Source organism: Pseudomonas nicosulfuronedens (assembly GCF_005877905.1).
Taxonomy (GTDB): domain Bacteria; phylum Pseudomonadota; class Gammaproteobacteria; order Pseudomonadales; family Pseudomonadaceae; genus Pseudomonas; species Pseudomonas nicosulfuronedens.
This window is the reverse complement of the sequence record NZ_SWDV01000014.1, coordinates 1-56,670: the sequence shown is the minus strand read 5'-3', so window position 1 is coordinate 56,670 and position 56,670 is coordinate 1. Positions and strand designations below refer to the sequence as shown.

Sequence of the window (56,670 nt, the reverse complement as noted above, 5' to 3'; positions counted from 1 at the left end):
CTGGGGCTGCTGCCTGGGCTCGATCCTGCCGATGCTGCTGGGTGTGCTGGTCGGCCTGTCGGTGGGCGAGGGCGACGTCATCGCCGGCCTGATCGAGATGACCGGCGGCTTCAGCGCCATCATGGTCGCGGTGTTCTCCATCGGCATCGCCGCCACCAACTCGATGAACCTGTACTGCGGCACGCTCTCGGCCATCACCGTCGGCCAGACCCTGCTGCCGTCCTGGTCGGCCCAGGCCGGCTGGCGCGCGGTGATCGCCCTGGCGCTGTTCAGTGGCTCCCTGGCCATCGCCCTGCTCGGCCAGGACAACTTCATGGCCAACTACACCAACTTCATCCTGCTGCTGCTCTACGTGCTGGTGCCCTGGAGCGCGATCAACCTGGTCGACTACTACCTGGTGGCCCACGGCGAATACGACGTGCTGTCGTTCTTCCGTCGCGACGGCGGCATCTACGGCACCTTCAACTGGACCGCGGTGAACTGCTACATCCTCGGCATCCTGGTGCAGGTGCCGTTCATGTCCACCGCGCTCTACACCGGTGCTGCCGCGCAGGCCATGAATGGCGCGGACATCTCCTGGGTCGTCGGCCTGGGCGTGGTCTCGCCGGTCTACTGGCTGTTCAGCCGCAAGCGCCAGCGTGCCCTGAAGACGGCCCGCGCATGAGTCGTCGTACCGGGTTCTTCTTCGACGAGCGCTGCTTCTGGCACGCGACCGGGCTGCATGCCTTGATCCTTCCCGTCGGCGGCTGGTTGCAGCCGCCGGTGGGCGCCGGCCATGCCGAGTCGCCGGAGAGCAAACGCCGGCTGAAAAGCCTGATGGACGTCTCCGGCCTCAGCAGCCAGCTGCACCTGTCCAGCGCGCCGCTGGCCAGCGAGGAAGACCTGCTGCGGGTGCACCCGGCCGGCTACCTGGAGCGCTTCAAGGCCTACAGCGAAGCCGGCCACGGCGACATGGGCGAGGAAACCATGGTCAGCCATGGCACCTACGACATCGCCCGGCAGTCCGCCGGGCTGACCATCGCCGCGGTTGACGCTGTGCTGCGCGGCGAGTTGGACAACGCCTACGCGCTGTCCCGCCCGCCGGGCCACCACTGCCTGCCGGATCGCGGCATGGGCTTCTGCTACCTGGCGAACATCGCCGTGGCGGTGGAGACGGCCAAGGCGCGCCACGGGATCAAGCGCGTGGCGGTGCTCGACTGGGACGTGCACCACGGCAACGGCACCGAGACGATCTTCTACGGCCGCGACGACGTGCTGACCCTGTCGATTCACCAGGCCGACTGCTACCCCACCGGCAGTGGCGCGGTGGACGACATTGGCGAAGGCGCGGGCAAGGGCTGCAACCTCAACGTGCCGCTCTATCCAGGCAGCGGTGACGATGCCTACCGCGTGGCCATGGAGACGATCATCGTGCCGGCGCTGGAGCGTTTCCAGCCGGAGCTGATCGTGGTGGCCAGCGGCTTCGACGCCAACGGCGTGGACCCCCTGGCGCGCATGCTCGCCCACAGCGAGACCTTCCGCTTCATGACCGCCGCCGTGCGCGACGCTGCCGAGCGCCTGTGCGCTGGCAAGCTGGTGGTGGTGCATGAAGGCGGCTATGCGGAAGCCTATGTGCCGTTCTGCGGGCACGCGGTGATCGAGGAGATGGCCGGCGTACGCACCGAAGTGGTCGATCCCTTCCTGCCGATGCTCGAAGGCCAGCAGCCCGACGCTGACTTCCGCGCCTTCCAGCGCCAGGCGCTGGAGCGGATGGCGGCGAAGCTGCTCGGCTGAGCGCCGCGACGTGGCGGCGGATAACCGCGAGCGGTTATTCGCCCTACGATGTGGATTTGGACTCGTGTAGGGCGCATAACGCTCCAAGCGTTATCCGCCATTGCCCAGCGAGAGCGGCTAGAGTGGGGACTCCATCCAAAACAACGGATAGCGTCCCCATGAAGTTGCTGCTCCTTCCCCTCGGCCTGCTGGCCATGTCTTCCTTCGCCCAAGCCGCCGAGGACTGCGCCGACGCCAAGACCCAGGGCGAGATCAATGCCTGTACCGGCGCCGCCTACAAGGCCAGCGACAAGCGTCTTAACGATCTCTACGGGCAGTATCGCCAGCGCCTGGATGCCGGGCAGAAGAAGGCCCTGACCGCTGCGCAGAAGGCCTGGCTGACCTACCGTGACCTCAGCTGCAAGTTCGAGACGTCCAGCGTCGAGGGTGGCTCGGGCTATCCGATGGCCTACAGCAATTGCCTGAAGGCCATGACGGACAACCGCATCAAGGAACTGCAGACGCTGTCCGACTGCCAGGAAGGCGACTTCAACTGCCCCGCGCCCAAGCCTTGATCGGATTTGTAGGATGGTGTGGAGCGCAGCGATACCCATCAATTCTCGGCACCGCCAGCATGGGTATCGCTGCGCTCCACCCATCCTACGTATCCTTCCCGCGCCAAGCCGTGACGGATCTTCTGTAGGAGCGAGCTTGCTCGCGAACGGATTTCCCGGTTGTGCCGCGGTGCTGGTCGGGTTCGCGAGCAAGCTCGCTCCTACACGCCCCGGCCGCGCGGACAAAAAAAGGGAGCCTTGCGGCTCCCCTGGAGAGACGGCCGCGGAAGTGGAGTCGCGGCCGGGGTCGGTTGCGCCGTCAGGCGGCGCGGAACAGGTTGTGCGGGTCGATGACGAATTTCTTCGGCACCCCGGCATCGAACTCGCCGTAGCCCTTGGGCGCCTGGTCGAGGGTGATGACTTCCACCCCGACGACGTCGGCGATCTTGATGCGGTCCCACATGATCGCCTGCATCAGCTGGCGGTTGTATTTCATCACCGGGGTCTGGCCGGTGTGGAAGCTGTGCGACTTGGCCCAGCCCAGGCCGAAGCGGATGCTCAGCGAACCCTGCTTGGCCGCTGCGTCCACCGCGCCCGGATCCTCGGTGACGTAGAGGCCCGGAATACCGATCTTGCCGGCTACCCGTACCACGCCCATCAGCGAGTTCAGCACGGTGGCCGGAGCCTCGTGCTGCGAGCCCGAATGACCATGGCCGCGGGCTTCGAAGCCCACCGCGTCGACCGCGCAGTCCACTTCCGGCTCGCCCAGCAGATCGGCGATCTGTTCGTGCAGCGGAGTGTCCTTGGACAGGTCGGCAATCTCGAAGCCCTGCGCCTTGGCGTGGGCCAGGCGGGTCGGGTTGACGTCACCGACGATCACCACGGCGGCGCCCAGCAGGCGGGCCGAAGCGGCGGCAGCGAGGCCGACCGGACCGGCACCGGCGATGTAGACGGTGCTGCCCGGACCGACGCCGGCAGTCACCGCACCGTGGTAGCCGGTGGGGAGGATGTCGGAGAGGCAGGTCAGGTCGCGGATCTTCTCCATCGCCGCGTCGCGGTTGGGTAGGCGCAGCAGGTTGAAGTCGGCGTAGGGAACCATCACGTACTCGGCCTGGCCGCCGACCCAGCCGCCCATGTCGACGTAGCCGTAGGCACCGCCGGCGCGGGACGGGTTGACCGTCAGGCAGACGCCGGTGTGCTGCTCCTTGCAGGTACGGCAGTGGCCACAGGCGACGTTGAACGGCACCGAGACCAGGTCGCCGATCTTCATGGTTTCCACGCCGCGGCCAATCTCCACCACCTCGCCGGTGATCTCGTGGCCCAGCACCAGGCCTTCCGGCGCGGTGGTACGGCCACGGACCATGTGCTGGTCGGAGCCGCAGATGTTGGTGGAAACCACGCGCAGGATCACCCCGTGGTCGATCTGCTTGCCCTGCGGGTCCTGCATCTTCGGATAGGGGATGTTCTGAACTTCGACCTTGCCCGGGCCGAGATAAACCACACCACGATTGCCAGACATACGCATTCCTCATTGTGTTTGTGGGTACAAAGGCGGGCCTTGCGGCACGCGGTTTTGCACTGGGATGTCGTGTGTTGCGCGACAGGGCCGGTCGGTACTGCTGGCAGCCGGCTGGGTTGTCGGTGTTGCTCGGTGCTTGGGAGCGGGCTTCAAGACCCTCTCCCCAACCCTCTCCCTGAAGGGAAAGGGGGCTGTTCGGTGTCGCCGGATGGCACGGAGTCCGGCCCTCGCTCGGATATCCCCTCTCCCTTCAGGGAGAGGGCTAGGGAGAGGGCGCTCTATACAGCGCGCGCCACACTCCGAGGTGACACGTAGGGCGGATGAGCCCCATCCATCCGCCGTTGCAGACGTCATGGCGGATAACGCCTGTGGCGTTATGCGCCCTACAGGTACGGGCTGTGCTTACAGCACCACTGTCCTATTGGCGTTCAGGAACACGCGTTTCTCGATGTGGTAACCCACGGCCTTGGCCAGGGTCAGGCACTCCACGTCGCGGCCCTTGGCGATCAGGTCCTCGGGGTAGTGGGAGTGGTCCACGGGCTCGACGCCCTGGGCGATGATCGGGCCCTCGTCGAGGTCGTTGTTGATGTAGTGGGCGGTGGCGCCGACCAGCTTCACGCCCTTCTGGTAGGCCTGGTGGTAGGGCTTGGCGCCCTTGAAACCGGGCAGCAGCGAGTGGTGGATGTTGATCGCCCAGCCGTCCAGGCGGCGGCACAGCTCGGGCGAGAGCACCTGCATGTAGCGGGCGAGGATCACCAGTTCGGCGCCGGTTTCCTCGATCACCTGCCAGACCTTCGCCTCCTGTGCGCCCTTGTCGTTCGGGTCCAGCGCAAAGTGGTGGTAGGGAATGCCGTGCCAGGTCGCCAGCGGCTCCAGGTCCGGGTGGTTGGAGACCACCGCCACCACGTCCATCGGCAGCTGGCCGATACGCTGGCGGTAGAGCAGGTCGTTCAGGCAGTGGTCGGCCTTGGAGACCATGATCACCACCTTGCTGCGGTAGCCCGGTGGGGTCAGCTCGACGTTCATCTGGAAGGGCGAGACGCGGTCGGCGAGGCCGGCGCGGAAGGCCGCTTCGTCGAAGCCGTCGCCGGCGCGGAATTCGATGCGAATGAAGAAGCGCTGCGCCAGGCGGTCATCGAAGGAGTGGTGCTCGGTGACGTAGCAGCGCTGTTCGAACAGGTAGCGCGTGACCACGTCCACCGTGCCCAGCAGGCTCGGGCTGTCGGCGGTGAGGATCCAGGTATCGGGGGTGCGGCTCATGGTCTGACTCCGAAGGATTTCCCCTCGCCGAAGCAGCGAGGGGAATCGACGCCTGTTACGCCGCTACCTGCAGGCCGTACTCGGCGCAGGCGTCCTGCAGCCACAGCCAGATGTAGTCGGAGAAGCTGCGGCGCACCACCAGCTCCCAGGTGTGCTCGCCGGTATGGCGGATCACCAGCTGGGACTTGGCGAAGTTCGTGCCCACCGCCTTGCCCACCGGGAAGTTGCTCGGGTGGACGTCGTAGCCGGTGGACTTCATCAGCACTTCGCGCACCTTGGCGCCTTCGAGCTCCAGCAGGGTCTGGCCGCCGCTGACGTTGATCACCGAGTAGTGCAGGTCCTCGCCGAGGGCTTCGCGCAGTCGCTGCTCGACGGCGAATTCCTCGCCGCCGGGGACGATCAGCAGCCACTCGTCCGGGCCGAGCCACTGCAGCGAGGTTTTGCCCTTGGCTACCAGGCCCAGGGCCACCGGCAGCTCCAGGCCCAGGGCCTTGTGTACGCCGCCGGCGAAGGCCGGGTCGTGGGCGTCGCCACGCAGGGTCAGGTGGCCGAGGAATTTCTTCTCGCGCAGGGTCACGCCGGCGTTGGCCACCTTGCGCGCGGCGAGCTTGTCCAGCTCGGCGTGGTGCAGGGGGGATTCGGCCTGAATGCCGTCTGCGGGGCGTTGCTGGTAGAGGTTGGCTTTGCTCATGTTCTGTTCACCTTGGGGCGCGCTGCGCCTGGAAATCGGTCAGCCCGCTCCCTGTGGGGAGCGGGCGCGAGGGATCAATCCACGTTCTGCCGTTCCCCTTTCGGGTCGTAGAACACCGAGCTGCAGATTTCCGCCTCGATCACCCGGCCATCGGCCAGCGGGGCATAGACCTTCTCGCCCAGGCGCTTGATGCCGCCCTTCACCACCGCCAGGGCGAAGCTGTAGCCCAGGCTGCTGCTCATGTAGCTGGAGGTGACGTGGCCGACCATGGTCGCCGGAACGGTGTGCTGCGGGGTGAACAGCAGTTGCGCGCCTTCGGGCAGCAGGTCCATCGGGTTGGTGGGTTTGAGGCCGACCAGCTGCTTGCGGTCCTCGCGCTGGCAGTCGGCGCGGTTCATGCCGCGCCAGCCGATCCAGGAGAAGGGCTTGGTACGACCGACTGCCCAACCCATGTTCAGGTCGTCCGGGGTGACCGAGGCGTCGGTGTCCTGGCCGACGATGATGAAGCCCTTCTCGGCGCGCAGGACGTGCATGGTCTCGGTGCCATACGGCGTCAGGTTGTACTTCGCGCCAGCGGCGACGATGGCTTCCAGCACACCCATGGCGTAGTTGGCCTGGATGTTCACCTCGTAGGACAGCTCGCCGGTGAAGGAGATGCGGAACACCCGCGCCGGGACGCCGGCGACCTTGCCTTCCTTCCAGGTCATGAAGGGGAAGGCGTCCTTGTCCAGGTCGATGTCGGTGACCTCGGCCAGCAGCTTGCGGCTGTTGGGGCCGGACAGGGTCAGGGTGGCCCAGTGGTCGGTGACCGAGCTGAAGTACACCTTCAGCTCCGGCCATTCGGTCTGGTGGTACAGCTCCAGCCACTCCAGCACGCGCGCCGCGCCGCCGGTGGTGGTGGTCATGACGAAGTGGTTGTCGGCCAGGCACGCGGTGACGCCATCGTCGAAGACCATGCCGTCTTCCTTGCACATCAGGCCATAGCGGGCCTTGCCCACATCCAGCTTGGTCCAGGCGTTGGTGTAGACGCGGTTGAGGAACTCGCGGGCGTCCGGGCCCTGGATGTCGATCTTGCCCAGGGTCGAGGCGTCGAGCAGGCCGACCGACTCACGCACGGCGCGGCATTCGCGGGCCACGGCGGCGTGCATGTCTTCGCCGCGCTTGGGGAAGTACCAGGGGCGCTTCCACTGGCCGACGTCCTCGAACTCGGCGCCGTTCTTCACGTGCCAGGCGTGCAGGGCGGTGAAGCGTACCGGCTCGAACAGATGGCCGCAGTGGCGGCCGGCGACCGCGCCGAAGGTCACCGGGGTGTAGTTGGGGCGGAACATGGTGGTGCCGGTGTCGGCGATGCTCTTGCCCTGGGCGCGGGCGGCGATCGCCAGGCCGTTGATGTTGCCCAGCTTGCCCTGGTCGGTGCCGAAGCCCAGCGCGGTGTAGCGCTTGACGTGCTCGATGGACTCGAAGCCCTCGCGGCAGGCCAGTTCGATGGCGGCGGCGGTGACGTCGTTCTGGGTGTCGACGAACTGCTTGGGTGCGCGCGCCGTGGATTTCTCGTGGGGCACCTGGAACAGCGCGAGGGTGGCGTCCTCGGCACGCTCGGCAACCACCGGCAGCTCGCCTTCGACGGCCTTGAAGCCGCCGTCGACTGCGGCCTGGCTGCCGGCCTGGTAGCCGTCGGCCAGGGCATCGGCGAGGCGGAACACGCCGTTCACCGCGCCGGCACAAATGCGCTTCTGGAAGGCCAGGCCCGGCACGAAGGCGAGGATGTCCTCGCGCCATTCCGGCTTGCCGCCCAGGTGCGAAGCCAGGTGCACCACCGGGCTGTAGCCGCCGGAACTGGCGATGAGGTCGCAGTCCAGCCACTCGCCGGGCGCGTTGACCTTGTGGCGGAAGGTGTCGATGGAGGCGACCTTCGCTCCGCTCACGCGTTTGCTGCCGCGTGCCTCGATCACTGCGCTGCCGGTGATGACCCGCATACCGCGCTTGCGCGCTTCCTCGACCCACTCCCCACGCGGATTGGGGCGGGCGTCGGCAATGGCGACCACCTGCAGACCGGCCTCCTGCCAGTCCAGGGCGACGCGGTAGGCGTAGTCGTTGTTGGTGGACAGCACCAGTTTCTTGCCCGGTGCCACGCCGTAGCGGCGTACATAGGTGGAGACGGCGCCGGCAAGCATGTTGCCCGGCACGTCGTTGTTCGCGTAGACCAGCGGGCGCTCGTGGGCGCCGGCAGCCAGTACCACGCGGTTGGCACGCACGCGGTGTACACGCATGCGCACCTGGCCCAGCGGAGCGGTCTCGCCGATATGGTCGGTGCGGCGCTCGTGAATGGTGAGGAAGTTGTGGTCGTGGTAGCCGTTGACCGTGGCGCGCGGCAGCAGGATCACGTCCGGGTTGCCTTCCAGCTCGGTGATGGCCTGGGCCACCCACTCCTCGGCCGGCTTGCCATCGAGGGTTTCGCGGGTGTCGAGCAGGCTGCCGCCGAACTCTTCCTGTTCATCGGCGAGGATCACCCGCGCACCGCTGCGCGAGGCGGCCAGGGCAGCGGCGAGGCCGGCGGGGCCGGCGCCGACGATCAGCACGTCAGCGTGGTGGTTCATCCAGTCGTAGCTGTCCGGGTCCACTTCGGTGGGCGCGCGGCCCAGGCCGGCAGCCTTGCGGATGTACTTCTCGTAGGTCAGCCACATGGACTGCGGGTACATGAAGGTCTTGTAGTAGAAGCCGGGCGGCATCAGCTTGCCGCCGACCTTGCCGAAGATCCCCATGAGGTCGTTCTGCACGTTCGGCCAGCCGTTGGTGGCGGTGGCCACCAGGCCGCTGTACAGCGCCTGCTGGGTGGCGCGCACGTTGGGCACCTGGGTGGATTCGCGCGAGCCGATCTGCAGGATGGCGTTGGGCTCTTCGGCGCCGGCGGCGACGATGCCGCGCGGGCGCGAGTACTTGAAGCTGCGGCCGAGGATGTCGACGCCGTTGGCCAGCAGCGCGGCGGCCAGGGTGTCACCGGCGAAGCCCTGGTAGCTCTGGCCGTTGAAGCTGAAGGTCAGCGGCTTGTTGCGGTCGATGCGACCGCCACGGGACAGGCGATTGATCTGGCTCATTAGGCCTTCTCCACGGCGGGCTGGACGGCGGATTTCTTCTCGGTGGCGGTGATGCTGGGCTTTTCGCCGATCTTGTAGGTTTCGAGGATTTCGTAGGTCACCGTGTGGCGGGTGACGTTGAAGTACTGGCGGCAGCCGGCGGCGTGCACCCACAGTTCGTGGTGGATGCCGCGCGGGTTGTCGCGGAAGAACATGTACTCGCCCCACTCGGCGTCGGTGCAGGCGGCCGGGTCGAGCGGACGCGGAATGTGCGCCTGGCCCTTGGCGTGGAATTCCTCTTCGGAACGCAGCTCGCCGCAATGAGGGCAGAAGATGTTCAACATGGTTAATGCCCTCTTTAGTGAGCTACGGCCGCAGCGCCGTGCTCGTCGATCAGCGCGCCGGTGTGGAAGCGTTCGATGGAGAAGGGCGCGGCCAGCGGATGCGGCTCGCCCTTGGCGAGGGTGGCGGCGAAGACGTTGCCCGAGCCGGGCGTGGCCTTGAAGCCGCCGGTGCCCCAGCCACAGTTGAAGAACAGGTTCTTCACCGGGGCCTTGCCGATGATCGGGCAGGCGTCCGGGGTGGTGTCGACGATGCCGCCCCACTGGCGGTTCATGCGCACGCGCGAGAGCACCGGGAACATCTCGACGATCGCCTGCAGGGTGTGTTCGATCACCGGGTAGGAGCCGCGTTGGCCATAGCCGTTGTAGCCGTCGATGCCGGCGCCGATGACCAGGTCGCCCTTGTCCGACTGGCTGATGTAGCCGTGCACGGCGTTGGACATGATCACGCTGTCGATGATGGGTTTCAGCGGCTCGGAGACCAGCGCCTGCAGCGGGTGCGATTCGATCGGCAGGCGGAAGCCGGCGAGCATCGCCATGTGCCCGGAGTTGCCGGCGGTGACCACGCCGACGCGCTTGGCGCCGATGAAGCCGCGGTTGGTCTCGACGCCGATCACGGCGCCGTCCTGCTTGCGGAAGCCGATGACTTCGGTCTGCTGGATCAGGTCCACGCCCAGGGCGTCGGCGGCACGGGCGAAGCCCCAGGCCACGGCGTCGTGACGGGCCACGCCGCCACGGCGTTGCACGGTGGAACCCATCACCGGGTAGCGGGCGCTCTTGGTGCAGTTCAGGTAGGGAATCTCTTCGGCCACCTGCTGGGCGTTGAGCAGTTCGCCGTCCACACCGTTGAGGCGGTTGGCGCTCACGCGGCGCTCGCCGTCGCGCATGTCCTGCAGGGTGTGGCAGAGGTTGTAGACGCCGCGCTGGGAGAACATGACGTTGTAGTTCAGGTCCTGGGACAGGCCTTCCCACAGTTTCATGGCGTGTTCGTAGAGCAGCGCCGACTCGTCCCACAGGTAGTTGGAGCGCACGATGGTGGTGTTGCGCGCGGTGTTGCCGCCGCCCAGCCAGCCCTTCTCGATCACCGCGACGTTGGTGATGCCGTGCTCCTTGGCCAGGTAGTAGGCAGTGGCCAGGCCGTGCCCGCCGCCGCCGACGATGACCACGTCATACACCGGCTTGGGCGTGGGCGTGCGCCACATGCGCTGCCAGTTCTCGTGGTGGCTCAGGGAGTGCTTGAACAGGCCGAAGCCGGAGTAGCGTTGCATGGGGTGCTCCTGAAATCTCTAGTCGCCGTGTCGCCCTTCGTAGGAGCGAGCTTGCTCGCGAATGGCCTCGCGACGGGGCTGGTTCGCGAGCAAGCTCGCTCCTACAAGGGGCTGCCGGGAATCTCAACGGTAGACCGGGAAATCCGCGCACAGGCCGGCGACCTGGGTGGCGACTTTCGCCTCCACGTCGGCGTCGCCCAGGTGGTCCAATACGTCGCTGATCCAGCCGGCCAGCTCGCGGCACTGTTCTTCCTTCAGCCCACGGGTGGTGACCGCCGGGGTGCCGATGCGGATGCCGGAGGTGACGAACGGGCTTTGCGGGTCATTCGGCACGGCGTTCTTGTTCACGGTGATGCCGACGCGGCCGAGGGCGGCGTCCGCTTCCTTGCCGGTCAGGCCCTGCTTCACCAGGCTGATCAGCATCAGGTGGTTGTCGGTGCCGCCGGAAACCACGTCGTAGCCGCGGTCGATGAACACCTGGGCCATGGCCTGGGCGTTCTTGATCACCTGGGCCTGGTAGTCCTTGAAGCCGGGCTCCAGCGCTTCCTTGAAGCACACCGCCTTGGCAGCGATCACGTGCATCAGCGGGCCACCCTGGGCGCCGGGGAAGACGGCCGAGTTGAGCTTCTTCTCGATCTCTTCGTTGGACTTGGCCAGGATCAGGCCGCCGCGGGGGCCGCGCAGGGTCTTGTGGGTGGTGGTGGTGACCACGTCGGCGTAGGGCAGCGGGTTCGGATACAGGCCAGCGGCGACCAGGCCGGCGACGTGGGCCATGTCGACGAACAGCAGCGCCCCGACCTTGTCGGCGATGGCGCGGAAGCGCGGGAAGTCCAGCGTCTTGGAGTAGGCGGAGACACCGGCGACGATCATCTTCGGCTGGTGTTCCACGGCCAGGCGCTCGACCTCGTCGTAGTCGATCAGTCCGGTGTCGGTGTTCAAGCCGTACTGCACGGCGTTGTACAGCTTGCCGGAGGAGGAGACCTTGGCGCCGTGGGTCAGGTGGCCGCCATGGGCCAGGCTCATGCCCAGGATGGTGTCGCCGGCGTTGATCAGCGCCAGGTACACGGCGGAGTTGGCCGAGGAGCCGGAGTGCGGCTGCACGTTGGCGTAGTCGGCGCCGAACAGCTGCTTGGCGCGATCGATGGCCAGCTGCTCGACCTTGTCCACATGCTCGCAGCCGCCGTAGTAACGCTTGCCCGGATACCCTTCGGCGTACTTGTTGGTCAGCCCGCTGCCCTGGGCCTGCATGACGCGCTTGCTGGTGTAGTTCTCCGAAGCGATCAGCTCGAGGTGGTCCTCCTGGCGCGCTTCCTCGGCATCCATCGCCGCGAGCAGTTCGTCGTCATAACCCTGGATCTGGTCTTGCTTGCTGAACATCGCTGGTCTCCCTGCGGCGCGCTGGAGCGCCATGGCTGGTGCGGGACGCAACTGGCCCCCTTGGCAGCGATGGTATGACTGGCCCCGTCGGCCCAGATGCCTGCGCACGTCGTGGGTAGGTGCGTTTGCGACATGCTGCGACCGGCGTAGAAGTGACCGGGTGCGTGGAATTGCTCGCGGCGGCTGGTCAGAATGCGACATGCCCGCGCCAGGACGGCGCGGCCTGCGGAGCCAAGTGGATGAAGCGCGGCTTTCTCGTGAGTTCGCTGTGTCTTGCCCTGCTGACGCCCTCGCTGTCGGCCTGGGGCATGTCGCGCCTGTTCGACGGCGACGCCAACGTCTGGATGCAGGACCGGACCCTGTGCTTTGGCGGGGCCGCGTTCAAGTCGCCCGGCCTGTTCTTCAACCGCACGCTGCAGGTGGACGAACGGCAAGTGGCGGTGCAGTACATCGAAGTCTCCCGCGAACCCTACGAGCCGTTCTGGTCGTCGGCCAGTATCGAACCGACCCAGGGCGTGCCGCTGCGCAGCGACACCTGCTTCGCCTATGGCCGGGCTATTGCCGGCTTCCGCGAGAAAACCCCGGCGCGGCTGCTGGAGCCTGGCCTGTACAGCGTCACCGTCGGCGGGCACGACAGCGCCGGCGACGGCCAGCGGGCGACCTTCATGAAGACCTTCTGCCTGGAGGCACGCGGCGACGGGCTGGCTGTCATCAAGGCGGGCTACGACGAGAAGGCCGGTCGCTGGCGCTGCGAACCCGCGCAATGAAGCTGCCGATAGGAACCATTGGGCCAACGGAATAAACTGCGCGTCTCACGAAATGCGAGGACGCCATGAACCGTTCCCTGACTCTGCTTTCCGCCCTGCTGCTCACCGCGACGCTGCAGGGCTGCGGTGACGACAGCCAGCCCGCCAAGGCCGCTGCTCCCGAAGCCGCCAGCACCGGCGCTGCCACCCCGGCCGGCGACAGCTGCACCGGCCATGTTCTGGAGAAGGCGCTGCCGCCGACCAAGGCCATCTACGGCTATCCCTACCTGTCCCGCGAGTGCGGCTACGACGACGCCACCATCGTCTACGGCAAGGCCGATGGCAGCCAGCACCTGGTCGTGACCCTGACCGACACCGGCCTGCCGGCGCCGGGCGCCGACCAGCAGGGCGAGGCTGCCAAACAGTACCTGGCTGCCCAGGCCAAGCTGCGCGACACCACCGCCAAGAACGTCTCGCTGCTCAACCAGGCGCGCCAGGCCGCGCTGCAGAACGGCACCGCCGCGCAGTTCGGCGGCGAGCAGTACCTGCCGGTGATCGACAGCACCCGCATGGGCGACCCGCTGGCCATCAGCGTACCGGGGCCGGATGACAAGGCTGGCGAGTCGAGCCTGACTGGCCTGATCAAGGGCCGCTACGTGCTCAACATGACCTCGCCGGACAAGCCCAATGGCGGTACCGCTCAGTCCCTGCGCGAACTGTTCGTGCCGATCTCCGAGCAGATGGCGCTGACCAAGCTGCCCTGATCCATCCCGCGGCCTCCAGTCAGCGGGAGGCCTGCGCCCTCCGGCGGCGAGCGACTATCCGTTGCTACGCTGCTGCCTGACGCACAACGTTTTCCGAGGCCGCACCATGACCGACAACACCCAACAGTTCGCCAGCGACAATTATTCCGGTATCTGCCCCGAAGCCTGGGCGGCCATGGCCGAGGCCAACCGCGGCCACGAACGCGCCTATGGCGACGACCAGTGGACCGCCCGCGCCTCCGACTACTTCCGCGAGCTGTTCGAGACTGACTGCGAAGTCTTCTTCGCCTTCAACGGCACCGCGGCCAACTCCCTCGCGCTGGCGGCGCTGTGCCAGAGCTATCACAGCGTGATCTGCGCCGAGACCGCCCACGTCGAGACCGACGAGTGTGGCGCGCCGGAGTTCTTCTCCAACGGCTCCAAGCTGCTGCTGGCGCGCACCGATGCCCAGGGCAAGCTGACCCCCGAGGCGATCCGCGAGATCGCCCTCAAGCGCCAGGACATCCACTACCCGAAGGCGCGCGTGGTCACCATCACCCAGGCCACCGAGGTCGGCACCGTCTACCGTCCGGACGAGTTGCAGGCGCTCAGTGCCACCTGCCGCGAACTGGGCCTGCACCTGCACATGGACGGCGCGCGCTTCTCCAACGCCTGCGCCTTCCTCGGCGCTACCCCGGCCGAGCTGACCTGGAAGGCCGGCGTCGAAGTACTCTGCTTCGGTGGCACCAAGAACGGCATGGCGGTGGGCGAGGCTATCCTGTTCTTCAACCGTGAACTGGCCGAAGGCTTCGACTACCGCTGCAAGCAGGCCGGCCAACTCGCCTCGAAGATGCGCTTCCTCGCCGCGCCCTGGGTCGGCGTGCTGCAGGATGACGCCTGGATGCATTACGCCAGCCACGCCAACCGCTGTGCACAACTGCTGGCCGAGCGCGTCGCCGACGTGCCGGGCGTGCAACTGATGTTCCCGGTGGAAGCCAACGGCGTGTTCCTGCAGATGTCCGAAGCTGCCCTGGAGGCCCTGCGTCAGTTGGGCTGGCGCTTCTACACCTTCATCGGTGCCGGCGGCGCGCGCTTCATGTGCTCGTGGGACACCGAAATCGCCCGCGTCGAGGAACTGGCGGCCGACATTCGTAGGGTGATGGGCGCAGGGTGATGGGCGCGCAAGTTGTCCCCAGGGGCTGGGGACGGTTGCTCGCGCAACCTGTCCCCAACCTGTGGATGAATGCTTGCAGGCCATGGGCGGCGTGGCTTGCAGGTTGCCGATCAAAACTTGATCACAGTGGCCCTGGTGTAGGAGCGAGCTTGCTCGCGAACATCCGTCCCTTCGCTTCACACCTTGGGGGCAGGCGGAATTCGGTTCGCGAGCAAGCTCGCTCCTACAGGCTCTGCACCGCTAGATGCGCACCGCCGTCCCGCTCACGCTGACCATCAGCATGCTGCCGTTCTGCCCTACCACCTCATAATCCAGGTCGATGCCGACCACGGCGTTGGCGCCCAGCTCCTCGGCGCGCTCCTGCAGCTCCTCGAAGGCGATCTCCCGCGCCCTGCCCAGCTCCTTCTCGTACGCACCGGAACGCCCGCCGATGATGTCGCGCAGGCCGGCGAACAGGTCGCGGAACACGTTCGCGCCGAGGATCGCCTCGCCGACCACGATGCCGCGGTATTCCTGGATGGTCTTGCCCTCGATGGTGGGGGTGGTGGTCAGGATCATGGGACGGGCTCCTCTGCTGGGGAAATCCAGCATAGCCCCGCACCCCACCGAAGGCCCCGCCGGCTGTGTTTCAGCGTTTGGCGAAAATCTGCGGGCAACCTTGTGATAAAGCTGTGGACAACCTGGTGGAAAATGTTCGCGGCGGGGCACTATCGTGAACCGCGCCATTTCATCGCGCATTCTCATGGAAGTCCCGCTATTCCTGGCTCTCAGGAGTGATGGAAGGGGTTGTGAAGATCTCCACAGCTGTTGTGGAGGCAAGCTTGCCCAACCTGTGGAAAACCTGTTGGGAGGCGCCTGCGAAGCTGATGGCGCGCGGCTTTCCGAAAGCCGGCTATTTTCTGATCAAGCCCACCTTTTCAGTCATTTGCGAGCCTGTGTATCGATTGCAGCGATTTTCCTGTGCACGATCCTTCCGCCGCTATCCCCGGTTTATGTTGACCCTCCTGTGCGCCTCCTGTGGAAAACATCACCAACGTCATGTCCTGCATGGCTTCCAGAGGGTTGTTCAAGGAATGATCAGCTCGGCAGGCAAGCGACTGATCCACCGTTGCTTTTCCCCAGCCGCAGGGGCTGCACGAAACTTTCCACAATGCCTGTGGGGCGAATCTCGCAGAAGGTGTGGACAACCTGTACCCACATCGCTGGAGGCCACGCGGGGCGCGCCCCAGTTGCTTCAGTACGTTTTTTGAGCAAATGGCGAAAGTCGCGCCATGACTGGCTTTCAGCGGATTTTCCGGAGGGTTTTCCACATCGGCTGTGCAGCGTTCTGCCAGGAACTTGTGGGTGGGTTGTGGATGAATCGCTGCGAGCCTCGCTGCTGCTGGCTCACGCCGGGCTGATCAATATTTGTCCAGGGGCGCAGAGCCTGCTGCCTATACTTCAAGCACCCTGGGGGCGGGAGATTCAGCATGTCCAGTTACTCGGTGGAACAGATCCGCACCGTGGCCCTGGTCGGCCACGGCGACAGCGGCAAGACCCTGCTTGCCGAAGCGCTCCTGCAGCACAGTGGCGCCATTCCCAGCATGGGCTCGCTGGAGCGCGGCGACACCCTGTGCGACTCCGACCCCATGGAACGCGAATACCACCATTCCCTGGCGGCCGCCCTGGTGCACTTCGAGCACGAAGGCGCGCACATTCGCTTGATCGATACGCCCGGTTATCCCGACTTCATTGGCCACGCGTTGCCGGCCCTGGCGGCCGTGGAAACCGCGCTGGTGGTGGTGAATGCGCAGAACGGCATCGAGCTGAGCACCCGCCGCATGATGGACTGGGCTGGCGAGCGAGGGCTGTGCCGGATGCTGGTGGTGAACAAGATCGACGCCGAGCGCATCGACCTGCCGGGCCTTCTGGCGGGTTTGCGCGAGTCGTTCGGCAAGGAGGTATTGCCCATCAATCTGCCGGCCGAAGGTGGCGCCCGGGTTGTGGATTGTTTCTTCAATCCCGACGGTGAGGCGGATTTCTCTTCGGTGGCCGAAGCGCACCAGGCGCTGGTGGACCAGGTGGTAGAGGTCGACGAAGCGCTGATGGCGCACTACCTGGAGGAGGGCGAGGTGGCGCCCGAGGCGCTGCACGAACCCTTCGAGCGAGCCCTGCGCGAGGGGCACCTGATTCCGCTGTGCTTTGTTTCCGCCCGCACCGGTGCCGGCGTGCCGGAGCTGGCGAACATCCTCGCGCGTCTCGCGCCTAATCCCACCGAGGGCAACCCGCCGCTGTTCCTGCGCAGCGACGACAAGGGGGGTGAACACCCTGTGGTCTGCCAGCCCGATCCCAAGGCCCACGTCCTCGCCCACGTCTTCAAGGTGGTGATCGACCCCTTCGTCGGCCGCCTCGCGGTGTTCCGCGTGCACCAGGGCACGATCCGTCGGGAGATGCAGCTGTTTGCCGGTGACGGGCGCAAGCCGTTCAAGGTCGGCCACCTGCTGCGCCTGCAGGGAAAGAAGCACGAAGAGTCGCCGTGGCTGATCCCCGGTGACTTCGGCGCACTGAGCAAGGTCGACGAACTGGACTATGGCGTGGTGCTGCACGACTCCCACGACGAGGACCACATCCATCTCAAACCGCTGGACTTCCCCGAGCCGATGCAGGGCCTGGCCATCGAGGCGAGCCGGCGCGGCGATGAGCAGCGTCTGGCGGAAATCCTCCAGCGCCTGCAGGCCGAAGACCCCTGCGTGCGCCTGGACTACAACGCCTCCACCCAGCAGACCGTGCTGCGCGGCATGGGCGAGATGCACCTGCGCTACCTGCTGGAGCGCATGGCCGGGCAGTACAAACTGGAAGTGCAGACCCGCGCGCCCGCCGTGCCCTACCGCGAAACCGCCACCCGCACGGCGGAAGGGCACAGCCGGCACAAGAAGCAGACCGGCGGGGCGGGGCAGTTCGGCGAGGTGTTCCTGCGCATCGAGCCGTTGCCGCGTGGTGAGGGCTTCGCCTTCGTCGACGCGATCAAGGGAGGGGTGATTCCCGGCAATTTCATCCCCTCGGTGGAGAAGGGCGTGCGCTCGGCGCTGGTGGCCGGGCCGCTGGCAGGCTTCCCGGTGGAGGACGTGAAGGTCACGGTCTTCGACGGCAAGAGTCACTCGGTGGACTCCAAGGACATTGCCTTCCAGGCCGCCGGGCGCAAGGCGATGCTGGATGCGCTGCGCAATGCCGGCGGCATCGTGCTGGAACCGGTGATGCAGATCGAGGTGACGACACCGGATACCCACCTGGGCGACATCACCGCCGACCTGACCGGCCGCCGTGGCCAGGTGCTGGGCACCGAGTCGCTGTCGGCCAGCGTCGCGCTGGTGCGTGGGCAGGTGCCGCTGGCGGAGCTGGATGGTTACGCCAACCGGCTGAAATCCATCACTGCCGGCCAGGGCCTCTATAGCCTTTCTTCCAGCCACTACAGCGCTGTCCCACAGGACGTGCAGCAACGTCTCTCCAGTGGCTACAAGGCAGCCCCGGAAGAAGACTGAGCGAATGTGGATATTCGTCGCAGCCGGTGCCCGCAAAGCCCCGTGGCTGGGCCTCCGCGCGCGCCTGTCCGGCGTGCTCGCGCACAAGGCGAAAGCCACGTGGCATGCGGGTTGCAGACGGGATCGAGGCGGCCAGGCGGTTCGGCCAGAGGTGTCTCCGAGCTTGCCTCGGGACACCTTCAGCCTGTGGATAACTCAGTGGGTAACGTGTGGGACAGGTGGGGGCAGGCTGTGATCAGTACTCGATCACCACGTCGCCCTTGGGCACGCTGCAGCAGGACAGGATGTAGCCCTCGGCGACGTCTTCGTCGGTGATCCCGCCGTTGTGCTCCATCTCCACCTCGCCGGAGCGTTTCATCACCTTGCAGGTGCCGCAGATACCCATGCCGCAGGCCTTGGGAATGTGCAGGCCGAGCTGCGCGGCGGCGGCGTGGACGGTCTCGCCGGGTGCCACGCGGATGCTCTTGCCGGTTTCGCAGAACTCAACGAGGTTCTGATCGGCCAGGGGCACGGCCGGCGCCTCGGCCGCTTCGGCGGCCAGCTCCTTCACGTCGGCGCGCACTTCCGGCGGGGTCGGGCCGAAGGCCTCCTCGTGGTAGCGCGACATGTCGTAGCCCTCGGCTTCGAGCAGTCGCTTGACCGCGTGCATGTACGGCGTCGGGCCGCAGCAGAAGACCTCGCGTTCGAGGTAATCGGGCGCCATCAGCTGCAGCATCGCCTTGTTCAGGAAGCCCCGGTAGCCGGCCCAGGACTCGCCCATCTCGTACTTCTCGCAGACCAGGTACAGCTTGAAGTTGTTGATCCGCGAGTTCATGTGCTCCAGCTCGCGGTGGTAGATGATGTCCTTGGGCGTACGCGCGCTGTGCACGAAGACCATGTCGACGTTGGCATTGGTGTCGAAGAACCAGCGCGACATGGACATCACCGGGGTGATGCCGACGCCGCCGGAGAGGAACAGCACCTTTTCCGCGGGGAAGTCGATGGCGTTGAAGTTGCCCACTGGCCCGTGCACCGGGACCTGATCGCCTTCCTTGAGGTTGTCGTGCAACCAGTTCGAGACCTTGCCGCCGGGCACGCGCTTGATGGTGATGGAGAAGCTGTAGGGCACCGAGGGCGAGCTGGAAATGGTGTAGGAACGCATGATCGGCTGGCCGTCGATCTCCAGCTCCAGGGTGACGAACTGCCCCGGCTTGAAGAAGAACATGATCGGCGCGTCGGCCATGAAGCAGAAGGTGCGCACATCCCAGGTTTCCTGGATGGCCTTCACGCAGCGCACCAGGTGGCGCCCGTTGGCCCAGGTCTGGGTGTTCACCGGATTGAGGAAGTTGTTCGTCGACATGCTGTCTCTCCGCGCACGCGGGCCGTGCTGGGCCTGATGGGGCAGCGCCGGGGCCCGCTTGCCTGCGTCGCGCGGACGTAGAAAGCACGGGGCCTTTCGGCATGCCTGATGGGGCGGATTGTGTGCACGAGGATGCCCGCTGCATTTACCTGCCAGCGACATTTGCATGCTTATCGCGACCTGCCGCCTGGGACGTGCCGTTGCGCGTCGGGAAATGATCTGGCCGTGTCGCCCATGGATAAGGGTATTCACCGGTCGCGGCCCCACACTCAGCTCCATGCCGAGCAACCCCCAGGTTGAGCGAGACGGCGGGAAACGGCGCACTCGGCGCGCCTGACACCTGCCGCAAATGCCCTGCGTGGCAAACCGTATCAGCCACTTATTTCCGCCGGCAGCCCGACCGGGCTGCGGCATGAGGACCTAGCAATGGACGTCACCGCTACCCTGAGTCTGGGCGACCCGCTGGAACCGGCCCGCAAGGCCACCGCCGAGATGTTGCGCACCCGCGACCACAGCTTCTCGCTGCCGCAGCCCTTCTACAACGACGAGCGCCTGTTCCAGCTGGACATGCAGGAGATCTTCCACAAGGAGTGGCTGATCGCCGGCATGACCTGCGAGATCCCCGCCAAGGGCAACTTCCTCACCCTGCAGATCGGTGACAACCCGGTGATCGTCCTGCGGGGCGCCGAGGGCAAGATCCACGCCTTCCACAACGTCTGCCGCCACCGCGGCTCGCGCCTGTGCGTGAGCGACAAGGGCAAGGTCGCCAAGCTGGTCTGCCCCTACCACCAGTGGACCTACGAGCTGGATGGCCGCCTGCTGTTCGCCGGCACCGAGATGGGCGCCGACTTCGACATGAAGAACTACAGCCTGAAACCGGTGAACGTGAAGACCGCCGGCGGCTACATCTTCATCTCGCTGTCGGAGAACCCGCCGGCCATCGATGACTTCCTGCGTACGCTCGAGCACTACATGGAGCCGTACGACATGGAGAACACCAAGGTCGCGGTACAGACCACGCTGATGGAAAAGGCCAACTGGAAGCTGGTGCTGGAGAACAACCGCGAGTGCTACCACTGCAACGGTTCGCACCCGGAGCTGCTGAACACCCTGCTGGAGTGGGACGACGTCACCGACCCGCGCGCCAGCCAGGCGTTCAAGGACCAGGTCGCCGCCTGCACCACCGCCTGGGATGCCGAGAAGATTCCCTACGCCCACGCCAGCTTCGGCCTGCGCAACCGCATCGTGCGCATGCCGCTGCTGCAGGGCACCGTGTCCATGACCATGGACGGCAAGCAGGGCAGCAAGAAGCTCATGGGCCGCATCCAGAACCCGGATCTGGGCTCGATGCGCATCCTGCACCTGCCGCACTCGTGGAACCACTGCATGGGCGACCACCTGATCGTCTTCACCGTGTGGCCGATCAGCGCGCAGCAGACCATGGTCACCACCAAGTGGCTGGTGCACAAGGATGCGGTGGAAGGCGTCGACTACGACGTGGCGCGCCTGCGCGAAGTCTGGGATGCCACCAATGACCAGGACCGTCGCCTGGCCGAAGAGAACCAGCGCGGCATCAACTCCACCGCCTACCAGCCGGGGCCGTACTCCAAGACCTACGAGTTCGGCGTGATCAACTTCCTCGACTGGTACAGCGAGCGGATGCTCAACAACCTGGGCGAAGAATCCGCCCACGCCCGCCTGGTCGCCGAGAAGTAAGACCCCGCCACCCAGCGCCCCTTTGCGGGGGCGCTGTCGTTGAAGAGGAATCCACTTGGACGCCATGCTCTTCTACAGCAGCTCCGCCTTCGTCACCGGCCTGGTGGCGTGGAACCTCTTCGCCTGCTGGCGCAAGCGCTGATCCCTGTCGCTGTGCTCTTTGTAGGATGGGTGGAGCGAAGCGATACCCATCGGCGCGGGCGTGAATTGATGGGTATCGCTGCGCTCCACGCCATCCTACGTCTCGGCTCTGAATCTCACCTCACTCGGTAATTCGCGGCTTCCGGGCCTTCGTGCGGGGACGCATTCCCCTGCGCGACGCAAACGCTGTCGCCCATGTCGCGAGGTTGACGCTTTCGGTATGACCCTGGTCGCTTTCGAACCGGGTCGCCTCCGGGGGCAGGGATATCCTGCCTGCAAAGCGTCGGCACAAGTCCCGCCGCACCAGCCTTGCCTGAATAGAGAGACGCCAAGATGAGCCCAGCCGAACTTCACGCCGACAGCATCGTCATCGATGGCCTGATCATCGCCAAGTGGAACCGCGAGCTGTTCGAAGACATGCGCAAGGGCGGCCTGACCGCCGCCAACTGCACCGTGTCGGTGTGGGAAGGTTTCCAGGCGACGGTGAACAACATCGTCTCCAGCAGCAAGCTGATCCGCGACAACAGCGACCTGGTGCAGCAGGTGCGCACTACTGCCGACATCCGCAAGGCCAAGGAACAGGGCAAGACCGGCATCCTCTTCGGCTTCCAGAACGCCCACGCGTTCGAGGACCAGCTGGGCTACGTCGAGGTCTTCAAGCAGCTGGGCGTGGGCATCGTGCAGATGTGCTACAACACCCAGAACCTGGTCGGCACTGGCTGCTACGAGCGCGATGGAGGCCTCTCCGGCTTCGGCCGCGAGATCGTCGCGGAGATGAACCGCGTCGGCATCATGTGCGACCTGTCCCACGTCGGCTCCAAGACGAGCGAGGAAGTCATCCTCGAGTCGAAGAAGCCCGTCACCTATTCCCACTGCCTGCCGTCGGGGCTGAAAGAACACCCGCGCAACAAGTCCGACGCCGAACTGAAGTTCATCGCCGACCACGGCGGCTTCGTCGGCGTGACCATGTTCGCGCCCTTCCTCGCCAAGGGCATCGACTCGACCATCGACGACTACGCCGAAGCCATCGAGTACGTGATGAACATCGTCGGCGAGGACGCCATCGGCATCGGCACCGACTTCACCCAGGGCCACGGCCAGGACTTCTTCGAGTGGCTGACCCACGACAAGGGGTACGCCCGCCGCCTCACCAACTTCGGGAAGATCGTCAACCCGCTGGGCATCCGCACCGTGGGCGAATTCCCCAACCTCACCGAGACCCTGCTCAAGCGCGGCATGCCCGAGCGCGTGGTGCGCAAGGTCATGGGCGAGAACTGGGTGCGCATCCTCGGCGAAGTCTGGGGCGAGTGATTCAACCTCAACAGCGCCCTCTTCCCCCAGCCCCTCTCCCGCAAGCGGGAGAGGGGAGCAGAGCCGCCGGCATGCACCTGAACCTCCGCATGCACGGATAGCTCCCTCTCCCTTCAGGGAGAGGGCTGGGGAGAGGGCAACCGCACACACGAATTCTGGAGTCTTGCCACCATGGCCAAACACGCCCCCGAACTGCCCATCGAAGTCGACAGCGAAACCGGCGTCTGGACCTCCGACGCCCTGCCGATGCTCTACGTACCGCGGCACTTCTTCGTCAACAACCACATGGGTATCGAGGAAGAGCTGGGCGCCGAACGCTACGCCGAAATCCTCTACAAGGCCGGCTACAAGTCCGCCTGGCACTGGTGCGAGAAGGAAGCCGAGTGCCACGGCCTGGTCGGCGTGGAAGTCTTCGAGCACTACATGAAGCGCCTGTCCCAGCGCGGCTGGGGCCTGTTCCAGATCGAGCAGATCGACCTCGACAAGGGCACTGCCCAGGTGCGCCTGAAGCACTCGGCCTTCGTGTACGTCTACGGCAAGGTCAACCGCAAGGTCGACTACATGTTCACCGGCTGGTTCGCCGGCGCCATGGACCAGATCCTCCAGGCGCGCGGCAGCGACATCCGCACCGTGGCCGAGCAGGTCTACAGCGGCGCCGAGGAAGGCCACGACGACGGCCTGTTCGTCGTCAAACCCCTCTGATCCACGACTTCGGCACGGGCGGCCCGAGGGCCGCCAACACAACAAGAAACCTCTGATCCCGTGAGGATGCCGCAATGGCTTTCGAGGCAATGTTCCAGCCGATCCAGATCGGCAAGCTGACCATCCGTAACCGCGTGCTCTCCACCGCTCACGCCGAGGTGTATGCCACCGATGGCGGCATGACCACCGAGCGCTACGTGAAGTACTACGAGGAGAAGGCCAAGGGCGGCATCGGCCTGGCCATCTGCGGCGGTTCCTCCGTGGTCGCCATCGACAGCCCGCAGGAGTGGTGGAGCTCGGTGAACCTCTCCACCGACCGCATCATCCCGCACTTCCAGAACCTCGCCGACGCCATGCACAAGCATGGCGCCAAGATCATGATCCAGATTACCCACATGGGTCGCCGCTCGCGCTGGGACGGCTTCAACTGGCCGACCCTGATGTCGCCCTCGGGCATCCGCGAGCCCGTGCACCGCGCCACCTGCAAGACCATCGAGCCGGAAGAGATCTGGCGCGTGATCGGCAACTACGCGCAGGCGGCGCGCCGGGCGAAGGAGGGCGGCCTGGACGGCGTCGAGCTGTCCGCCGTGCACCAGCACATGATCGACCAGTTCTGGAGCCCGCGCGTCAACAAGCGTACCGATGAGTGGGGCGGCACCTTCGAAGGCCGCATGAAGTTCGGCCTGGAAGTGCTCAAGGCCGTGCGCAAGGAAGTCGGCGACGACTTCTGCGTCGGCATGCGCATCTGCGGTGACGAGTTCCACCCGGACGGCCTCACCCACGACGACATGAAGCAGATCGCCAAGTACTACAGCGATACCGGCATGATCGACTTCATCGGTGTGGTCGGTTCGGGCTGCGACACCCACAACACCCTGGCCAACGTCATCCCGAACATGACCTACCCGCCGGAGCCGTTCCTGCACCTGGCGGCGGGCATCAAGGAAGTGGTCAACGTGCCGGTGCTGCACGCGCAGAACATCAAGGACCCGAACCAGGCCACGCGCATCCTCGAAGGCGGCTACGTGGACATGGTCGGCATGACCCGCGCGCACATCGCCGACCCGCACCTGATCGCCAAGATCAAGATGGGCCAGATCGACCAGATCAAGCAGTGTGTCGGCGCCAACTACTGCATCGACCGCCAGTACCAGGGCCTGGACGTGCTGTGCATCCAGAACGCCGCCACGTCCCGTGAGTACATGGGGGTGCCGCACATCATCGAGAAGACCACCGGCGTGAAGCGCAAGGTCGTGGTCGTCGGTGGTGGCCCGGCGGGCATGGAAGCGGCTCGCGTCGCCGCCGAGCGTGGCCACGACGTCACCCTGTTCGAGAAGAAGGAGCAACTCGGCGGGCAGATCACCACCGCCTCCAAGGCCCCGCAGCGCGACCAGATCGCCGGCATCACCCGCTGGTACCAGCTGGAGCTGGCGCGGCTGAACGTCGACCTGCGACTGGGCACCGGCGCGGACGCCGACACCATCCTGGACCTGCGCCCTGATGTGGTGGTGCTGGCCAACGGCGGCCACCCGTTCCTTGAGCAGAACGAGCACTGGGGCGCTGCCGACGGGCTGGTGGTCAGCAGCTGGGACGTGCTCGACGGCAAAGTGGCGCCGGGCAAGAACGTGCTGGTCTACGACACCATCTGCGAATTCAGCGGCATGTCGGTGGCGGACTTCCTCGCCGACAAGGGTGCCCAGGTCGAGATCGTCACCGACGACATCAAGCCCGGCGTGGCCATCGGCGGCACCACCTTCCCGACCTACTACCGCAGCATGTACCCCAAGGAAGTGATCATGACCGGCGACCTGATGCTGGAAAAGGTCTACCGCGAGGGCGACAAGCTGGTAGCGGTGCTGGAGAACGAATACACCGGCGCCAAAGAGGAGCGGGTGGTCGACCAGATCGTCGTGGAGAACGGCGTGCGTCCGGACGAGAGCCTGTACTACGCGCTCAAGCAGGGCTCGCGCAACAAGGGCCAGATCGACGTCGAGGCGCTGTTCGCCATCAAGCCGCAGCCGTGCCTGAGCGAGCCAGGCGATGGCTACCTGCTGTTCCGCATCGGCGACTGCGTGGCCCAGCGCAACACCCATGCGGCGATCTATGACGCCTTGAGGCTGTGCAAGGACTTCTAACGCCTCCGTAGGATGGGTGGAGCCTGCGATACCCATCGATTGTCGAGGCAGCATGGGTATCGCTGCGCTCCACCCATCCTACGGCCGTCCCGCACCGACTCCGGTCCCTGCGAGGAGACCCATGACAATGCTCAACATCATCCTCCCCATCCTGCTCTTCAGCGCCCTCGGCCTCGCCGTGCTGGGCGCCGTGAAGCGCTTTGCGATGTGGCGCCGTGGCCGGCCCGCCGAGGTCGACTGGGTTGGCGGCCTGCTGAAGATGCCGCGCCGCTACCTGGTGGACCTGCACCACGTGGTCGAGCGCGACAAGTACATGTCGAAAACCCACGTGGCCACCGCTGGCGGCTTCGTCGCCGCCGCGCTGCTGGCGATCCTGGTGCATGGTTTCGGCCTGCACAGCCGCATCCTCGGCTTCGCCCTGCTGGCCGCCACTGCGCTGATGTTCTGCGGCGCTCTGTTCGTCGCCAAGCGCCGCCTCGATCCGCCGTCGCGGCTGTCAAAGGGCCCGTGGATGCGTCTGCCGAAAAGCCTGCTGATGTTCTCGGCGAGCTTCTTCATCGCCACCCTGCCGGTGGCAGGCATCCTGCCGGAAGGCTTCGGCGGTTGGTTCCTCGCGGCCATCCTCGCCGTCGGCGTGGCCTGGGGCGTGTCCGAGCTGTTCTTCGGCATGACCTGGGGCGGGCCGATGAAGCACGCCTTCGCCGGCGCCCTGCACCTGGCCTGGCACCGTCGCGCCGAACGCTTCGGTGGCGGCCGCTCCACCGGTCTGAAGCCGCTGGACTTGCAGGACCCCATGGCGCCGCTAGGCGTCGAGAAACCTACCGACTTCACCTGGAACCAGTTGCTCGGCTTCGACGCCTGCGTGCAGTGCGGCAAGTGCGAGGCCATGTGCCCGGCCTTCGCCGCCGGCCAGCCGCTGAACCCGAAGAAACTTATCCAGGACATGGTCATCGGCCTGGCCGGTGGCAGCGACGCCAACTTCGCCGGCTCGCCTTACCCATCCCTTGACGGCAGCGGTAAACCCCTGGGCGAACACAGCGGCGGCCCGCACCAGCCGATCGTCGCGCTGGACGGCAAGGCGCTGGTGGATGCCGAGACCCTCTGGTCCTGCACCACCTGCCGCGCCTGCGTCGAGGAATGCCCGATGATGATCGAGCACGTCGACGCCATCGTCGACATGCGCCGCCACCTCACCCTGGAAAAGGGCGCGACCCCGAACAAGGGCGCCGAGGTGTTGGAAAACCTCATCGCCACCGACAACCCCGGCGGCTTTGCGCCCGGTGGGCGGCTGAACTGGGCGGCGGACCTGAACCTGCCACTGCTGGCCGACAAGCAGCAGACCGATGTGCTGTTCTGGGTTGGCGACGGCGCCTTCGACATGCGCAACCAGCGCACCCTGCGCTCCTTCGTGAAGATACTCAAGGCCGCCAACGTCGACTTTGCCGTGCTCGGCCTGGAAGAGCGCGACAGCGGCGACGTGGCTCGCCGCCTGGGTGACGAAGCCACCTTCCAGACCCTGGCCAAACGCAATATCGCCACCCTGGCCCAGTACCGCTTCAAGCGCATCGTCAGCTGCGACCCGCACAGCTTCCACGTGCTCAAGAACGAGTACGGCGCATTGGGCGGCGACTACCAGGTGCTGCACCACACCACCTTCATCGATGAACTGGTGCAGAAGGGATCGCTGAACCTCGGCCAGAGCAAGGCCGGCAGCGTGACCTACCACGACCCGTGCTACCTCGGCCGCTACAACGGCGAATACGAAGCTCCACGTGCTGTGCTCAAGGCCATCGGCATCGAGGTCAAGGAGATGGCCCGCTCCGGCTTCCGCTCGCGTTGCTGCGGCGGTGGCGGCGGCGCGCCGATTACCGACATCCCCGGCAAGCAGCGGATTCCCGACATGCGCATGGCCGACATCAAGGAAACCGGCGCCGAGCTGGTGGCCGTGGGCTGCCCGCAGTGCACCGCGATGCTTGAAGGCGTGGTCGCACCGCGCCCGGAAATCAAGGACATCGCCGAACTGGTTGCCGAGGTCCTCATCGAGGCCACCGAGGTGCCGGCAAAAAAGCCCTCGCTGGCGCGCCGTGAAGCAGCGGTGGAGGTGCAGTGATGAGAGCGTCGTCCTTCGCATTAAATCCAGTGCTGGCTGTGAGTCCGCAGGCCCTCTCCCTAACCCTGGCTGAGCGCCCCGCTCCGAAGGTAGAGGGGACCGTTCGTGCGGCGGCGGATCGCAGCTTCAGCTGGGTATCACACTGCACCGAATTGTCCGCAAGCGCTATTACCCGTAGGGCAGCACGGATAGCTCCCTCTCCCTTCAGGGAGAGGGCGGGGGGAGAGGGTAGCCCGAGCGTCAATACCAACACGTTCGCTCCTGCACAGAATTTGTTCGCCCTGGAGACCCAGTCATGAGCGACATCATCCGCCGCGACCCGCGCGCCGAATGGATCGCCCGCAACCGCCTGCACCCGCTGCACGCGGCGATGCAGTCGGCCCAGGGCGGCGAAACCCGCTGGATGGGCCCCAACGGTGTGGTCCGCAAGAATCCCCATGCAGTCGGCTTCATCGGCCCCAATGGCGTCAAACGAATCGACCGCTCCGGTGGCCAGCAGGGCACCGGCGGCAAGCGCAGCAGCGCGCCGGAAGTGGTGCAGCTGCCGCTGGTGACCGTCGAACAACCGGCGTTCTTCATCGCCGTGGTGCCGGACATGGTCGGCGGCCGCCTTTCCAGCCACGACCGCGATCTGCTGGGCTTGGCTCGCAAGCTTGCCGGTAGTGACGGCGCGGTGCTGGCCGTGGTGTTCGGCGAGCACAAGGAAAGCGCCTTCGACACAGCTGGCATCGACCGTCTGCTGCAGGTCGAAGGCAATGAGTACGACGGCTACGCCCCGGAACAACGGGTGCTGGCGCTGCGTTCGGCGAACAGCCAGTTCGCCCCGCGCCACTGGCTGCTGCCCGACAGCCGCAGCGGCGGTGGCGAGCTGGGCCGCCGGTTGGCCGCGAGCCTGGGCGAACGCCCGGCGACCCGCGTCTGGCAGGCCGAAGGTGAGCGCTGCGTCGGCCGTGCCGGCGCCGGCCAGCAGGACCTGCACCGCGAGCTGCCACGCCTGATCCTCGCCGCCGCAGAGTGCGCCGAGCCGGTCAGTGAAACCCGCCATGAAGCCCGTGCGGTCGAACTGGATTCCAGTGTCGCGCGCAACATCCCGCGCATCGAAGACCTCGGCCCGGTTGCCGTGGACCCGGCGCAGATTCCCATGGCCGAAGCGGAATTCATCCTCTCCGGCGGCAATGGTGTGAAGGACTGGGACCTGTTCCATCGCGCCGCCGTCGCCCTCGGTGCCACCGAAGGCGCGTCTCGCGTGGCGGTGGACGACGGCCATATGCCGCGCGCGCGCCAGGTCGGCGCCACCGGTACCTGGGTCACCGCACGGGTCTATCTGGCGGTCGGCATTTCCGGGGCGATCCAGCACCTGCAGGGCATCGGCTCCTGCGACAAGGTGGTGGCGATCAACCTGGACCCGGGCTGCGACATGATCAAACGCGCCGATCTCTCGGTGATCGGCGATTCCACGGCGATCCTCAAGGCACTGATGGCCCTGGCCGAAGCGCATCGCAATGGAGCCGCGCGCGATGCGGCCTGAACCTGGACTGCTCTTCGTAGGAGCGAGCTTGCTCGCGAACCTGCCAAGCCAAAAGCTTCGCGAGCAAACTCGCTCCTACACCGTTCCGGAGGTGTCTGATGAATGACATGAACATCGTCGCCCTGGTTTCCATCGGCGCCCACCCGGCGTCCGGCCGTGCGCGTCGCGCTGAACAGGATGCCCGCGCGGTAGAGCTGGGCATGAGCCTCGCCGGCAAGCGCCTGCGCGTGGTGCATGCCGGCGACGCAGGAGAAGAAGCGCTGCGCGGCTACCTCGGCATGGGCCTGGACGAGCTGGCGGTGCTGGAACAGCCCGCTGGCGCCGACGCCTTGCCGGCGCTGGCGGCCTATCTGGGCGACAGCGATGCGCAACTGGTCCTCACCGGCACCCAGGCGGAAACCGGCGAAGGCTCCGGCATGCTGCCATTCCTGCTGGCCGAGCGTCTGGGCTGGCCGCTGGTGGTTGGCCTGGCGGAAGTGGAGAAGGTGGAAGGGGGCAGCGCCCAGGTGCTGCAGGCCTTGCCCCGTGGCCAGCGCCGCCGGCTGAAGGTGCGCCTGCCCTTCGTCGCCAGCGTCGACAACGCCGCTCCGGTGGCACGCCAGAGCGCTTTCGGCCCGGCGCGCCGGGGATATCTCGAGGCTCACGAAGTGGAAGTGGTGGACGACCCGCTGCTGGCCGAAGGCAATCTGCAACCGGCGCGCCCGCGTCCCAAGCGCCTGAAGGTGATCAAGGCCAAGACCGGTGCCGAGCGCATGAAGGCCGCCACTGCCAAGGCCTCCGGCGGTACCGGGCAGGTGCTCAAGGACGTCACCCCCGAGGCGGGCGCCGAGGCGATCTTCAAGCTGCTGCGAGAGGAAGGTGTGATCCGCGTCTGACCTCATGGCTTTGGTAGGAGCGAGCTTGCTCGCGAACCATGCATCGCAGAGGAGGTTGTTCGCGAGCAAGCTCGCTCCTACAGGATTCTTCACCATCGGCGCGGCAGCGAACCTTGATGGCGAATTTCCGGTCGAAATTACACGGGTGGTCGGAAATTATTGAAATAACACGAGAATTATCTCGTAAGCTATTGAATTGACAGCATACTGCTTGTCAGAAGATTCCCGTTTCTGCTGGCCCCGCCGCGCCCCTTTCTTTATCCTCCGCACCCTTTGAAAGGCTTTGCGGAGGCTCCCATGCTCGATTCCACCCTCGAACAGCTTGAACAACTGGTCGCCGAACTGCTGCAGCAGAACGAAGTGCTGGTGCAGGACAACGCCACTGTGCGTGAAGAACTGCTCAAGGCCCGTGAGGAAAACGACAGCCTGCAGCTGTCCCTGATGGAACAGGAAGAGAAGCACAACGCCACGGCCACCCGCCTGCAGGCGCTGATCCGCCGCGTCAGCGACAGCCGCACCCACGCATGAGTGGCGACGGCGTCCGCGTCCTGCGCATCCTCGGGCGCGACTACAGCGTCCGGGCGCCGGCCGGTGAAGAGCGCCGGCTGCAGGACGCGGCCGCGCTGTTGCAGGCGGAGATCACCGCCAGCAAGAAGAAATTCCCCTACGTCACCAGCAATGAGCTGATGGTGCTTTCCGCGCTCAACCTCTGTGCCCGCCAGCTCGGCGCGCAGGACGAGGAGTGCGACGAGGCGGACGCCGTGGAGCGTATCGCCGCCCTCAACCGGCGGATTCTCGATCACCTGCAACGGCAGGATTGATCTCCGCGCGTCTCTTTTCGCAGTTCAGGCTGATCGCGGGCTGAGTCCTCTCCTGCGCAGCCCATCTCTGCCGGGGCGCTACAGGTTCGCCCGGCCTAACTCCGTGCCTGGGCTTTTCCCCTCACCCCAGCCCTCTCCCTCAGGGAGAGGGCAGATCCTGCCGACTGACGCTGAGGTTTCACCCTGCTCCGAACGGTCCCCTCTCCCCCTGGGAGAGGGTTGGGGTGAGGGCTGAACCGAGTGCAGAGCTATCCGTCCGAGATGTTCTTCGCCGTGCCTAAATCGCAGGCAAAAAAAGGGGACACCGGGGTAAGCGGTGTCCCTTCTAAAGGAGAGTGGGCCGGAAGGCCCCTCAACCGGTGAGACGTGGCGCTTCGGACAAGTCCGCCGCGCCGGGCATAAAAGAAGGGATCGGGGGTAACCAATCCCTGAAAGGTGAGGGAGGAATACTCCCCCTCAACCGGTGAGACGTGCCCGGCTCGCGCCGGGCGGATGATCAGGCGCGCAGCGGAATCAGGCGCGGGGCGATCATGTTTTCCGGCAGCAGGATGTCGGCCAGGGTGGCTTCGTCCAGCAGCTTCTCCTCGCGAACCAGTTCCAGTACGCCGCGGCCGGTCTCCAGCGCGATCTTGGCGATGCGGGTGGAGTTCTCGTAGCCGATGTACGGGTTCAGCGCAGTGACCAGGCCGATGCTGTGCTCCACCAGCTGGTGGCAGCGCTCGACGTTGGCGGTGATGCCGGTGATGCAATGCTCGCGCAGCATGTCCATGGCGCGCTGGAGCAGGCGGATCGAGTCGAAGATCTTGTAGGCGATCAGCGGCTCCATCACGTTCAGCTGCAGCTGGCCGCCTTCGGCCGCGATGGTCAGCGCCAGGTCGTTGCCCATGATTTCGAAGGCGCACATGTTCACGGCCTCCGGGATCACCGGGTTGACCTTGCCCGGCATGATCGAGCTGCCCGGCTGGCGCGGCGGCAGGTTGATCTCGTTGATGCCGGTGCGCGGGCCGCTGGACAACAGGCGCAGGTCGTTGCAGATCTTCGACAGCTTGACCGCGGTGCGCTTGAGCATGCCGGAGAACAGCACGAAGGCGCCCATGTCGGAGGTGGCTTCGATCAGGTCGGCGGCCGGGACGACCGGGTGGCCGCTGATTTGCGCCAGGCGCTCGACGGCCAGCTTCTGGTAGCCGGGGTCGGCGTTGATGCCGGTGCCGATGGCGGTGCCGCCGAGGTTCACTTCGGTCAGCAGCTCTGGCGCCAGGCGACGCAGGCGGTCGAGGTCTTCGCCCAGGGTGGTGGCGAAGGCGTGGAATTCCTGGCCGAGGGTCATCGGCACCGCGTCCTGCAGCTGGGTACGGCCCATCTTCAGTACGTCGGCGAACTCGACGCCCTTGGCGGCGAAGGCCTGGATCAGGCTGTCGAGGCTGGCCAGCAGGGTGTCATGGCCGAGCAGCAGGCCCAGGCGGATGGCGGTCGGGTACGCGTCGTTGGTCGACTGCGCCATGTTCACATCGTTGTTCGGGTGCAGGTACTTGTACTCACCCTTGGCATGGCCCATGGCTTCCAGCGCGATGTTCGCGATCACTTCGTTCGCGTTCATGTTGGTGGAAGTGCCGGCGCCACCCTGGATCATGTCCACCACGAACTGGTCGTGGAAGTCGCCACGGATCAGGCGGGCGCAGGCCTCGCTGATGGCAGCGTGCTTCTCGTTCGACAGGTGGCCAAGCTTGTGGTTGGCATCAGCTGCCGCCTGCTTGACCATCGCCAGGCCTACGACCAGCTTCGGGTAGTGCGACAGCGGCACGCCCGAAAGGCGGAAGTTGTTCACAGCGCGCAGGGTCTGGATGCCGAAGTAGGCGTCAGAAGGTACTTCGAGGGTGCCGAGGAGGTCTTTCTCGATGCGGAACGATGCAACAGGGGACATGACGGGGATTGTCTCAGGGAAACACGGCCAGTGCCGCGATGCCCGGTAGACTAGGGTTTTCGCCTTTCGTCGGCCAATGCTGTTAAAGGCTGCCTCATGCACGAACGGCATAATGTACCCTGTGACGAATTGATGACGGCGAGCGTATGACTGTGCTACGCGCGCCCGGCTCCTGACCAATCGATCAGTGCGTGACCGCGTTGGAGTTGACGTGAACCTCGAGACCAAATGGCTGGAAGACTTCAGCACCCTGGCCACCACCCGCAGTTTTTCCCAGGCCGCTGAAAAGCGCTTCGTTACCCAGCCAGCGTTCAGCCGGCGCATTCGTAGCCTGGAGGATGCCCTCGGCCTGACCCTGGTGAACCGCCAGCGCACGCCCATCGAGCTGACCGAGGCCGGCCAGCTGTTCCTGGTCACCGCCCGCGCGGTGGTCGAGCAGTTGGGCCAGGTAGTACGCCATCTGCACCACCTGGAAGGTGGGCAGGGCGAGGTGCTGCAGTTCGCCGCCGCGCACTCCCTGGCGCTGGGCTTCTTCCCGGCGTGGATCTCGCGCTTGCGCTCCGAGGGCCTGAACATCGCCAGCCGCCTGGTGGCGACCAACGTCGGCGAAGCGGTGCACCTGCTGCGCGAAGGCGGCTGCGACCTGATGATGGCCTTCTATGACCCGGACGCCGCCCTGCAGATGGACCCGGAAGTCTTCCCTTCGCTGCACCTGGGGCGTACCGAGATGCTGCCGGTGTGCGCGGTAAACTCCGCCGGTGTGCCGCTCTACGACCTCGACAGTGGGCAGAGTGTGCCGCTGCTGGCCTACAGCGCTGGTGCCTTCCTCGGTCGTGGCGTCAACCTGCTGCTGCGCCAGCGCAACCTGCGCTACACCACCGTCTATGAGACGGCGATGGCCGACAGCCTTAAAAGCATGGCACTGCAAGGCATGGGCGTGGCCTGGGTGCCGCGCCTGAGCATGGAGTCCGAGCTGGCGCGCGGCGAGCTGGCGCTGTGCGGCGGCCCGCACTGGATCGTCCCGCAGGAAATCCGCCTGTACCGCTGCGCCCTGGTGCGCAAGGCGCAGATTCGCCTGCTGTGGCGCAAGCTGGAAGGCGGCCTGGGGCTGGACGAGACGCCCTGAGGGCGAGACGGACGATCGGGGCTGTTCCGTTTATTTGATAAGCATTATCATTTGCGACTTTCCAGGGTCTTCCCCTCGCGCCGGCTTCGGTGCGGACCGCTGGCGAGCACGCACCCCCGATGTCCCATTCCGACCGCCCGGCCGAGCCCTGCGCGGCGGACGCCACGGCGTCCGCCGAATCGCTGCCGCGCGAGGATTTCCTGCAGGTGTTCCTCTCCCAGCGCCCGCGCATGGAAGCCCTGGTGCAGCGCCGCGTCGGCTGCCGCGCCACCGCGGCGGACCTGGTGCAGGACCTCTTCCTGCGCTTCTGGAAGCGTCCGCAGGCGCCGGTGGAAGAGCTCGGCAGCTACCTGCTGCGCAGTGCGCGCAACCTCGCCATTGATCACCTGCGCGGTGAGGACTCACGCGGCCGCACCCTGAGCGCGCTGCTGCCGGATGACGACGATGCGCAGCCATCGCCCGAACAGGCGGTGCAGGCCGGAGCCGAACTGGACCTCGTAGAAAGTGCCCTGCGCCAGTTGCCCGAACGCACCCGCCATATCTTCCTGCTCAGCCGCGTGCACGGCCGCACCTACGGCGAGATCGCCACGGCCATGGGGCTTTCACAGAGCGCGGTGGAAAAACATATGATGCGCGCCCTCGATGCCTGCAAGGCGAGTCTCGAACTTGCCGCGCCGGCTACTCGCCGTGGAGCCGCCGACCGATGAAGCCCGATATTGCCACCTCGCCCGAGGACGCCCAGCGCCAGGCGCGCCAGTGGCTGCTGCGTCTGAACGACGCCGGCGGGGGCGCGTGGATGGGCGCCTTCCAGGCGTGGCTGTCGGCTGACCCGCTACATGCCCGTGCCTATGCCGAAGTCGATGCGCTCTGGCAGGCGAGTGCCACGCCGGCGCAGCGATTGGCGGCGGAAGAGGGCGATGCATTGAGCGCCTATCTGGCCGCGATGGACCGCCCCGCGTCTCGTCGCCCGCAAAGTAACCACCGACGCTGGACCTACCCGCTGGCCAGCGCCGCCTGCCTGCTGCTGATGCTCTGGGCGGGTGGCTGGTGGAAGCCGGCTAACTGGCTGACGGACTTCTCCGCCGATTATGTCAGCGCACCGGGCGAGGTGAAGGAAATCGCCCTGGCTGACGGCTCGCGCCTGACCCTGGACGCCGACAGCGCCATCGCCGTCTCCCTGGACGGCGAACAACGCCGCGTCGAGTTGTTGCGCGGCGCCGCTTCCTTTGCCGTGAAGCATCTGCCCAGGCCCTTCGTGGTGCGTGCCGGTGAAGGCGAGGCGCGGGTCTTGGGTACCGAATTCGAAGTCCGTCGCCTGGGTGAGCAGACCCGTGTCACCGTCGCCGAAGGCCGCGTCTCGGTGCGTGGCAGCCACGCGGCGGGCGCGCCGGAAGTGGTGCTCGGCGCGGGCGAGCGCGTCGGCATCGACGGCACCAGACTGGGCGAGGCCCAGCCCGCCGATGCCCAGGCTGCACTGGCCTGGCGCCAGGGTTGGCTCACCTTCTACCGCGCGCCGCTGGGCGAGGTACTGGAGCGCCTGGGCACTTACTACCCGGGGCGCATCGTGCTGCTCGATCAAGAGCTGGCGCAGCGCCGGGTCAGCGGCAGTTTCCGCAGCGCGGACCCGCAGGCCGCGCTGGATTCGCTGCAGGCGGTGGTGGGCTTCCGCCAGCAGCCGCTGCTTGGGCGCTTCGTGCTGATTCGCTGAGCGCGAAAAATATTTTCGAAAAAGGGTGAGGTACCGAGGCGGCTGCTCCGTGTAGTGGTCATGAATGCGATTTATTCGCATGTGTAATCGACCTTTCGAGCAAGTGAGCCCCCGATGACCCCGCTGCGCCGCGCTGTTCCCGAACTGTCCCTGAAACCTCTCGCCGTCTTCATGCTCGGTGCCGCCCTGGCTGCCGCCCAGGCTCCGGTTGTGCTGGCCGCAGAGGCTGTAACCAGCCCGGCACTGCAGGCGCGGTTCGGCTTTTCCATCGTGGCCCAGCCGCTGCCCCAGGCGCTCAGCGAGTTCAGCCGGGTGACCGGCCTCAGCGTGGTCTACACCGATGAGGCACCCTACGACCTCAAGGCCCCGGCAGTTTCCGGCCAGCTCAGCGCCAACGACGCGCTGAACCGTCTGCTCGCTGGTTCCGGCTACCGCTTCCGCGCCCTCGACGGCCGCACCCTGACCCTGGAGCGTCTGCCGGCCGACACCCTCAGCCTCACCGACACCACTGTCACCGGGCAGGCAGCCTCCACCAGCTACCAGCCGGCGCCAGTGGCCTCCATCGGCCGCACCGACACGCCGGTGCTGGAAACCCCGCAGAGCATCGTCACCGTGCCGGCCCAGGCGCTGCGCGACCAGAAGCCGCGCAACCTCGACGACGCGCTGGGCAACATCAGTGGCGTGACCCAGGCCAACACCCTCGGCGGCACCCAGGACGCGGTGATGAAGCGCGGCTTCGGTGACAACCGCGACGGCTCGATCATGCGCGATGGGCTGCCCTCTGTGCTGGGCCGCAACCTCACCGCCACTGCCGATCATGTCGAAGTGCTCAAGGGCCCGGCTTCGCTGCTCTACGGCATCCAGGACCCGGGTGGTGTGGTCAACGTGGTGAGCAAGAAGCCACAGTTGCAGCAGTACAACGCCGTCACCCTGCGTGGCTCGACCTATGCCCATGGCAAGCAGGGCAGCGGTGCGCAGATCGACACCACCGGCCCGCTGGGCGAGACGAACCTGGCCTACCGGCTGATCGTCGATCACCAGGACGAGAACTACTGGCGCAACTTCGGTCAGCAGCGCGAAACGCTGGTTGCACCCTCACTGGCGTGGTTCGGCGAGGACACCACGGTCAACCTCAGCTACGAACATCGCGAGTTCAAGACGCCGTTCGACCGTGGCACTGCCATCGACCCGCGTACCAACAAGCCGCTGGATATTCCGCGCACGCGCCGCCTGGACGAGCCGTTCAACATCACCGAGGGCCGCTCCGACCTGACCCGGCTGGACGTCGAGCACCGCATCGACGATGCCTGGAAGGCGCACTTCGCCTACGGCTGGACCCGCGAGACCTACGACGACAATCAGGCCCGCGTCACCAAGGTCAACAGCAACGGCACCTTGACCCGCCGTACCGACGCGACCCGTGGCGCGGTGAGCAGCGACAGCTTCGCCACTGCCGGCCTGAACGGCGACCTGCAACTGGGCGGTTTTCGCCACGAGCTGACCTTCGGCATCGACAGCGAGAAGCGCAAGATCTACCGCGCCGACCTGATCCGCGACACGAAGAACACCACCTTCAACTACCTCGATCCGGTCTACGGGCAGATTTCCCCGGCCACGGCGGTCAGCTCAGGTGACAGCGACCAGACCGACAAGCTGCGCAGCGATTCGCTGTTCCTGCAGGATTCCTGGCACCTGGATGACCACTGGATCCTCGTCGCCGGCGGGCGCTACCAGATGTACGACCAGTACGCCGGGCGCGGCCGGCCGTTCAAGGCCAATACCGACATCAGCGGGCAGAAGTGGGTGCCGCGCGCCGGGGTGATCTACAAGATCAACGACGAGATGTCGCTTTACGGCAGCTACACCCAGTCGTTCAAGCCCAACTCCACCATTGCGCCGCTCTCCACCGGCGAGGTCATCGACTCGGCGATCCAGCCGGAAGAGGCGACCTCCTGGGAGATCGGCGGCAAGCTCGACATCCCCGGCCGCGTGACCGCGAACCTGGCGTTCTTCGATATCCGCAAGCGCAACGTGATGGTCACCCAGCTCGACGCCAACGGCGACAGCCGCGTCAGTACCGCCGGCAAGGTGCGCTCCTATGGCGCGGAGCTGGACGTGACCGGGCAATTGACCGAGAACTGGAGCCTGATCGGCAGCTACGCCTGGCTGGACGCGGAAGTGACCGAAGACCCGGAGCTGGAAGGCAACCGCCTGCAGAACGTGGCCAAGGAAACGGCCTCGCTGGCAGCGGTGTATGACGCTGGTTCGATCTTCGGCGGCGACAACCTGCGCCTGGGCGGCGGCCCGCGCTACGTCGGCAAGCGCGCGGGCGACCCGGCCAACTCCTTCGAGCTGCCGTCCTATACCGTCACCGATGCCTTCGCCAGCTACGACACGAAGCTCGGTGGCCACAACGTCGGCTTCCAGTTCAACGTGAAGAACCTGTTCGATCGCACCTACTACCCGTCGGCGGCGAACAACCTCTACGTCGCCGTCGGCGAGCCGCGGCAGTTCGAGATTTCGACGACGGTAGAGTTCTGAGGCTGAGGCCGGACGCTTTTGTAGGATGGGTGGAGCGCAGCGATACCCATGCAGCCAACGCCGCCATTGATGGGTATCGCTGCGCTCCACGCCATCCTGCACAGAGCCTGGTGCGCTTACATCTCGACGACGATCCGCCCTTCGATCTGCCCGGCACGCATCCGATCAAGGATGGCGTTGATGTCATCCAGCTTGCCGGCGGCGACAGTGGCCTTCACCAAGCCTTCGCCGGCGAAGTCCAGGGCTTCCTGCAGGTCCGCGCGGGTGCCGACGATGGAGCCGGTGATGTGCAGGCCCTTGAGCACCACGTCGAAGATCGGCGTGGGGAAGTCGCCCGGCGGCAGGCCGACCAGCGACACGGTGCCACCGCGGCGGGCCATGCCGATGCCCTGGCCGAAGGCACTGTTGGACACGGCGGTGACGACCACGCCGTGGGCGCCGCCGATATCGCGTTGCACCACTTCGACCGGGTCTTCCTTCTTCGCATTGACGGTCAGGCTGGCGCCGAGCTTGCGCGCCAGTTCCAGCTTCGCGTCGTCGACATCCACGGCCACCACGTGCAGGCCCATGGCCTTGGCGTACTGCACGGCGACGTGGCCCAGGCCACCGATGCCGGAGATCGCCACCCACTGGCCAGGGCGTGCCTCGGTTTCCTTCAGTGCCTTGTAGACCGTGACGCCTGCGCAAAGAATCGGCGCAATCTCGGTGAAGCCGACATTCTTCGGCAGGATGCCGACATAGTTCGGGTCCGCCAGCACGTATTCGGCATAGCCGCCGTTCACCGAGTAGCCGGTGTTCTGCTGGCTCTCGCAGAGAGTCTCCCAGCCGGTCAGGCAGTGCTCGCAGCAGCCGCAGGCGGTGTACAGCCAGGGTACGCCGACGCGATCGCCTTCCTTCACGCGGGTCACGCCGGCACCCACGGCAGCGACGAAGCCGACGCCTTCATGGCCGGGAATGAACGGCAGGCTGGGCTTCACCGGCCAGTCACCTTCGGCGGCGTGCAGGTCGGTATGGCAGACGCCGGAGGCCTCGATCTTCACCAGGATCTGCCCGGGGCCGGGCAGCGGGACTTTGACTTCCTCGATCCGCAGCGGCTCGCCAAAGGCGTGGACGACGGCGGCTTTCATGGTCGTGGGCAGGGTCGTGGACATTGCGCTCGCTCCTTGAAGGGGGAGGGGCCTGCCCCATCCGGGCAGGTACGTGTCAGACGAGTCTGAGCCTCTGAGCCTAGGCCATCTTGAGCTGCGGCAAGCTTTTTCCCTGTCTCCTGCGAATGGTCTTGCGAAGTATCTTCCGAGATCGTCGCAGGCCTTGCCGGTGTCGGAATGACGAAATCGGGACCAACGGTCATGCCCAGTGCACTGCGCCACATCCTTTGCGGTATACTGCGCCGCCTTCAAGCCGGCACTGCCCGCCGGTTTGGCCACGTACAAGCCACGCCTCCGACGAGCGTGGCTTGTTGGTTTCTGACGCGCCCAAGAGCGCACTTGAGAGAGGCACGACGATGAGCGCACTGGTTGGCGTGATCATGGGTTCCAAATCCGACTGGAGCACCCTGAGCCACACCGCAGACATGCTGGACAAGCTCGGCATTCCGTACGAAGTGAAGGTGGTTTCCGCCCACCGTACTCCGGACCTGCTGTTCCAGTACGCCGAAGAGGCCGATGGCCGCGGCATCGAAGTGATCATCGCCGGCGCCGGCGGTGCCGCCCACCTGCCGGGCATGTGCGCCGCCAAGACCCACCTGCCGGTGCTCGGTGTGCCGGTACAGTCCTCCATGCTCTCGGGTGTCGATTCGCTGCTGTCCATCGTGCAGATGCCCGCGGGCGTCCCGGTCGCCACCCTGGCCATCGGCAAGGCCGGTGCCACCAACGCAGCCCTGCTGTCCGCCAGCATCCTGGGCGCCAAGTACCCCCAATACCACGAGGCGCTGAAGCAGTTCCGCGCCACCCAGACCGAGACGGTGCTGGACAATCCCGATCCGCGCGAGGCCTGAGTACGACCATGAAGATCGGTGTCATCGGTGGCGGCCAGCTGGGCCGCATGCTGTCCCTGGCGGGCACCCCGCTGGGCATGAACTTCGCCTTCCTCGACCCGGCGCCGGACGCTTGCGCGCAGTCCCTGGGCGAGCACATCCGCGCCGACTACAGCGACCAGGACCACCTGCGCCAGCTGGCCGATGAAGTCGATGTGGTGACCTTCGAGTTCGAGAGCGTGCCGGCCGAGACCGTGGCCTTCCTCTCGCAGTTCGTGCCGGTCTATCCGAACGCCGAGTCGCTGCGCATCGCCCGTGACCGCTGGTTCGAGAAGTCCATGTTCAAGGACCTGGGGATTCCGACCCCGGCCTTCGCCGACGTGCAGTCCCAGGCCGACCTTGACGCCGCGGTGGCCAGCATCGGCCTGCCGGCGGTGATGAAGACCCGCACCCTGGGCTACGACGGCAAGGGCCAGAAGGTCCTGCGCAAGACCGAGGACGTCAGCGGCGCCTTTGCCGAGCTGGGCAGCGTGCCGTGCATCCTCGAAGGCTTCGTGCCCTTCACCGGCGAAGTCTCGCTGGTGGCGGTACGCGCCCGCGATGGCGAGACCCGCTTCTACCCACTGGTGCACAACACCCACGAGAACGGCATCCTGCGCCTGTCCGTGGCGAGCACCGACCACCCGCTGCAGGCGCTGGCCGAAGACTACGTCGGCCGGGTGTTGGACAAGCTGCAGTACGTGGGCGTCATGGCTTTCGAGTTCTTCGAGGTCGACGGCGGCCTGAAGGCCAACGAAATCGCGCCGCGCGTGCACAACTCCGGCCACTGGACCATCGAAGGTTCCGAGTGCAGCCAGTTCGAGAACCACGTGCGGGCCATCGCCGGCTTGCCGCTGGGCTCGACCGCGAAAGTGGGCGAGAGCGCCATGCTCAACTTCATCGGTGAGGTGCCGCCGGTGGCCGACGTGCTGAACATCGCCGACTGCCACCTGCACCACTACGGCAAGGCGTTCAAGGCCGGGCGCAAGGTTGGCCACGCCACCCTGCGCAGCGCCGACCTGCCGACCCTGAAGGCGCGCATCGCCGAGGTCGAGGCGTTGATCGCCAAAGTCTGACGGCCCTTCGGGCAAGGTGACTAGAGAAAGCCGCGTCAATCACTGGCGCGGCTTTTTTCATGGTGAGTTCGCGCAGTGATGCAAGGCTCGCGAAACACGGGTAGCCGCTCTGGACCGTGGCAAAACACGGAACGCTGGCGTTTCCTACACTGTCCCATGACAAGCGCGCATCCACAGCGCTCAACCCACAAGGAGGGTTTGTCATGGGATTAATCGGAACCATCGTCATTGGCCTGATCGTTGGACTCATCGCACGCTTCCTCAAGCCCGGCGATGACAGCATGGGCTGGATCATGACCATCCTGATCGGTATCGGCGGCTCGCTGTTGGCCACCTACGGCGGCCAGGCCCTGGGCATTTACGCAGCCGGCCAGGCGGCAGGCTTCATCGGCGCGGTGATCGGTGCCGTCGTGCTGCTGGTCATTTACGGGCTGATCAAGAAGAATTGACGGTGATTTCCGGCCCTCTCCCGCCAGGGGGAGGGTGCTGGAGGAATATCCCGCCTGTGCCCGACCGGGCCTTTCGAGTCCACGATGCGCCGACCATTGCTCGCCTGTTGTCTGATAGTGCTGACCTCCCTGGCGTCCGCCGCCGAACTTCCCGAAACCGACTGGCTGTCCCTGATGCCGCCCAGCGACCGCAAGGCGCTGGAAGACATGCCGGAAATCACCCACAACGGCCCCGAGGCCAACGGCACCTTCACCAACAAGGGCGGGCTGAAACAGTCCGACAAGAAGCTGCCGCAGGTGATGTATTCCACCAAGACAGTGGCCGCCCTCAATGGCAAGGCGCTGCGTCTGGGCGGCTACCCGGTGCCGCTGGAGAATGACGCCAAGGGCCGCGTGACCGAGTTCTTCCTGGTGCCTTACCCGGGCGCCTGCATCCACGTGCCGCCGCCGCCGCCGAACCAGATCGTGCTGGTGCGCTACCCCAAGGGGATCCAGATCGATGATATCTACAACCCGATCTGGGTCAGCGGCACGCTGAAGGTGGAGAAGGTCAGCAATGACCTGGCCGACGCGGCCTACGCCATCGACGACGCCAAGGTGCGGCCGGTGGAAGAGAGCGACCTGTAAGGCTTTACGTAGGGCGTACAACCGTTCGCGGTTGTACGCCGATTCGCCGCACCGTCTACGGCGGATAACGCTGGCGCGTCATGCGCCCTACGGGAGGATCACGCTTCCAGCGGTTCGCTCCAGATTTCCACCTTCATCGTTTCACTGCGCCCTGGCGCCACGCTCATCACGTCGTCCCAGACGCGCGCGGTCTCGATGCAGAGCATGTCCTGCCAGGCGTCGTCCGCGAATTGCGACAGGCGCGCGGCCTTGTCGATCCAGGGGTTCCACACGACCGCCGAGCGCGAGCCACTGGCCTGGAGGTGGATGCCGCGCTCCCAGACCGGATCGCGGATCACCAGCGGTTTCTCCAGGTCCAGGTAGATGCGGTCGGTTTCCCCGGCGATGCGCACCACCCCGTGCTGCTCGCGCAGCTCCCAGTTCTCCAGGGTTTCCACGTAGCGGCAGCCCTGCAGCCCGTCGATGCTGACCTGGCGCACGTCGCCCACGGCAAAGTAGGTGTGCAGCGCCTGGCTGACCGGCAACGGCGTATCGCCCAGGTTGTGGGTGGTCATCTCCAGCGTCAGGCGCTCCCCGAAGCGCATCACCACTTCCAGTCGCGCCGAGTGCGCCCAGCCGGGCAGGCCGTTGCGTGCATCGAAGCTGAAATGCACGGAGAGTTGGCCCAGTTCGTCAGCGATATCGTCCAACTGCCAATCTACAGCGCGCACCAGACCGTGTGCGGGTGCCTTGTCGCTCCGGTAGGCGGTACGGACTTCGACCGGGTTGCGCTCCAGGTTGCCGAACCACGGCCAGCAAACCGGTACCCCGCCACGTACGGACTGGCCGTGGTGGTACTCGGCGGTCTCGCTCAGCCACACCAGCGGCGACTGTTCGTGGGGCTGGTAGCTGAGCAGTTGCGCCCCCTGCTGGGCGATCAGGGCTTCACCATGGGCGGTATGGATGCGCCAGCAGGGCAACTGGTCGATCTGTACCTGCTCGACGCGGGGAGTCTGGATGTCGCTGCTCATGGTGGTCTCCGGGACTGCGATGCGAAAGGTTCAGTATCACCGATCCTTCGCGCACCGGGCAGTTCCCGGAGAATGAAAAGATCAGCTCTGGCGCAGGGCCTCGAGCCGCTCTCTCTGCCGGCCATTGGCATCGAAGTTGGCCGCGTCCAGCCAGCGCTCGAAGGCCTGCTGGCAGCGTGGCCATTCGCTGTCGATGATGGAGAACCAGGCTGTATCGCGGTTGCGGTCCTTCACCACCGTGGCTTGGCGGAAGGTGCCCTCGAAGACGAAGCCCAGGCGCGCGGCGGCGCGCATGGAGCGGGCGTTGAGCGCGTTGCACTTCCATTCGAGGCGGCGGTAGCGCATCTCGAAGGCCCAGCGGGCCAGCAGGTAGACCGCCTCGGTGGAGGCCGGCGAGCGCTGCATCACGCGGCCGTAGGCGATGTGGCCGATCTCGATGCTGCCGTCCTTGGGGAAGATCCGCAGGTAGCTGAGCAGGCCGACTGCGCGGCCGCTTGCGCGGTCGATCACGGCAAAGAACAGTGGGTCGTTGCTCGCCGCATTGCCCGCCAGCCAGGCATCGAAGGGCGCGCGTTCGAGGAAGGGCCCGTAGGGCAGGTAGTCCCAGAGCGCGGGGTCGGAGTCCGGGCCCTGCAGCGCTTGCCACAGGTCATCGCCGTGGAGGGCGACGTCCAGCGGCGCCAGATTGATGGTGCGACCGGTCAGGGTGCGGCGTTCGGGGCTGGCGGCAGGGCGCCAGTTCAGCAGCGGTTGGTCGTTCATGGGCGCTCCGGCTCAGAGAATCTTGCGGTACTGGACGAACCCGGAGCGGTCGGCGATCCGGTCGTAGAGGAACATGGCGTCGGTGTTGCTCTCGTGGGTCAGCCAGTGCACCCGCGAGGCGCCATTTGCGCGGGCGTCGGCGTAGACGTGCTCGATCAGCTGCGCGCCGATGCCGCCGCCGCGCTGGCCTTCGGCGACATACAGGTCCTGCAGGTAGACGTAGTCGCCCTGGGTCCAGCAGGAACGGTGGTAGATGAAGTGCACCAGGCCGATGGCAACGCTGTCGCGCCAGGCAAGCGCAGCGTGCATCGGCTCGGTGGCGTCGAGGAAGCGCTGCCAGGTGACCGCGCTGGTGGCGTCGTCGATGGTGGTCTTGTAGAAGCGCTGATAACCCAGCCAGAGCGGCAGCCAGGCGGCGTGATCATCGGCAGTGATCGGGCGGATCTCGACAGCGGAAGACATGGTGGCGACCTTGTGTGCGTTGGAATGCTCCCAGCCTAGGCGCTGAATTGGTTCTGCTAAAGAGCCATTCATGATCAAATCAGAGGAACCATTACCGCTGCACTGGAAGCTGTTCCATGAGTATCCCGTTGCCTTTCAACCCTTCTGGAATCCGCCTCGACCCAGCCCGTCCGCTGGGTGTGCAGCTGTTCCAGGCATTGCGCGAGCGAATCCTTGATGGTCGTCTCGCGGCCCGCTCGCGGTTGCCGGCCAGTCGTGATCTGGCCTCTTCGCTTGGTGTTTCCCGCAATACCGTGGTGCGCGCCTACGAACAGCTTTACGCCGAGGGGTATATCGAGGGGCGCACGGGTGATGGAACCTATGTCGCCGAACGCGTGCAGCCTTCGGTGGACATAGCGCGTAGCGAAGCGCGCAGCCTTGATGTACCCGCCCTGGAGCGCCTCGCACGGCACCACCTGCCGCTGCCTCCAACGGGGGCGCCGCGAGCATTCCGGGTCGGCGTGCCGGCTTTCGATCTCTTTCCCTTCGACACCTGGGCGCGGCTGCAGGCGCGCTTCTGGCGCGATCCGCCGCTGGATTGCCTGGGCTATGGCGACCCGGCCGGTGAGCAGCGCCTGCGCGAGCTGGTCGCCGCCTATCTGCGCACGACCCGTGGCCTGCACTGCGACGCCGGGCAGATCATCATCACCAGTGGCGCCCAGCAGGGCATCACGCTGTGCGCCCAGGTGCTGCTTGCCCAGGGTGACGGCGCGGCCATCGAGAACCCCGGCTACCGTGCCGCTGGCCACGCTTTTGCCACCGCAGGGGCGCGGCTGCACGGCGTGGCGGTTGATGCCGACGGCCTGCGAACGGACCAGCTGGATAGCCTGCCCGACTGCCGGCTGGTCTATGTCACGCCGTCGCACCAGTATCCGACGGGGGTGACGCTCTCCCTGGCGCGACGCCTGGAGTTGCTTGAGTGGGCCGAGCGCAGCGGTGGCTGGATAGTCGAGGACGACTACGACGGCGAGTACCGCTACAGCGGGACGCCGCTGATGCCGCTGGCGGCCCTGGATCGCCATGACCGGGTGCTCTACGTCGGCACCTTCTGCAAGATCGCCTTCCCGGCGTTGCGCCTGGGTTATCTGGTTGTCCCGCCGGCGCTGGCGCAGGCCTTCGCTCGCCGCCGCGCGCTGGATGTGCGTCATTCCGAAGTCGGCACCCAGCGGGTGATGGCGGACTTCATCGCCGAAGGGCACTTCCAGCGCCACGTCCGGCGCATGCGTCGGGCTGCGCGCAGTCGACGCGACGCGCTGCTGCGTGGCTGGCCGGAGGTGAGCGGCTGCGCGCCGATGCCGGTGGTGGAAGCGGGATTGCACCTGTGCGTACGGGTCGATAGCCGCGAGCGCGAGCGGGAGTTGGTGCAGTGCGCCGCTGCCGTGGGCGTGGAGGTGAATGCGCTGAGCGACTACTGGTTGCCGGAGTCCGCCGAGCCGGCGGATCAGCGGGCCGGACTGGTGCTGGGCTTCGCGGCGGTGCCAGAGGCGCGGATCGCCGAGGCGCTCAAGACCCTGCGCAAGGCCTGGAAATAAGGCGGCCCTTGTAACTCCCGGCTATTTCCTTAGCTGCCTTACGAAGTTGGCGGGAGGCGCTACGCTCCCTAGAATATCGCCCCTCTCGAAACCCCCCGGAGCCGCCATGAGCCTAGCCCTGTCCACCGTCCCCGAGCGCAAGTCCAGCGCGCTCTGGGTCGCCTTCCTCCTGCTGCTGGCGGGTGCGCTGTTCCTCGCCCAGGTGGTGAGCGGCCGCCAGGCCCTGCTGTTCCTGGTCGGCGGTGCGTTGGGACTGACGCTCTACCACGCGGCTTTCGGCTTCACTTCCGCCTGGCGTGTGTTCATCCGTGAGCACCGTGGTGCGGGCCTGCGTGCGCAGATGGTGATGCTGGCTATCGCGGTACTGCTGTTCTTCCCCGCTCTGGCGGCCGGCACGCTGTTCGGCGAGCCGGTTAAGGGGCTGGTGTCGCCGGCCGGTACGTCGGTCATCGTCGGCGCCTTCATTTTCGGCATCGGCATGCAGTTGGGCGGCGGTTGCGCCTCGGGCACGCTGTTCACCGTGGGTGGTGGCAACGCGCGGATGCTGGTGACGCTGCTGTTCTTCATCATCGGTTCGGTGATTGCCACCCACCATATCGGTTGGTGGTTCGCCCTGCCGTCACTGCCACCGACCTCCATCGTGCAGTCGCTCGGCCTGTTCCCGGCGCTGGCGGTGAGCCTGGCGCTGTTTGCCGCCATCGCCGCCGTCAGCGTGGTGCTGGAACGCCGTCGCCATGGCGTGCTTGAACTGATCGCCAGCAACGGCGAGAAGGGCATCGGTCGACTCTTCCGTGGCCCCTGGCCGCTGGTGTGGGGTGCAGTCGCACTGGCGCTGCTGAACTTCGCCACCCTGGCGCTGGCCGGGCGTCCGTGGGGCGTCACCTCGGCTTTCGCCCTGTGGGGCGCGAAGGCGTTCGAGAGTCTTGGCATCGCCGTTGACCAATGGGCCTTCTGGCAGGTCGACGCCAACGCCAAGGCGCTGGCCGCGCCGGTCTGGCAGGACGTCACCAGCGTGATGGACTTCGGCATCATGATCGGTGCGCTGCTGGCCGCCGGCCTCGCCGGGCGTTTCGCACCGAGCCTGAAGATTCCCGCGCGCTCGCTGATTGCGGCGGTGATCGGCGGCTTGCTGCTGGGCTACGGCGCGCGTCTGGCCTACGGCTGCAACATTGGCGCGTACTTCAGCGGCATCGCCTCCGGCAGCCTGCACGGCTGGCTGTGGCTGGTCGCAGCGTTCTTCGGCAACGCGGTGGGCGTACGCCTGCGGCCGATCTTCTTCCCTGCCGAACGCGTGGAAGAGCGCCTGACCGGCTGCTGAGTCAGGCCGGGCGGGGCGTCCCGCGCTCCGCCCAGTAGGTCTGCTTGTGGCCGTGGGCCTGGTAGTCCCGCGCCAGGGCTTCGGCCTCGGCGCGGGTCAGCTGACGGCGCATGACGAAGCGGTTGCCGTTGTCGTCCAGGCGCAACAGACACCAATCCCGCTCTTCAGGCATTGAAGGTCGAGGTCTTGCGTAGGCGCAGCGCGAGCAGGATCAGCAGGACGCCGAAGAACACCGAGTACGCGCCGATCACCCAGGCCACGGCAATCGCCCCGGCCCCGGGGTTGCCGATCATCAGCACGCCGAACAGCACCGACACCGCGCCGGAAAGCCCCAGCCACCACTCATTCTGCAGTGCCTTGCGCAGGCGAATCGCCGCGATGATCTGCAGCACGCCCATCACCAATGCCCAGCCGGCGATGAGCATGAGCAGGCCCAGGGCGGTTAGCTGTGGCCAGAGGAAGGCGACCAGCCCGGCTGCGATCCCCAGCAATCCCACCAGCACCAGTGGCCACAAGGGCCGGCCGGATTCGCGCATCTGCGCGGCGGCGATCAGGGTGAACAGGCCGTCGATGAAGGCATAGGCGCCGAAGAACAGCACCATCACGGTGAGCACGATTCCCGGCCAGACCATGGCCAGGATGCCGAACAGCAGGGCGGCGACGCCGCGCAGGGCGATCCATTTCCAGTGGCGGCCCAGAGCTTGCCAGAGTGGGTGTTGCGACATGGCGGCGATCCTCACGAGGGGTATGGCTGAAACCATAGTCGCTGGCGCGCGGCGCAGGCCCTGACGTGGGGCAAAAGAAAGCCCGGCACGGGCCGGGCTGTGAAGGGCCCGTCGCAACGGGCAGGTGCCGTCAGGCGACGTCACCGGGGAGAGCGGCTGCGACACATTCGGCGCGGATTCTGCGATCCTTGCGGGTTGGAATGCAGCGTAGCGATGAACGGTACGGGCGCCCGCCATAGGGGCGCTTCGAGGTGTTGATGCAACGCAGCATATTCTTAGTTGATTGAGCGTTCAATAAAAAACGAATAGACTGGCCCACAGTATCGCCGGACGGCACAGGTACGCCCGGCGAAGAGGAGATTCGAAATGCCCAAGGTCGGTATGCAGCCGATTCGCCGTTCCCAGCTGATCCACGCGACCCTCGAGGCGGTGGACCAGGTGGGCATGAGCGACGCCAGCATCGCCCTGATCGCCCGCCTCGCGGGGGTCTCCAACGGCATCATCAGCCACTACTTCCAGGACAAGAACGGACTGCTGGAAGCGACGATGCGACATTTGATGTCGGCATTGAGCAAGGCCGTCGCCGAGCGCCGCGCTACCTTGCGCAACGACGAACCGCGCTCGCACCTGCGGGCCATCATCGCCGGCAACTTCGACAGCTCCCAGGTCAACGGTCCGGCCATGAAAACCTGGCTGGCGTTCTGGGCGACCAGCATGCACCAGCCGGCGCTGCGCCGATTGCAGCGGATCAACGACCATCGGCTGTATTCGAACCTGTGCAGCCAGTTCCGTCGCGAACTGCCGCTGGCCCAGGCCCGCAGCGCCGCTCGCGGGCTGGCCGCACTGATCGATGGCCTCTGGCTGCGGGGCGCGCTTTCGGGCGACGCCTTCGATACCGAGCAGGCGTTGGCGATTGCCTACGACTACCTCGACCAACAACTGGCCAAGCGCCCCGGATAGCGGGCGCAGCCTTGCGCTGACACCGACAAGAGAGGACCACCGCACCATGGCTCGATTCGAAGTACAGAAGCTCTACATTGGCGGTCGCTACGTGGAAGCCACCAGCGGCGCCACCTTCGAGACCATCAATCCGGCCAACGGTGAAGTCCTTGCCCAGGTACAGCGTGCGTCGAAGGACGACGTCGAGCGCGCCGTGCAGGCGGCGGTGGAAGGGCAGAAAGTCTGGGCGGCGATGACCGCCATGCAGCGCTCGCGCATCCTGCGCCGCGCCGTCGATATCCTCCGCGAGCGCAATGACGAGCTGGCGGAACTGGAGACCCTCGACACCGGCAAGCCGCTGGCCGAGACCCGCTACGTCGACATCGTCACCGGTGCCGACGTGCTCGAGTACTACGCCGGGCTGGTGCCCGCCATCGAGGGCGAGCAGATCCCGCTGCGCGAGACCAGCTTCGTCTACACCCGCCGCGAGCCGCTGGGCGTGGTGGCCGGCATTGGCGCCTGGAATTACCCGATCCAGATCGCCCTGTGGAAATCCGCCCCGGCCCTGGCCGCCGGCAACGCGATGATCTTCAAGCCCAGTGAAGTCACTCCGCTGACCGCGCTGAAGCTCGCCGAAATCTACACCGAGGCCGGCCTGCCCGACGGCGTGTTCAACGTGCTCACCGGCAGCGGTCGCGAAGTCGGCCAGTGGCTGACCGAGCACCCAGTGATCGAGAAGATTTCCTTCACTGGCGGCACCTCCACCGGCAAGAAGGTCATGGCCAGCGCTTCCAGCTCTTCGCTCAAGGAAGTCACCATGGAGCTGGGCGGCAAGTCGCCGCTGATCATCTTCGAAGACGCCCACCTTGACCGCGCCGCCGATATCGCCGTCATGGCCAACTTCTTCAGCTCCGGCCAGGTGTGCACCAACGGTACCCGTGTGTTCATTCCGCGCAACCTGCAGGCGCGCTTCGAGGCCAAGGTGCTGGAGCGCGTCAAGCGCATCCGCCTGGGCAACCCGCAGGACGAGAACACCAACTTCGGCCCGCTGGTGAGCTTCCCGCACATGGAGAGCGTGCTCTCCTATATCGAGTCCGGCAAAGAACAGAAGGCCCGCCTGCTGTGCGGTGGCGAGCGCGTCACCCATGGCGAGTTCGGCCAGGGCGCGTATGTCGCCCCGACCGTGTTCACCGACTGCCGTGACGACATGACCATCGTCCGCGAGGAAATCTTCGGGCCGGTCATGAGCATCCTCGTCTACGACAGCGAAGACGAGGCCATCCGCCGCGCCAACGACACTGAGTACGGCCTCGCCGCCGGCGTCGTGACCCAGGACCTGGCCCGTGCGCACAGGGCGATCCACCGCCTCGAAGCAGGCATCTGCTGGATCAACACCTGGGGCGAGTCGCCGGCCGAGATGCCGGTTGGCGGATACAAGCAATCGGGTGTCGGTCGTGAGAACGGCCTGACCACCCTGGCTCACTACACTCGCATCAAATCCGTACAGGTTGAGCTGGGCGACTACACCTCGGTGTTCTGATCGCCGCGATCGAGCCATGAAAGGCCGGTCGCAGGCATGACTCCCTGACCACCGGCCATTCCCAACACGCAGACACCGGCGCGCGCGCGTCGCGGGCGGTGTCGTGCCTGAAAAAGAGGAAGGCCTGCATGTCCCAGGAATACGACTACATCATCATCGGCGCCGGTTCCGCCGGTAACGTACTGGCTACGCGCCTGACCGAGGACGTCGACGTCAGTGTCCTGTTGCTCGAAGCCGGCGGCCCGGACTACCGTGCCGATTTCCGCACCCAGATGCCCGCCGCGCTGGCCTACCCGCTGCAGGGTCGCCGCTACAACTGGGCGTACCTGACCGACCCGGAGCCGTACATGAACAACCGCCGCATGGAGTGCGGGCGCGGCAAGGGCCTGGGCGGTTCCTCGTTGATCAATGGCATGTGCTACATCCGCGGCAACGCCATGGACTTCGACGGCTGGGCGCAGGAAAAGGGACTGGAAGACTGGACCTACCTCGATTGCCTGCCGTATTTCCGCAAGGCCGAGACCCGTGACATCGGCCCCAACGACTACCACGGCGGCAGCGGCCCGGTGAGCGTCACTACGCCCAAGGCCGGTAACAACCCGCTGTTCCACGCCATGGTCGAGGCCGGCGTGCAGGCGGGCTATCCGCGTACCGAGGACCTCAACGGTTACCAGCAGGAAGGCTTCGGTCCGATGGACCGCACCGTCACTCCGCAAGGTCGCCGCGCCAGTACCGCTCGTGGCTACCTGGACCAGGCCCGCGAACGACCGAACCTGACCATCGTCACCCACGCGCTGACCGACCGCATCCTGTTCAGCGGCAAGCGCGCCATCGGCGCGACCTATCTGCATGGCGATGACAATGCGCTGACCCAAGTACGTGCACGCCGCGAAGTGCTGGTGTGCTCCGGCGCCATCGCTTCTCCGCAGCTGTTGCAGCGCTCCGGCGTCGGTCCGTCCGCCCTGCTGCGGGACCTGGGTATCGAGGTCGTTCACGATCTGCCCGGTGTCGGCCAGAACCTCCAGGACCACCTGGAGATGTACCTGCAGTACGCCTGCAAGCAACCGGTATCGTTGTATCCGGCACTGCAGTGGTGGAACCAGCCGCAGATCGGCGCGGAATGGATGTTCCTCGGCACCGGCCTGGGCGCGAGCAACCAGTTCGAGGCCGGCGGCTTCATCCGCAGTCGTCCGGAATTCGAGTGGCCGAACATCCAGTACCACTTCCTGCCGGTGGCGATTAACTACAACGGCAGCAACGCAGTGAGCGAGCACGGCTTCCAGGCTCATGTCGGCTCCATGCGCTCTCCCAGTCGCGGGCGGATCAACCTGACCTCCCGCGATCCGCGCAAGCACCCGAGCATCCTGTTCAACTACATGTCCTGCGAGCAGGACTGGCAGGAGTTCCGCGACGGCATCCGCCTCACCCGCGAGATCATGAACCAGCCGGCCCTGGACCCTTATCGCGGGCGCGAGATCAGTCCGGGCCTGGACCAGCAGAGCGACGCCGATCTGGACGCCTTCATTCGCGAGCATGCGGAAACGGCTTTCCACCCGTCCTGCTCCTGCAAGATGGGCGAAGACGACATGGCGGTGGTCGATGGCGAAGGCCGTGTGCACGGCATGGAAGGGCTGCGGGTGATCGATGCGTCGATCATGCCGCTGATCATCACCGGCAACCTCAACGCCACCACCATCATGATGGCCGAGAAACTCGCCGATAAAGTGCGCGGTCGCCCGGCACTGCCCCGCAGCAGCGCCGACTACTACAAGGCCAACGGTGCGCCGGTGCGCGGAAAACCGCAGCGCTGATGCTGAAAGACCAGACGTAAGGCATAGACGAAAACGCCGGCGAGAGAGCCGGCGTTTTCAGTTTTCAGCCACGACGCGGAGGAACTGGTCGGGTACGGCCGCTACCGTCGATGGCGACGAAGACGAAGACCGCCTCGGTGACCTTGCGCCATTCGCTGGACAGCGGGTCATCGCTCCAGACCTCGACCAGCATACGGATCGAGCTGCGGCCTACTTCCAGGGTCTGGGTATAGAAGGAGAGCTGAGCGCCGACGGCGACCGGGACCAGGAAGGCCATACGGTCGATGGCTACCGTGGCCACTCGGCCTCCGGCAATGCGGCTGGACATGGCGGTTCCGGCGAGATCCATCTGCGCCACCAGCCAGCCACCGAAGATGTCGCCAAAGCCGTTGGTCTCGCGCGGCAGGGCGGTGATCTGCAAGGCAAGGTCGCCTTGCGGGATGGGATCTTCTTGTTCGAGCTCGATCATAGGTAAGGGCCTCTTGCCCCCGGCATACTCATGGTGAGGTTATGGAAAAACTCTCCCAAGACACCTGCCGGCGCAAGGCCTTGGGACAGCTTTTGATCGGCCTGCCCGCATTATATAGAGGGAGGACCGGCGCGACGACCGCAGGATGGGGTGAAATTCCCGCGGGCGCGGCCGCTGTGTCGCCCCCGCGCAATTTGCTATGGTGCGGCACCTGCGGCTGCCGGCCGCAGCCTCCTTGCCTGCAGAGATAACAAGCACCATGCCTTCTGTGAACGCTCCTGCCGCGCCCGCGTCACGTCCGTTGACCCGCAGCGACTACAAGACTCTTTCGCTGTCCGCCCTGGGCGGCGCCCTCGAGTTCTACGACTTCATCATCTTCGTGTTCTTCGCCACCGTGGTCGGCAAGCTGTTCTTCCCCGCCGACATGCCCGACTGGCTGCGCCAGCTGCAGACTTTCGGCCTGTTCGCCGCCGGCTACCTGGCCCGACCGCTGGGGGGGGTGGTGATGGCCCACTTCGGCGACCTGCTGGGCCGCAAGAAGATGTTCACCCTGAGCATCTTCCTGATGGCCGTACCGACGCTGATCATGGGCCTGCTGCCCACCTACGCGCAGATCGGTATCTGGGCACCGCTGGCGCTCCTGCTGCTGCGCGTCATCCAGGGCGCGGCCATTGGTGGTGAAGTGCCGGGCGCCTGGGTCTTCGTGGCCGAGCACGTCCCGCATCGCCATGTGGGCTATGCCTGCGGCACGCTCACGTCGGGTCTGACCGCGGGCATCCTCATCGGTTCGCTGGTGGCGACATTGATCAACAGTGTCTACAGCGCCGAGGAAGTGCAGGGCTACGCCTGGCGTATTCCGTTCCTGCTGGGCGGCATCTTCGGCCTGTTCTCGGTCTACCTGCGCCGCTGGCTGCACGAAACGCCGGTGTTCGCCGAACTGCAGCTGCGCAAGCAACTGGCCGAGGAAGTGCCGCTGGGCGTGGTGGTGCGTGAGCACCGTCCGGCCATCGTGCTGTCCATGCTGCTGACCTGGGTGCTGTCCGCCGGCATCGTGGTGGTGATCTTGATGACGCCGTCGGTGCTGCAGACTGTCTATGGCTTCGATGCTGCCACGTCGCTGAAGGCCAACAGCCTGGCCATCGTCTGTCTGAGCGTCGGCTGCATCCTGGCCGGCCGTCTCGCCGACCGTTTCGGCGCGGGGCGTACCTTTATAGTGGGGAGCATTCTGCTGGGTGTCGTCTCCTGGACCTTCTACACCAGCCTGAAGGCGCACCCGGACTGGCTGTTCCCGCTGTATGCGGTTACCGGCCTGTGCGTCGGTGTCATCGGCGCGGTGCCTTATGTGATGGTCAACGCCTTCCCGGCGGTAGTCCGCTTCACCGGCCTGTCCTTCTCCTACAACCTGGCCTACGCCATCTTCGGTGGGCTGACGCCCATGGTGGTTGCCCTCCTTATGAAGGAAGACCCGCTGGGCCCGGCGTACTATGTAGTGGCGCTGTGTGTGGTTGGCCTGCTGGTGGGGGGTTATCTGCTGCGCCAGGAGCGCCGACTGGAAGGGCAGGGCGTGGCAGTAAACTGATCGACCGGACAGTTTTTTGCAGAAAGTTTAAATTAGTCGTTGACGGCTCATTTAAACTCCCTATAATGCGCACCACTCCCAGCGACGAAGCGCTGAAAGAACTTGAAAATCAAGTACTTACAGAGATTCGAAATTGAGAGTGGTGACCAGGCAGGTGATTCACTTGCCGCTTTTCTCTAGCTGCTTCGGTGGCTCGCTGAAAAGAAGGTCGCCGGGGTGCTTGACAGCGAGTTTGATCGCTGTAGAATGCGCCTCCCGCTGATGAGAGGTTTCACTTCTCGGAAGCCCAAGCGATTGAGTAGAAAAGAAATTTTCGAAAAATAAAGCTTGACGAAAGATGAGGTTAGCGTAGAATGCGCGCCTCGGTTGAGACGAAAGCCTTAACCAACTGCTCTTTAACAAGTTGAATCAAGCAATTCGTGTGGGTGCTTGTGATGTAAGACTGATGATCGACTGATTATCAGCAACGCAAGTAACACTCGTGAATTCGAGAGTTTTAGCTCTTTAAATAGAGCATGCGATTGCTGAGCCAAGTTTAGGGTTTTCTCAAAACCCAAGCAGTATTGAACTGAAGAGTTTGATCATGGCTCAGATTGAACGCTGGCGGCAGGCCTAACACATGCAAGTCGAGCGGATGAGTGGAGCTTGCTCCATGATTCAGCGGCGGACGGGTGAGTAATGCCTAGGAATCTGCCTGGTAGTGGGGGACAACGTTTCGAAAGGAACGCTAATACCGCATACGTCCTACGGGAGAAAGCAGGGGACCTTCGGGCCTTGCGCTATCAGATGAGCCTAGGTCGGATTAGCTAGTTGGTGGGGTAAAGGCCTACCAAGGCGACGATCCGTAACTGGTCTGAGAGGATGATCAGTCACACTGGAACTGAGACACGGTCCAGACTCCTACGGGAGGCAGCAGTGGGGAATATTGGACAATGGGCGAAAGCCTGATCCAGCCATGCCGCGTGTGTGAAGAAGGTCTTCGGATTGTAAAGCACTTTAAGTTGGGAGGAAGGGCAGTAAGTTAATACCTTGCTGTTTTGACGTTACCAACAGAATAAGCACCGGCTAACTTCGTGCCAGCAGCCGCGGTAATACGAAGGGTGCAAGCGTTAATCGGAATTACTGGGCGTAAAGCGCGCGTAGGTGGTTTGGTAAGATGGATGTGAAATCCCCGGGCTCAACCTGGGAACTGCATCCATAACTGCCTGACTAGAGTACGGTAGAGGGTGGTGGAATTTCCTGTGTAGCGGTGAAATGCGTAGATATAGGAAGGAACACCAGTGGCGAAGGCGACCACCTGGACTGATACTGACACTGAGGTGCGAAAGCGTGGGGAGCAAACAGGATTAGATACCCTGGTAGTCCACGCCGTAAACGATGTCGACTAGCCGTTGGGATCCTTGAGATCTTAGTGGCGCAGCTAACGCGATAAGTCGACCGCCTGGGGAGTACGGCCGCAAGGTTAAAACTCAAATGAATTGACGGGGGCCCGCACAAGCGGTGGAGCATGTGGTTTAATTCGAAGCAACGCGAAGAACCTTACCTGGCCTTGACATGTCCGGAACCTTGCAGAGATGCGAGGGTGCCTTCGGGAATCGGAACACAGGTGCTGCATGGCTGTCGTCAGCTCGTGTCGTGAGATGTTGGGTTAAGTCCCGTAACGAGCGCAACCCTTGTCCTTAGTTACCAGCACGTTATGGTGGGCACTCTAAGGAGACTGCCGGTGACAAACCGGAGGAAGGTGGGGATGACGTCAAGTCATCATGGCCCTTACGGCCAGGGCTACACACGTGCTACAATGGTCGGTACAGAGGGTTGCCAAGCCGCGAGGTGGAGCTAATCCCATAAAACCGATCGTAGTCCGGATCGCAGTCTGCAACTCGACTGCGTGAAGTCGGAATCGCTAGTAATCGTGAATCAGAATGTCACGGTGAATACGTTCCCGGGCCTTGTACACACCGCCCGTCACACCATGGGAGTGGGTTGCTCCAGAAGTAGCTAGTCTAACCGCAAGGGGGACGGTTACCACGGAGTGATTCATGACTGGGGTGAAGTCGTAACAAGGTAGCCGTAGGGGAACCTGCGGCTGGATCACCTCCTTAATCGAAGATCTCAGCTTCTTCATAAGCTCCCACACGAATTGCTTGATTCACTGGTTAGACGATTGGGTCTGTAGCTCAGTTGGTTAGAGCGCACCCCTGATAAGGGTGAGGTCGGCAGTTCGAATCTGCCCAGACCCACCAATTGTTGTGGTGTGCTGCTGATCCGAATGGGGCCATAGCTCAGCTGGGAGAGCGCCTGCTTTGCACGCAGGAGGTCAGGAGTTC

General features: G+C 65.5%; 47 protein-coding genes, 1 tRNA gene and 1 rRNA gene (1 of these 49 only partly in view). 32 read left to right on the top strand and 17 right to left on the bottom strand.

The annotated features are described in order from the left end of the window. The 3 genes from FAS41_RS14135 to FAS41_RS14125 all read left to right on the top strand — a co-directional run. On the top strand, window positions 1-664 hold the 3' portion of the coding sequence (locus FAS41_RS14135; protein WP_138523225.1) for a purine-cytosine permease family protein. It extends 728 nt beyond the left edge of the window; only the last 664 of its 1,392 coding nucleotides appear in the window; the start codon falls outside the window, past its left edge; its stop codon occupies window positions 662-664. Continuing rightward, entirely contained in the window at window positions 661-1,773 is a 1,113-nt protein-coding gene (locus FAS41_RS14130) for a class II histone deacetylase (protein ID WP_138523223.1), read from the top strand. Before FAS41_RS14135 ends, FAS41_RS14130 begins: the two co-directional genes overlap by 4 nt. Window positions 1,774-1,931: 158 nt before the next feature. Continuing rightward, the gene (locus FAS41_RS14125; protein ID WP_138523221.1) at window positions 1,932-2,327 is read left to right on the top strand and encodes a lysozyme inhibitor LprI family protein; all 396 of its coding nucleotides are present in this window, start codon (window positions 1,932-1,934) and stop codon (window positions 2,325-2,327) included. A gap of 298 nt (window positions 2,328-2,625) precedes the next feature. Here the strand turns inward: FAS41_RS14125 and fdhA are convergent, their stop codons facing one another. The 7 genes from fdhA to glyA form a co-directional block, all read right to left on the bottom strand. Then, window positions 2,626-3,825: a formaldehyde dehydrogenase, glutathione-independent gene (gene fdhA, locus FAS41_RS14120; protein ID WP_045214055.1), complete on the bottom strand. Its 1,200-nt coding sequence runs from the start codon at window positions 3,823-3,825 to the stop codon at window positions 2,626-2,628. 402 nt (window positions 3,826-4,227) lie between these two features. Beyond that, window positions 4,228-5,085: a formyltetrahydrofolate deformylase gene (locus FAS41_RS14115; RefSeq protein ID WP_138523219.1), complete on the bottom strand. Its 858-nt coding sequence runs from the start codon at window positions 5,083-5,085 to the stop codon at window positions 4,228-4,230. A gap of 55 nt (window positions 5,086-5,140) precedes the next feature. Continuing rightward, the gene (locus tag FAS41_RS14110) at window positions 5,141-5,776 is read right to left on the bottom strand and encodes a sarcosine oxidase subunit gamma (RefSeq protein ID WP_138523217.1); all 636 of its coding nucleotides are present in this window, start codon (window positions 5,774-5,776) and stop codon (window positions 5,141-5,143) included. 74 nt (window positions 5,777-5,850) lie between these two features. Next, window positions 5,851-8,871, bottom strand: coding sequence for a sarcosine oxidase subunit alpha (locus tag FAS41_RS14105; RefSeq protein ID WP_138523215.1), 3,021 nt, complete (start codon window positions 8,869-8,871; stop codon window positions 5,851-5,853). Further along, a complete protein-coding gene (locus tag FAS41_RS14100; RefSeq protein WP_138523214.1) occupies window positions 8,871-9,194 on the bottom strand; it encodes a sarcosine oxidase subunit delta in 324 nt (107 codons plus the stop codon). Before FAS41_RS14100 ends, FAS41_RS14105 begins: the two co-directional genes overlap by 1 nt. A gap of 14 nt (window positions 9,195-9,208) precedes the next feature. After that, window positions 9,209-10,459 (bottom strand): sarcosine oxidase subunit beta, encoded by a 1,251-nt coding sequence (locus FAS41_RS14095; RefSeq protein ID WP_138523213.1) that lies wholly within the window; start codon window positions 10,457-10,459, stop codon window positions 9,209-9,211. 123 nt (window positions 10,460-10,582) lie between these two features. Further along, the gene (glyA, locus tag FAS41_RS14090; protein WP_138523212.1) at window positions 10,583-11,836 is read right to left on the bottom strand and encodes a serine hydroxymethyltransferase; all 1,254 of its coding nucleotides are present in this window, start codon (window positions 11,834-11,836) and stop codon (window positions 10,583-10,585) included. Window positions 11,837-12,075: 239 nt separating this feature from the next. On the opposite strand from glyA, the gene FAS41_RS14085 reads away from it, so the two are divergent. The 3 genes from FAS41_RS14085 (at window position 12,076) to FAS41_RS14075 (ending at window position 14,499) form a co-directional block, all read left to right on the top strand. Then, a complete protein-coding gene (locus FAS41_RS14085) occupies window positions 12,076-12,603 on the top strand; it encodes a hypothetical protein (protein WP_138523211.1) in 528 nt (175 codons plus the stop codon). A 65-nt stretch (window positions 12,604-12,668) separates the two neighbouring features. Then, window positions 12,669-13,346 (top strand): hypothetical protein, encoded by a 678-nt coding sequence (locus FAS41_RS14080; protein ID WP_138523210.1) that lies wholly within the window; start codon window positions 12,669-12,671, stop codon window positions 13,344-13,346. Between the two features lie 106 nt (window positions 13,347-13,452). Next, the gene (locus FAS41_RS14075) at window positions 13,453-14,499 is read left to right on the top strand and encodes a threonine aldolase family protein (RefSeq protein ID WP_138523209.1); all 1,047 of its coding nucleotides are present in this window, start codon (window positions 13,453-13,455) and stop codon (window positions 14,497-14,499) included. A gap of 240 nt (window positions 14,500-14,739) precedes the next feature. On the opposite strand, the gene FAS41_RS14070 is transcribed toward FAS41_RS14075, so the two are convergent. Beyond that, window positions 14,740-15,057: a heavy metal-binding domain-containing protein gene (locus tag FAS41_RS14070; RefSeq protein ID WP_138523208.1), complete on the bottom strand. Its 318-nt coding sequence runs from the start codon at window positions 15,055-15,057 to the stop codon at window positions 14,740-14,742. 911 nt (window positions 15,058-15,968) lie between these two features. Here FAS41_RS14070 and fusA point away from each other — a divergent pair. Continuing rightward, complete coding sequence (gene fusA, locus FAS41_RS14065) at window positions 15,969-18,017, top strand: elongation factor G (protein WP_138523207.1); 2,049 nt, start codon at window positions 15,969-15,971, stop codon at window positions 18,015-18,017. Between the two features lie 235 nt (window positions 18,018-18,252). Here fusA and gbcB read toward each other — a convergent pair whose 3' ends face one another. After that, window positions 18,253-19,356 carry a glycine-betaine demethylase subunit GbcB gene (gbcB, locus tag FAS41_RS14060; RefSeq protein WP_138523206.1) on the bottom strand — a complete coding sequence of 368 codons (1,104 nt, stop codon included), beginning with the start codon at window positions 19,354-19,356 and terminating at the stop codon, window positions 18,253-18,255. 426 nt (window positions 19,357-19,782) lie between these two features. Between gbcB and gbcA the strand changes: the two genes are divergently transcribed. The 9 genes from gbcA (at window position 19,783) to FAS41_RS14010 (ending at window position 30,695) form a co-directional block, all read left to right on the top strand. Next, window positions 19,783-21,072 carry a glycine-betaine demethylase subunit GbcA gene (gbcA, locus tag FAS41_RS14050; RefSeq protein ID WP_138523205.1) on the top strand — a complete coding sequence of 430 codons (1,290 nt, stop codon included), beginning with the start codon at window positions 19,783-19,785 and terminating at the stop codon, window positions 21,070-21,072. Window positions 21,073-21,546: 474 nt separating this feature from the next. Then, window positions 21,547-22,524: a dipeptidase gene (locus tag FAS41_RS14045; protein ID WP_138523204.1), complete on the top strand. Its 978-nt coding sequence runs from the start codon at window positions 21,547-21,549 to the stop codon at window positions 22,522-22,524. 171 nt (window positions 22,525-22,695) lie between these two features. Then, on the top strand, window positions 22,696-23,226 hold the full coding sequence (locus FAS41_RS14040) for a 4-vinyl reductase (RefSeq protein ID WP_138523203.1): 531 nt from the start codon (window positions 22,696-22,698) through the stop codon (window positions 23,224-23,226). Window positions 23,227-23,300: 74 nt separating this feature from the next. Beyond that, window positions 23,301-25,361: a dimethylglycine demethylation protein DgcA gene (dgcA, locus tag FAS41_RS14035; protein ID WP_138523201.1), complete on the top strand. Its 2,061-nt coding sequence runs from the start codon at window positions 23,301-23,303 to the stop codon at window positions 25,359-25,361. A 127-nt stretch (window positions 25,362-25,488) separates the two neighbouring features. Next, entirely contained in the window at window positions 25,489-27,471 is a 1,983-nt protein-coding gene (gene dgcB, locus FAS41_RS14030; RefSeq protein WP_138523443.1) for a dimethylglycine demethylation protein DgcB, read from the top strand. A 295-nt stretch (window positions 27,472-27,766) separates the two neighbouring features. Further along, window positions 27,767-28,999, top strand: coding sequence for an electron transfer flavoprotein subunit alpha (etfA, locus tag FAS41_RS14025; RefSeq protein ID WP_138523199.1), 1,233 nt, complete (start codon window positions 27,767-27,769; stop codon window positions 28,997-28,999). 98 nt (window positions 29,000-29,097) lie between these two features. After that, entirely contained in the window at window positions 29,098-29,874 is a 777-nt protein-coding gene (gene etfB, locus FAS41_RS14020; RefSeq protein ID WP_138523197.1) for an electron transfer flavoprotein subunit beta, read from the top strand. A 297-nt stretch (window positions 29,875-30,171) separates the two neighbouring features. Beyond that, a complete protein-coding gene (locus FAS41_RS14015; protein ID WP_138523195.1) occupies window positions 30,172-30,402 on the top strand; it encodes a hypothetical protein in 231 nt (76 codons plus the stop codon). Then, complete coding sequence (locus FAS41_RS14010) at window positions 30,399-30,695, top strand: cell division protein ZapA (RefSeq protein WP_138523192.1); 297 nt, start codon at window positions 30,399-30,401, stop codon at window positions 30,693-30,695. Before FAS41_RS14015 ends, FAS41_RS14010 begins: the two co-directional genes overlap by 4 nt. Window positions 30,696-31,191: 496 nt before the next feature. Here FAS41_RS14010 and FAS41_RS14005 read toward each other — a convergent pair whose 3' ends face one another. Further along, the gene (locus FAS41_RS14005; RefSeq protein ID WP_138523189.1) at window positions 31,192-32,616 is read right to left on the bottom strand and encodes an aspartate ammonia-lyase; all 1,425 of its coding nucleotides are present in this window, start codon (window positions 32,614-32,616) and stop codon (window positions 31,192-31,194) included. A gap of 211 nt (window positions 32,617-32,827) precedes the next feature. Between FAS41_RS14005 and FAS41_RS14000 the strand changes: the two genes are divergently transcribed. The 4 genes from FAS41_RS14000 to FAS41_RS13985 all read left to right on the top strand — a co-directional run bounded on the left by FAS41_RS14000 (window position 32,828) and on the right by FAS41_RS13985 (window position 37,991). Continuing rightward, window positions 32,828-33,742, top strand: coding sequence for a LysR substrate-binding domain-containing protein (locus FAS41_RS14000; protein WP_045214108.1), 915 nt, complete (start codon window positions 32,828-32,830; stop codon window positions 33,740-33,742). A 119-nt stretch (window positions 33,743-33,861) separates the two neighbouring features. Further along, window positions 33,862-34,449: an RNA polymerase sigma factor gene (locus FAS41_RS13995; RefSeq protein ID WP_246084874.1), complete on the top strand. Its 588-nt coding sequence runs from the start codon at window positions 33,862-33,864 to the stop codon at window positions 34,447-34,449. Continuing rightward, the gene (locus FAS41_RS13990) at window positions 34,446-35,450 is read left to right on the top strand and encodes a FecR family protein (protein ID WP_138523188.1); all 1,005 of its coding nucleotides are present in this window, start codon (window positions 34,446-34,448) and stop codon (window positions 35,448-35,450) included. The genes FAS41_RS13995 and FAS41_RS13990 overlap by 4 nt, the downstream gene beginning before the upstream one ends. Window positions 35,451-35,564: 114 nt before the next feature. Continuing rightward, entirely contained in the window at window positions 35,565-37,991 is a 2,427-nt protein-coding gene (locus tag FAS41_RS13985; RefSeq protein WP_138523186.1) for a TonB-dependent siderophore receptor, read from the top strand. A gap of 116 nt (window positions 37,992-38,107) precedes the next feature. Here the strand turns inward: FAS41_RS13985 and adhP are convergent, their stop codons facing one another. Continuing rightward, complete coding sequence (adhP, locus tag FAS41_RS13980; protein ID WP_038803792.1) at window positions 38,108-39,142, bottom strand: alcohol dehydrogenase AdhP; 1,035 nt, start codon at window positions 39,140-39,142, stop codon at window positions 38,108-38,110. A 353-nt stretch (window positions 39,143-39,495) separates the two neighbouring features. Between adhP and purE the strand changes: the two genes are divergently transcribed. The 4 genes from purE to FAS41_RS13955 all read left to right on the top strand — a co-directional run bounded on the left by purE (window position 39,496) and on the right by FAS41_RS13955 (window position 42,157). Next, window positions 39,496-39,987: a 5-(carboxyamino)imidazole ribonucleotide mutase gene (purE, locus tag FAS41_RS13970; RefSeq protein WP_017521570.1), complete on the top strand. Its 492-nt coding sequence runs from the start codon at window positions 39,496-39,498 to the stop codon at window positions 39,985-39,987. An 8-nt stretch (window positions 39,988-39,995) separates the two neighbouring features. Further along, window positions 39,996-41,081 (top strand): 5-(carboxyamino)imidazole ribonucleotide synthase, encoded by a 1,086-nt coding sequence (locus tag FAS41_RS13965; protein ID WP_138523184.1) that lies wholly within the window; start codon window positions 39,996-39,998, stop codon window positions 41,079-41,081. A gap of 203 nt (window positions 41,082-41,284) precedes the next feature. Beyond that, complete coding sequence (locus tag FAS41_RS13960) at window positions 41,285-41,530, top strand: GlsB/YeaQ/YmgE family stress response membrane protein (RefSeq protein WP_138523182.1); 246 nt, start codon at window positions 41,285-41,287, stop codon at window positions 41,528-41,530. 84 nt (window positions 41,531-41,614) lie between these two features. After that, window positions 41,615-42,157, top strand: a complete 543-nt coding sequence (locus FAS41_RS13955; protein ID WP_045214119.1) for a DUF3299 domain-containing protein — start codon at window positions 41,615-41,617, stop codon at window positions 42,155-42,157. 98 nt (window positions 42,158-42,255) lie between these two features. Here the strand turns inward: FAS41_RS13955 and FAS41_RS13950 are convergent, their stop codons facing one another. From FAS41_RS13950 to FAS41_RS13940, 3 genes are all read right to left on the bottom strand, one after another. Further along, window positions 42,256-43,167: a D-hexose-6-phosphate mutarotase gene (locus FAS41_RS13950; protein WP_138523179.1), complete on the bottom strand. Its 912-nt coding sequence runs from the start codon at window positions 43,165-43,167 to the stop codon at window positions 42,256-42,258. Between the two features lie 81 nt (window positions 43,168-43,248). Then, window positions 43,249-43,929, bottom strand: coding sequence for a GNAT family N-acetyltransferase (locus FAS41_RS13945; protein ID WP_138523177.1), 681 nt, complete (start codon window positions 43,927-43,929; stop codon window positions 43,249-43,251). 12 nt (window positions 43,930-43,941) lie between these two features. Next, the gene (locus tag FAS41_RS13940; RefSeq protein WP_138523175.1) at window positions 43,942-44,391 is read right to left on the bottom strand and encodes a GNAT family N-acetyltransferase; all 450 of its coding nucleotides are present in this window, start codon (window positions 44,389-44,391) and stop codon (window positions 43,942-43,944) included. Between the two features lie 116 nt (window positions 44,392-44,507). On the opposite strand from FAS41_RS13940, the gene pdxR reads away from it, so the two are divergent. Beyond that, on the top strand, window positions 44,508-45,962 hold the full coding sequence (pdxR, locus tag FAS41_RS13935) for a MocR-like pyridoxine biosynthesis transcription factor PdxR (RefSeq protein WP_138523171.1): 1,455 nt from the start codon (window positions 44,508-44,510) through the stop codon (window positions 45,960-45,962). A 106-nt stretch (window positions 45,963-46,068) separates the two neighbouring features. Next, on the top strand, window positions 46,069-47,280 hold the full coding sequence (locus tag FAS41_RS13930) for a YeeE/YedE family protein (RefSeq protein ID WP_138523169.1): 1,212 nt from the start codon (window positions 46,069-46,071) through the stop codon (window positions 47,278-47,280). Window position 47,281: 1 nt separating this feature from the next. Here the strand turns inward: FAS41_RS13930 and FAS41_RS30830 are convergent, their stop codons facing one another. After that, complete coding sequence (locus FAS41_RS30830; protein WP_246084873.1) at window positions 47,282-47,452, bottom strand: hypothetical protein; 171 nt, start codon at window positions 47,450-47,452, stop codon at window positions 47,282-47,284. After that, window positions 47,445-48,005, bottom strand: a complete 561-nt coding sequence (locus FAS41_RS13925; RefSeq protein WP_138523167.1) for an HdeD family acid-resistance protein — start codon at window positions 48,003-48,005, stop codon at window positions 47,445-47,447. Before FAS41_RS13925 ends, FAS41_RS30830 begins: the two co-directional genes overlap by 8 nt. A 366-nt stretch (window positions 48,006-48,371) precedes the next feature. Between FAS41_RS13925 and betI the strand changes: the two genes are divergently transcribed. The 3 genes from betI (at window position 48,372) to betA (ending at window position 52,295) form a co-directional block, all read left to right on the top strand. Then, window positions 48,372-48,965: a transcriptional regulator BetI gene (gene betI, locus FAS41_RS13920; protein ID WP_045214133.1), complete on the top strand. Its 594-nt coding sequence runs from the start codon at window positions 48,372-48,374 to the stop codon at window positions 48,963-48,965. Between the two features lie 46 nt (window positions 48,966-49,011). Then, on the top strand, window positions 49,012-50,484 hold the full coding sequence (betB, locus tag FAS41_RS13915; RefSeq protein WP_138523165.1) for a betaine-aldehyde dehydrogenase: 1,473 nt from the start codon (window positions 49,012-49,014) through the stop codon (window positions 50,482-50,484). Window positions 50,485-50,612: 128 nt separating this feature from the next. After that, complete coding sequence (betA, locus tag FAS41_RS13910; protein WP_138523163.1) at window positions 50,613-52,295, top strand: choline dehydrogenase; 1,683 nt, start codon at window positions 50,613-50,615, stop codon at window positions 52,293-52,295. A 64-nt stretch (window positions 52,296-52,359) separates the two neighbouring features. Here betA and FAS41_RS13905 read toward each other — a convergent pair whose 3' ends face one another. Further along, window positions 52,360-52,764, bottom strand: coding sequence for an acyl-CoA thioesterase (locus FAS41_RS13905; protein ID WP_017521585.1), 405 nt, complete (start codon window positions 52,762-52,764; stop codon window positions 52,360-52,362). A 259-nt stretch (window positions 52,765-53,023) separates the two neighbouring features. On the opposite strand from FAS41_RS13905, the gene FAS41_RS13900 reads away from it, so the two are divergent. The 3 genes from FAS41_RS13900 to FAS41_RS13890 all read left to right on the top strand — a co-directional run bounded on the left by FAS41_RS13900 (window position 53,024) and on the right by FAS41_RS13890 (window position 56,586). Then, a complete protein-coding gene (locus FAS41_RS13900) occupies window positions 53,024-54,343 on the top strand; it encodes an MFS transporter (protein ID WP_138523161.1) in 1,320 nt (439 codons plus the stop codon). A 565-nt stretch (window positions 54,344-54,908) separates the two neighbouring features. After that, a 16S ribosomal RNA gene (locus FAS41_RS13895) occupies window positions 54,909-56,445 on the top strand. A gap of 64 nt (window positions 56,446-56,509) precedes the next feature. Further along, window positions 56,510-56,586: transfer RNA gene (locus tag FAS41_RS13890), tRNA-Ile, on the top strand. The last annotated feature ends 84 nt before the right edge of the window (window positions 56,587-56,670 follow it).

Excerpts from the sequence above, each read along its gene's own strand:
- betA (WP_138523163.1), top strand. The coding sequence starts at position 50,613 with ATGTCCCAGGAATACGACTACATCATCATCGGCGCCGGTTCCGCCGGT.
- FAS41_RS13930 (WP_138523169.1), top strand. The coding sequence starts at position 46,069 with ATGAGCCTAGCCCTGTCCACCGTCCCCGAGCGCAAGTCCAGCGCGCTC.
- etfB (WP_138523197.1), top strand. The coding sequence starts at position 29,098 with ATGAATGACATGAACATCGTCGCCCTGGTTTCCATCGGCGCCCACCCG.
- purE (WP_017521570.1), top strand. The coding sequence starts at position 39,496 with ATGAGCGCACTGGTTGGCGTGATCATGGGTTCCAAATCCGACTGGAGC.
- pdxR (WP_138523171.1), top strand. The coding sequence starts at position 44,508 with ATGAGTATCCCGTTGCCTTTCAACCCTTCTGGAATCCGCCTCGACCCA.
- FAS41_RS13995 (WP_246084874.1), top strand. The coding sequence starts at position 33,862 with ATGTCCCATTCCGACCGCCCGGCCGAGCCCTGCGCGGCGGACGCCACG.
- FAS41_RS13985 (WP_138523186.1), top strand. The coding sequence starts at position 35,565 with ATGACCCCGCTGCGCCGCGCTGTTCCCGAACTGTCCCTGAAACCTCTC.
- FAS41_RS14080 (WP_138523210.1), top strand. The coding sequence starts at position 12,669 with ATGAACCGTTCCCTGACTCTGCTTTCCGCCCTGCTGCTCACCGCGACG.
- dgcA (WP_138523201.1), top strand. The coding sequence starts at position 23,301 with ATGGCTTTCGAGGCAATGTTCCAGCCGATCCAGATCGGCAAGCTGACC.
- FAS41_RS14085 (WP_138523211.1), top strand. The coding sequence starts at position 12,076 with ATGAAGCGCGGCTTTCTCGTGAGTTCGCTGTGTCTTGCCCTGCTGACG.
- FAS41_RS13950 (WP_138523179.1), bottom strand. The coding sequence starts at position 43,167 with ATGAGCAGCGACATCCAGACTCCCCGCGTCGAGCAGGTACAGATCGAC.
- FAS41_RS14040 (WP_138523203.1), top strand. The coding sequence starts at position 22,696 with ATGGCCAAACACGCCCCCGAACTGCCCATCGAAGTCGACAGCGAAACC.
- FAS41_RS14115 (WP_138523219.1), bottom strand. The coding sequence starts at position 5,085 with ATGAGCCGCACCCCCGATACCTGGATCCTCACCGCCGACAGCCCGAGC.
- FAS41_RS14045 (WP_138523204.1), top strand. The coding sequence starts at position 21,547 with ATGAGCCCAGCCGAACTTCACGCCGACAGCATCGTCATCGATGGCCTG.
- glyA (WP_138523212.1), bottom strand. The coding sequence starts at position 11,836 with ATGTTCAGCAAGCAAGACCAGATCCAGGGTTATGACGACGAACTGCTC.
- dgcB (WP_138523443.1), top strand. The coding sequence starts at position 25,489 with ATGCTCAACATCATCCTCCCCATCCTGCTCTTCAGCGCCCTCGGCCTC.
- FAS41_RS13940 (WP_138523175.1), bottom strand. The coding sequence starts at position 44,391 with ATGTCTTCCGCTGTCGAGATCCGCCCGATCACTGCCGATGATCACGCC.
- fdhA (WP_045214055.1), bottom strand. The coding sequence starts at position 3,825 with ATGTCTGGCAATCGTGGTGTGGTTTATCTCGGCCCGGGCAAGGTCGAA.
- FAS41_RS13905 (WP_017521585.1), bottom strand. The coding sequence starts at position 52,764 with ATGATCGAGCTCGAACAAGAAGATCCCATCCCGCAAGGCGACCTTGCC.
- FAS41_RS13945 (WP_138523177.1), bottom strand. The coding sequence starts at position 43,929 with ATGAACGACCAACCGCTGCTGAACTGGCGCCCTGCCGCCAGCCCCGAA.
- FAS41_RS14075 (WP_138523209.1), top strand. The coding sequence starts at position 13,453 with ATGACCGACAACACCCAACAGTTCGCCAGCGACAATTATTCCGGTATC.
- gbcB (WP_138523206.1), bottom strand. The coding sequence starts at position 19,356 with ATGTCGACGAACAACTTCCTCAATCCGGTGAACACCCAGACCTGGGCC.
- betI (WP_045214133.1), top strand. The coding sequence starts at position 48,372 with ATGCCCAAGGTCGGTATGCAGCCGATTCGCCGTTCCCAGCTGATCCAC.
- FAS41_RS30830 (WP_246084873.1), bottom strand. The coding sequence starts at position 47,452 with ATGCCTGAAGAGCGGGATTGGTGTCTGTTGCGCCTGGACGACAACGGC.
- FAS41_RS13900 (WP_138523161.1), top strand. The coding sequence starts at position 53,024 with ATGCCTTCTGTGAACGCTCCTGCCGCGCCCGCGTCACGTCCGTTGACC.
- FAS41_RS13990 (WP_138523188.1), top strand. The coding sequence starts at position 34,446 with ATGAAGCCCGATATTGCCACCTCGCCCGAGGACGCCCAGCGCCAGGCG.
- FAS41_RS14015 (WP_138523195.1), top strand. The coding sequence starts at position 30,172 with ATGCTCGATTCCACCCTCGAACAGCTTGAACAACTGGTCGCCGAACTG.
- FAS41_RS14130 (WP_138523223.1), top strand. The coding sequence starts at position 661 with ATGAGTCGTCGTACCGGGTTCTTCTTCGACGAGCGCTGCTTCTGGCAC.
- etfA (WP_138523199.1), top strand. The coding sequence starts at position 27,767 with ATGAGCGACATCATCCGCCGCGACCCGCGCGCCGAATGGATCGCCCGC.
- FAS41_RS14010 (WP_138523192.1), top strand. The coding sequence starts at position 30,399 with ATGAGTGGCGACGGCGTCCGCGTCCTGCGCATCCTCGGGCGCGACTAC.
- FAS41_RS14110 (WP_138523217.1), bottom strand. The coding sequence starts at position 5,776 with ATGAGCAAAGCCAACCTCTACCAGCAACGCCCCGCAGACGGCATTCAG.
- FAS41_RS14095 (WP_138523213.1), bottom strand. The coding sequence starts at position 10,459 with ATGCAACGCTACTCCGGCTTCGGCCTGTTCAAGCACTCCCTGAGCCAC.
- FAS41_RS13955 (WP_045214119.1), top strand. The coding sequence starts at position 41,615 with ATGCGCCGACCATTGCTCGCCTGTTGTCTGATAGTGCTGACCTCCCTG.
- FAS41_RS14105 (WP_138523215.1), bottom strand. The coding sequence starts at position 8,871 with ATGAGCCAGATCAATCGCCTGTCCCGTGGCGGTCGCATCGACCGCAAC.
- betB (WP_138523165.1), top strand. The coding sequence starts at position 49,012 with ATGGCTCGATTCGAAGTACAGAAGCTCTACATTGGCGGTCGCTACGTG.
- fusA (WP_138523207.1), top strand. The coding sequence starts at position 15,969 with ATGTCCAGTTACTCGGTGGAACAGATCCGCACCGTGGCCCTGGTCGGC.
- FAS41_RS14125 (WP_138523221.1), top strand. The coding sequence starts at position 1,932 with ATGAAGTTGCTGCTCCTTCCCCTCGGCCTGCTGGCCATGTCTTCCTTC.
- FAS41_RS14070 (WP_138523208.1), bottom strand. The coding sequence starts at position 15,057 with ATGATCCTGACCACCACCCCCACCATCGAGGGCAAGACCATCCAGGAA.
- FAS41_RS13960 (WP_138523182.1), top strand. The coding sequence starts at position 41,285 with ATGGGATTAATCGGAACCATCGTCATTGGCCTGATCGTTGGACTCATC.
- FAS41_RS14100 (WP_138523214.1), bottom strand. The coding sequence starts at position 9,194 with ATGTTGAACATCTTCTGCCCTCATTGCGGCGAGCTGCGTTCCGAAGAG.
- FAS41_RS13965 (WP_138523184.1), top strand. The coding sequence starts at position 39,996 with ATGAAGATCGGTGTCATCGGTGGCGGCCAGCTGGGCCGCATGCTGTCC.
- FAS41_RS13925 (WP_138523167.1), bottom strand. The coding sequence starts at position 48,005 with ATGTCGCAACACCCACTCTGGCAAGCTCTGGGCCGCCACTGGAAATGG.
- adhP (WP_038803792.1), bottom strand. The coding sequence starts at position 39,142 with ATGTCCACGACCCTGCCCACGACCATGAAAGCCGCCGTCGTCCACGCC.
- gbcA (WP_138523205.1), top strand. The coding sequence starts at position 19,783 with ATGGACGTCACCGCTACCCTGAGTCTGGGCGACCCGCTGGAACCGGCC.
- FAS41_RS14005 (WP_138523189.1), bottom strand. The coding sequence starts at position 32,616 with ATGTCCCCTGTTGCATCGTTCCGCATCGAGAAAGACCTCCTCGGCACC.